Raw genomic sequence first — 56,571 nt, 5'->3', positions numbered from 1 at the left:
ATTCAACTCAAGGTCGAGTCCCAGGCCCTGAAGAAAGAAAGCGACGAGGCGGCGAAGAAACGTCTGGAAAGGTTGCAGGAAGAAATCGTGCGTCACGAGCGTGAGTATTCCGATCTCGAGGAAATCTGGAATTCGGAGAAGGCCGAAGTCCAGGGCTCGGCGCAGATCCAGCAAAAGATCGAACAGTCCCGCCAGGAGCTGGAAGCGGCTCGCCGCAAAGGCGACCTTAATCGCATGGCCGAGTTGCAGTACGGGGTGATCCCTGACCTGGAGCGCAGCCTGCAGATGGTCGACCAGCACGGCAAGAGCGAAAACCAGTTGCTGCGCAGCAAGGTCACCGAGGAAGAGATCGCTGAAGTGGTGTCCAAGTGGACCGGCATTCCCGTCTCGAAGATGCTTGAAGGCGAGCGCGATAAGCTGCTGAAGATGGAAAGCCTGCTGCACCAGCGCGTGATTGGCCAGGAAGAAGCGGTGGTGGCGGTGTCCAACGCCGTGCGCCGTTCTCGCGCCGGGTTGTCGGACCCTAACCGTCCGAGCGGCTCGTTCATGTTCCTCGGCCCGACCGGTGTCGGTAAAACCGAGCTGTGCAAGGCACTGGCCGAGTTCCTCTTCGACACGGAAGAGGCCATGGTGCGCATCGACATGTCCGAGTTCATGGAGAAGCATTCCGTGGCCCGGCTGATCGGTGCGCCACCGGGCTATGTCGGTTATGAAGAGGGGGGTTACCTGACCGAGGCTGTGCGGCGCAAGCCGTACTCGGTGATCCTGCTCGATGAGGTCGAGAAGGCGCACCCGGATGTGTTCAACATCCTGCTGCAAGTGCTGGAGGATGGTCGCCTGACCGACAGCCACGGGCGCACGGTGGACTTCCGCAACACGGTGATCGTGATGACCTCCAACCTGGGCTCTACGCAGATCCAGGAGCTGGTGGGCGACCGCGAGGCACAGCGCGCGGCGGTGATGGACGCGATCTCTACTCATTTCCGGCCGGAGTTCATCAACCGTGTCGACGAAGTGGTGATCTTCGAGCCGTTGGCCCGGGATCAGATCGCCGGCATTACCGAGATCCAGTTGGGTCGCCTGCGCAGCCGCCTGACCGAGCGCGAGCTGAAACTGCAATTGAGCGACGAGGCGTTGGACAAGCTGATCGCGGTGGGTTACGACCCGGTCTATGGCGCACGGCCGCTCAAACGAGCGATCCAGCGCTGGATCGAAAACCCGCTGGCGCAGCTGATCCTGTCGGGTCGCTTCATGCCGGGCGAAACCGTGACCGGTACGGTGGAGAACGACGAAATCGTCTTCAACTGAGCCGATTGACTGGGCTTTTGTAGCGAGAGCCTCTCGCGCTGGAGCGCGCCGCAAGAGCTGTGTACGAGCTGTGTAGGAGCTGTGTAGGAGCTGTCGAGTGCAACGAGGCTGCGATCTTTCCCCCCAGGCACTTGAGTCTCAAGCGACAGATCAGAAGATCGCAGCCTTCGGCAGCTCCTACGAGGTGTGTTCACTTTGCGAGGGCATTTTTTCATCAGGCCGTTGAACTCAAAGGAAAAGGCTTGTAAAGTGCGCCCCGCAGTACGTCACCCCAAGGGCGACTTCTCACTGAGAAGGAATCCAAAATAAGTTGCAAATCATTGTCTTGAAAGCAATTTAAGGGGTTGACAGAGGTTTTGAAAATTGTAGAATAGCGCGCCTCAGACACACGAACGCAGCGATGCAGACGGTGGAAGAGGTTGAAGCGAGATTCAACGATGTAGCTTCAAAATTGCAGTAACTTGAAATATCAGTTCCGTGATAGCTCAGTCGGTAGAGCAAATGACTGTTAATCATTGGGTCCCAGGTTCGAGTCCTGGTCACGGAGCCATTTCAATCGGGGTATAGCGCAGTCCGGTAGCGCGCCTGCTTTGGGAGCAGGATGTCAGGAGTTCGAATCCCCTTACCCCGACCATATTTGGGTCGTTAGCTCAGTTGGTAGAGCAGTTGGCTTTTAACCAATTGGTCGTAGGTTCGAATCCCACACGACCCACCATTTTTGAAACCAGCTCGCTGGAATCGAATCTTAAGATCAGAGGCCAAAAGCGCTGATCGAGGAAGGCGACTTGCAAAGGTCGCCTTTTTTTTACCGGGGTATAGCGCAGTCCGGTAGCGCGCCTGCTTTGGGAGCAGGATGTCAGGAGTTCGAATCCCCTTACCCCGACCATATTAAAAATCCTCGTATCGAAAGATACGGGGATTTTTTTTGCCTGTGATAAAGCGGACTGACTTAAGTCGTCGTACAACCTGCCGATAACCCTCCGACAGGGGCATGGCCCCATCTCAGGCCAACAATAAAAAAAGGCACCCCGTTATGTTTCTTCGTCAGTTGAATATCGCCCCCCGTGCCGCGTTGGGTTTTGCCTTGATCGCCGTGCTGGTGGCGTTGCTCGGGGTGTTTGCGCTGGGGCAGATGTCGAGCATTCGTGACAGTGAAGTGGCCGTGGAAACCCAATGGCTGCCCAGCATTCGCGGAGGGGATGAGATCCGCGAATGGATGCTGCGGATCCGCACCATTTCCTTGCGCATGGCCCTGGACCAGGACCCGAAGAACATCCCGGTGTACCGCGGACAAATGGACACGCGCGATAAAGAGTTGGGCGAAAAAATCGCCGCCTACGAAAAACTCGTCGTGACGCCTGAAGGCAAGGTCCTTTACGACCAGTTCAAGCAGACCTTCGCTGCGTACCGTACCGGTATCGCGCAATCCTTCACTCTGGCGGAACAGGGGCGTCGGGACGAACTGATCAAGTTGCTGCTGGTGGACATGAAGACCGTGGTGGACGGTTCCGGCAAGCAGCTCAACGATCTGGCCGAGTTGTTTTCCAAGCAGGTGTCCATCGAGAGCCAGAAGTCCCAGGAGCACTACGCCAATTCCCGCATGATCGTCAGCCTGTTCATTGTGCTTGCCGCCCTGGCCACGGTGGCCCTGGCCATGTTGCTCACGCGCAGCATCGTCAAGCCCTTGGGCGAGGCGCTGGATGCTGCGGAGAGTGTCGCCCGGGGTGACCTGACCCGGCCAATCGAGACCCATGGCAACGACGAAGTGAGCCGCTTGCTCAAGGCGTTGGCGGCCATGCAACAGAATCTGCGTGAGACATTGCAGGGCATCAGTGGCTCAGCCGCGCAACTGGCCACCGCGGCTGACGAACTGAACGCAGTCACCCTCGACAGCACTCAAAGCCTGCAGCAACAGAACAATGAAATCGAACAGGCCGCCACTGCCGTCACCGAGATGACCACTGCCGTGGAAGAAGTGGCGCGCAACGCGGTTTCCACCTCCGATGCCACGCGTCAGTCCAGTGAATCGGCGTCCTTGGGCCAGCAGCGGGTCAGCGACACGGTCGAGGCCATCGGCGCTCTTGCCAGCGATGTGCAAGTGACCGGCGGCCTGGTGCAATCGCTGGCCAACCAGTCGCAGGACATCGGCAAGGTGCTGGACGTGATCCGCGCCATCGCCGAGCAGACCAACCTGCTGGCCCTCAACGCGGCCATTGAGGCGGCCCGGGCGGGGGAGAGCGGACGTGGGTTTGCGGTGGTGGCCGATGAGGTCCGGGCGCTGGCTTATCGCACGCAGCAATCGACCCAGGAAATCGAGCAAATGGTCCAAGGCATGCGCAGCGGTGCCACCCAGGCACTCGACTCCATGCAGGCCAGCTCCAGTCGCGCCGCCAGCACCCTGGCCATGGCGGAGCGGGCAGGGGAAGCACTGCAGACCATCACGGCGTCGGTCAGCGAAATCCATGAACGCAATCTGGTGATCGCCAGCGCCGCCGAAGAGCAGGCGCAAGTCGCCCGCGAGGTGGATCGCAACCTGGTGAACATTCGTGATTTGTCCGTGCGCTCGGCTTCCGGCGCGGACCAGACCAGTGCCTCCAGCCATGAGCTGTCACAACTGGCGAATTCGCTGCGCACGATGGTGCAGCGGTTTCAGGTTTGATCGGTGGTTGCGCAGATTGAGTTTTATCTTTTAGATAATTTTTGACTGCACTGGCGTCTTCGCGAGCAGGCTCGCTCCCACAGGATGACCTCGATCAACTGTGGGAGCGAGCCTGCTCGCGAAGGCGGTGGACCATTCAAACTCAGTGCTGCTGCCTCAATGCAACTTCAGCCGAGGCTCGGTCCCGCGTCCGATCTTGCTGCCCAGCATCAGCATGGCCGTGCGGAACATGCCGTACAGTGCCATCTGGTGCATGCGGTACAGCGACACATAGAACATCCGCGCCAACCAGCCTTCGAGCATCACGCTGCCGGTCAGGTTGCCCATCAGGTTGCCCACCGCCGAGAAGCGTGACAGCGAGATCAGCGAGCCGTAGTCGGTGTATTTGTATTCAGGCAAAGCCTTGCCTTCGATCCGCAGCTTCAGGGACTTGGCCAGCAGCGAGGCCTGCTGGTGCGCGGCCTGGGCGCGGGGTGGAACGTTGCGATCGCTGCCGGGTTGCGGGCAGGCGGCGCAGTCGCCGAAGGCGAAGATGTTCTCGTCGCGGGTGGTCTGTAGCGTCGGCAGCACTTGCAGTTGATTGATCCGGTTGGTTTCCAGCCCATCGATGTCCTTGAGGAATTCAGGTGCGCGAATCCCGGCGGCCCAGACTTTCAGGCTTGCGTCGATCACTTTGCCATCGGCGGTAATCAGGCTGTCGGCGGTCACCTGGCTGACGGCGGCGTTGGTCATGACGTTGACCCCGAGTTTTTCCAGGGTCTTGTGCACCGGTCCGCCGATACGCTCTGGCAGCGCTGGCAAGACCCGTGGGCCGGCCTCGATCAGGGTGATGTGCATGTTCTCCGGTTTGATCCGGTCCAGGCCGTAGGCGTGCAGTTCGTGGGCGGCATTGTGCAGCTCGGCCGCCAGCTCGACCCCGGTCGCACCGGCGCCGACGATGGCGACGCTGATGCGCTCGACGATGTCGGTCTGCCCGGCGTGGGCCCGCAGGTAGTGGTGGAGCAGTTGCTGATGGAAGCGCTCGGCCTGCTTGCGGGTGTCGAGGAACAGGCAGTGCTGCGCCGCGCCTTCGGTGCCGAAATCGTTGGTGGTACTGCCAACCGCGATCACCAGCGTGTCGTAGCCCAGTTCCCGGGCCGGCAACAGCTCGACGCCCGCCTCGTCATAGGTGGCGGCCAATTGGATTCGCTTGTTCTCCCGATCCAGGCCGCTCATGCGCCCGAGCTGGAACTCGAAGTGGTTCCATTTTGCCTGGGCAACGTAGTTGAGTTCGTCTTCGGAAGAGTTCAGGGAGCCGGCAGCCACTTCATGCAGCAGGGGTTTCCAGATGTGGGTCAGGTTCGCGTCGACCAGCATCACGCTGGCCGTGCCGCGCTTGCCCAGAGTCTTACCCAGACGGGTAGCCAACTCCAGGCCGCCGGCGCCGCCGCCAACGATGACAATACGATGAGTCATGGGGATATCTCGCAAGGCTAAAGGAATTCGGTGCTGTTACCCGCGCGAGTGCCATGCAACTCATAGCGTCAGGTAACTGATCAGTCGGCTCAACAGGCCCAGGCCAATCGTGATGGCCAGTACCACCACCAGGAGCATCCACGGCCGGAAAGGCCGGCGCTCGACTCGGTGCTGGGACAGTTGCAGGTACTCTTCGACATGCTTCTGGTCATCTGGGTTCAGGCGACTGGTCATAAAGGCCTCGTCAGGTAGACGTTGCGGAGTGTGAAGACGTTACAGCGTCCGGCTAGCCGGCATTGAAAGCAGCGTAGCCGCTCGCCGGAACGGGTTCGACGATCAGGCTGTCGTCCAGGCGAATGATTCCACTTTTTAACACCCGGGCGGTGATTCCGCCATGGCCGCGTACGGCCTGGAACGTACCTTCACCGAGGTTTCGCTCCAATCGGGTGCAGGGCTGGCACCAGCCGGTGGTTTCAAAGACGGCTTGGCCGATGCGAAAGCGCCGGCCCTTGAGGCTGAACAGATTGATCCCGCTGACCACAATGTTGCGTCGAAGCTCTTGGGGGCGCAGCGGTTGGTTCTCGGGGCGGCCCATCAGCGAGCCGATCACGGCCAGGTGTTCCCATTGGATCAGTGTCACCTGCCGCGCATTGCGCACACCGGGGCGGGCATGGTCGCCGGTCAGTCCGGCTTCCAGGCGGGCCTCAACGGCGTCCAGTTCGATCATCGGCGCATGGCCCTGGGGGCGCACGCCAATCCAGCGTACACAGCCCTGCTGCGGCACGGCGGCGATCAGTTCCTGTAGAGGGCTCACAGGCTGATCCCGACATCGAAGACGATGCTGCGGCCCAGGTTGCCCCGCAGGAAATCCGGTGCATCGGGATGGGCGAACAGCACCCGGGCGAACGTCGGACCCACCAGCGACAGCGAGCGCCAGCCCTGGCGCAGGTATTCAGTCGGCGGGGGGAAGTGGCTGTTGAGGTCCAGCACTTCGCGCTTGAGGCTGGCAAAGGCGATGATGTCCAGGTCCCCCAGGTCCATGCCGCGCTCGGTGTAGTTGTGGGCTTTCTTGCGCAGGGTCGGGGCCAGGCGCATCAGGAATTCATTGGCCGGAATCCGCCGGGGCTTGGCTTCGCGACGCACCAGTTGGCTCAGGGAGAAGGCGCTGCGACGGCGTTGCAGTTCATCGCGCCATTCGTCATTGAGGCGGCGGCCCTCGTCGAGCACGAAAAACACCTCGAAATTGGCATCGCGAAACAGCACGTCCGGCGGCTCGCCGGCCGGGGCAAACTCGTCAGCGCGATAAGGCACGTTCAGCCCTTGCAGCAGACGCTGGCAGACCCAACGCTCACGCTCCCATTTGCGGGCATTGGAGAGAAAGGCGTTGGCTTGCTCGGCCGCGATGGTCAGCAGGCGTAAGTAATCGGAATCATCCATGTGCCCAAGCTTAGCGTTCAAATGTGATCAAAAAAAATAAAGCTGTTGTGATGGGGCGAAATTTTCGCTCAGGCAGGTGATGCTGTTGCCACAAAACTCATGTACACCGCAGGCCCCATTGTGGGAGCGGGCTTGCTCGCGAAGAGGACAGCACATTCAACATCATCGTTGACTGTAATGCCGCCTTCGCGAGCAAGCCCGCTCCCACAGGATGAGCCTCAGGCAGGGCCCAGCAGGCCATCCTGTTCAGCCTGGTGCGCCAACCAGGCGCAGAACAGATCCAGTTTCTTGCTGTGTTGCGCGCTGCGCTTCGCGATATAGGTGTAGTGGCTTGGCTGAAATCCGAACGGTGCAATCAGGCGACCCAGGCGAATGTCATCGGCCACCAGGTGCCATGGGGCGACGCAAATCCCCAGGCCGGCAATCGCCGCCTCCAACGTAAAGTAATAATGTTCGTATTCCAGCCCGGCCGGCGCGCTGGTCGGGTGTCCCATCGCATCGCCCCAACTCGTCCAGGCATCCGGACGGGTTTTAGTGTGCAGGAGGGGATGGCGGAAAATCGAGCTCAAGTCAGTCAATTGGATACGCGCGGATAAGGAAGGCGCCAAAACGATGCCCAATCGTTCGGGAAACAACAGAACGGTGTTTTCGCGTTCATCCACGACGTCCTGTTCTGCCGTGATCATCACGTCATAGCGGTCCCGGCCCGGATCGGTCCCATGGACCGGTGAACTCAAGCGGATCTTGATTTGCGGGTAAGTCGTGTTGAAGTCGAAAAGACGGGGAATCAGCCATTTGACCGTGAACGTGCTGAAGCAGGACACGTCCAGGGTGCCTGTCGCCGTGTCTCGGACCCTGCCCACCGCGGCCTCGATCCGATCCAGCGCGGCCGTCAACGCTGGCAGGAGTTCTTTTCCGGCAGGGGTGAGCTGGGGTTTGTTCTTTGGGCCTTCGAACAGGTCCACGCCAAGGCTCAGCTCCAACTGGCGTACCTGGCGGCTGACAGCACCAGGGGTGACGAACAGCTCCTCGGCGGCAGCGGTCATTTTGCCCAGGCGGGCAGCCGCCTCGAAGGTACGAAGTGCATTCAATGGCGGTAGGTGACGTTTCATCAAGTGACTTTAACTCAATTACATCGGGCGCATAAATCGATATCCGGCACTGTGCGGTTTTCGCAGAATTCCCCAGCTTTCCAGGGTTTGTCGAATATTCAACGTTGCGACGACTGGGGAGCTTTTTTTCCAATCAAATTGAGAGCACCTCACATGCCATTCGTTCGTACCTCCGTCATCAAGGGCACCAGCCAGCCGCAACGTCAGCGTATTGTCGATGGCATACACCAAGCGCTGGTCGAGAGCATTGGCATGCCCGAGGATGAATTGTTCAACCTGGTCACGGACTATGACCCTGAGCAGTTTTTCTACAGCCGTACGTTCAACGGTGTGGATCGTTCAGACCATTTGATCGTGATTGAGATTACGATGCGCAGGGGCCGCAGTGATGCGATGAAGCGCGAGCTCTACAAAAGAATTGTCGACAATCTCGGCATTCAAGCCCAGGTTCGTCCGCAAGACGTTTTCATCTTCATGCATGAGAATGACTATTCGGATTGGTCGGTAGGCTTTGGTAAGTTTGCAATGGCCTTGGTACAACAATCAGGAGGTGTCGCTCCTGAATAGCGAACGAACGGAGTAGCCCATGATCGGTGCCGAACTGCTTTCATCGCAGACTCTGGCGGCCGGCTGGCTGGTGTATGTGCCTGTGTTGGCCTGGGCGGTGGTGCGGGTGCCGTGGGTCGAGCTGTTCACCGACAGTCGTCGCCAGCACCTGTTGTTCGGCACGGTGCTGGCGTTGTTCATGCTGTGGCTGGTGCGGCGGGATTTCGATACCGGTGTCTCGTATCATTTCATCGGCATGACCGCCGTGACGCTGCTGCTGGACTGGCCGTTGGCGATCCTGGGTGGCCTGTGTGCGCAGCTTGCGTTGGTGCTGCTGGGGCGTCAGGACATGGCGGCGGTCGGGGTCAACGGCGCGCTGCTGATCCTGTTGCCGGTGCTCGTCACCGAGTGTTGCGCGATCCTGGTGGAGCGCGCACAGCCGCGCAATCTGTTCGTGTACATCTTCTGTTCGGGTTTTCTCGCCGCCGCGCTTTCGGCGTTGGCGTGCCTGCTGCTGGGGCTTGGCCTGCTGTGGTACGACGGTATATTCGCCATGCCTTACTGGCTGGAAGACTTCATTGGCTACCTCTGGCTGATCATCTTTCCCGAGGCGTTCATCAATGGCATGGTGATCAGTGCGTTGGTGGTGTTCAGTCCCGAATGGCTGGAAACCTTCAACCGCACGCGCTACCTGTCGGCACCGTGGAACGATGACGGCAAGCCTTGATTCACGTCAAGGCTGCCCCGTCGCACGCCCTTCATGCTCTGGAAAACTTCCAGGAGCACAACCATGAGTGTTTATGAGTGGGCGAGACAAGAGATCAGGCGTAGCCACGACGCCGCCATGGAGATCGGTTTCGACCCGGGCTTGAGTCTGCGTGCCTTGCTCAGTGCCATCGTGCAGCAGAGCAAGACAGTGCGCAGTGCTGAAGACCTGGCCGACGAGTTGAGTTTCCTCGCGGAAAACCTCGACGACGAACAGGACTACGGTTTCATGCGGCCTTAGGGGATAACCCCGTTACCTGAGATGACAATGAGCCCGTGGCGAGGGAGCTTGCTCCCGCTGGGGCGCGTAGCGGCCCCTAAAAAACGATGAGTGCTTCGCGCTCAAGCGGGAGCAAGCTCCCTCGCCACAATGATTCATACCGGGCCTTAGTGATGGGAGCGAGGGTTGAAGTCTTCGCTGAACAACTCATCCTCGGCGTCCGGGGCCACGGGAATCTTGTGTTCTTCCGACGCCCAGGCGCCGAGGTCGATCAGTTTGCAGCGATCGGAACAGAACGGCCGGAATTTGCTCTGCGGGCTCCATTCCACAGGGGCGCCGCAGGTTGGGCAATCAACGGTTGGGGTTTGGCTCATGATTGGCCTCCACGCAAAGTAAGGTAAAAGTGATGCAGGCGCTCGACCTCGCTGTGCAGCCAGGCGAGGTCGCGGTCGTTGACCACCACGTCGTCGGCATGGCTCAGGCGATCCTGGCGGCTGGACTGGGCCTTGAGGATCGCCTGGACCTGCTGCTCGCTGGTCTGGTCGCGCTGCAACGTACGTTCGATCTGCAGCTGTTCCGGCGCATCGATCACCAGGACCCGCTGGGTCATGGCGTACTGGCCTGACTCGATCAGCAGTGGCGACACCAGGATCGCGTAGGACGATTGTGCCTGGGCCAGGTGATGGGCGATTTCCTCGGCGATCAGCGGATGCAGCAGCGCCTCGAGCCAGCGGCGTTCATCGGTATTTTCGAAAATCAGCTTGCGCAGCGCCGCCCGATCCAGGGCGCCGTCGGCCTGCAATACGCCGGGGCCGAAGTGCTCGGCGATGTTCGCCAGCGCCGGGCGCCCGGGTTCGACCACCCAGCGAGCGGCGTGATCGGCGTCGATGACGTGCACGCCCAGATCGATAAAATGCTGGGCCGCCGCGCTCTTGCCGCTGCCGATGCCACCGGTCAGGCCGAGAATCCAGGGTTTTTCCAGAGGGTTATTCATAAAAGATCGACATTAGAAACCGACAGACTGCCAATAGAAGTCGGTTATTTGACCACCCCAGAGCAAGGCAATCCAGCCGGCAATGGCCAGATAAGGTCCAAAGGGGATTTGCGTTGACCCTGGAGCGTCTCGCAGGCGCAACACAATGACCCCGATAATGGCGCCCACCAGCGACGACAACAGCAGCGTCAGCGGCAGGACCTGCCAGCCACCCCAGGCGCCGAGCATCGCCAGCAGCTTGAAGTCCCCATAGCCCATGCCTTCCTTGCCAGTGATCAGCTTGAACACCCAGAACACCGACCACAGCGCCAGGTAACCGGCCACCGCGCCCCACATCGCCTGGTCCAGGGAGACGAACAGCCCGAAGCTGTTGATGATCAAGCCCAGCCACAACAACGGTAACACCAAGGTGTCGGGCAGCAATTGATGCTCGGCGTCGATCAGGCTCATGCCCAGCAGACCCCAGGTCAACACCATCACCATGCCGGCTTGCCAGCCGAAGCCGAAATGCCAGGCGACGAACCCCGACAACGCGCCGCAGGTCAATTCGGTCAGTGGGTAACGCCTGCCGATGGGCGCGGCGCAGCTCGAACAGCGGCCACGCAACATCACGTAGCTGAACACCGGGATGTTTTCCCAGGCGCGGATGCGATGGTCGCAGTGCGGGCACTGGGAGTGGGGCAGCATCAGGTTGTAGACCGGGCCCGGGGTTTCGGCTGGCAGGCCCAGCAGGTCGTGGGCTTGCAGGCGCCATTCGCGGTCGAGCATCTTCGGCAGGCGCCACACCAGCACGTTGAGGAAGCTGCCGATGATCAGGCCGAGCAATGCCGCAACGAGCACGAAAGCCAGGGGATACAGCACGAAAAATTCGCTCAGGGGCATGTCAGATCGCAGAGCCGAGTTGAAAGATGGGCAGGTACATGGCAACCACCAGGCCACCGACGACGATCCCCAGGATCACCATGATGAAGGGTTCCATCAGGCTGGTGAGGTTGTCCACCAGATTGTCCACTTCGGCCTCATAAAAGCTCGCGACCTTGTCGAGCATGTCGTCCAGCGCGCCGGATTCCTCGCCGATGGCGGTCATCTGGATGGCCAGGTTCGGAAAGATCCCTGACGCGCGCATGGAAAAATTCAACTGCATGCCGGTGGAGACGTCCTGGCGGATGCGCTGCACGGCGCGCTTGAACACCACGTTGCCGGTGGCGCCCGACACCGAGTCGAGGGCTTCGACCAGCGGCACGCCGGCGGCGAAGGTGGTCGAGAGCGTTCGGGCAAAGCGAGCCACGGCGGACTTGTACATCAAGGTGCCGATCAAGGGGAGCTTGAGCAGCCACTTGTCTCGCCAGTCACGAAACGCCTGGGACCGCTTGAGGGCATATTTCACCCCGAAAAACGCTCCCGCCAAACCGCCCAGCAGCAACCACCACGATTGCTGCATGAACTCCGACAGGCCGATGACCATCACCGTGAAGGCCGGCAGCTGTGCCCCGAACCCGGAGAAGACCGATTCGAACTGCGGCACCACCTTGACCAACAGGATGCCGGTGACCACCGCTGCGACGAGTATCACCGCCGTCGGGTAGGTCATGGCTTTCTTGATCTTGGCCTTGAGGGCTTCGCTCTTTTCCTTGTAGGTCGCGACCCGGTCCAACAGCGTATCCAGGGCACCGGCCTGTTCGCCGGCGTCCACCAGGTTGCAGTACAGCTCGTCGAAATATTGCGGGCATTTGCGCAGCGAGGCGGCGAAGCTGTTGCCGGCGGCGACTTCCTGCTTCACCTGATCCACCAGCTTGCGCATGTTGGGGTTGTCGAAGCCTTCGCCGATGATGTCGAACGCCTGCAACAGCGGCACGCCAGCCTTGAGCATCGTCGCCATCTGGCGAGTGAAGAGGGCGATATCCAGCGGCTTGATGCGCTTGCCCTTGCTGAATATCGAGGTGGATTTCTTGCGTACCTTCTCCGGGTTGATGCCTTGCTTGCGCAACTGTGCCTTGACCAGGGCCGGGCTCTGGCCTGTCAACTCGCCGGTCATTTTCGCGCCTTTGCGGTCTTTGCCTTCCCACGTATAGACGTCGGTTTTTACTGCCTTGACCGCCATGCTCAATCCTTGGTGACCCGGTTGATTTCTTCGAGGCTGGTAACGCCCTGCATCACTTTGAGCAGCCCCGATGCGCGCAGGTCATTGAAGCCGTCCTTGCGCATCTGCAGATCGATTTCCAGTGAGTTGCCCTCGGCCATGATCAACCGTTGCAGCTCTGGCGTGTTCTTGACCACTTCGTAAACCCCCACGCGCCCTTTGTAACCGTGGTTGCACTGTTCGCAACCGACCGGCTCATAGATCGTGAATGAGCCGATGCGTTCCCGGGGGAAACCTTCCTTGAGCAAGGTTTCCTCGGGAATCTCGATGGCCTTCTTGCAATGGTTGCACAGCTTGCGCGCCAGCCGCTGGGCGATGATCAGGTGCACGGCGGTGGCGATGTTGAACCCCGGGATACCCATGTTCTGCAAGCGGATCAGGGTTTCGGCGGCGCTGTTGGTGTGCAGGGTGGAAAGCACCAGGTGCCCGGTCTGGGCGGCCTTGATGGCGATCTCGGCGGTTTCCAGGTCGCGGATCTCGCCGACCATGATCACGTCCGGGTCCTGGCGCAGGAACGAGCGCAGGGCCTGGGCGAAGTCCAGCCCTTGGCGCGGATTCACGTTGACCTGGTTGATGCCTTCCATGTTGATCTCCACCGGATCTTCGGCGGTGGAAATGTTGATGTCCACGGTGTTGAGGATATTCAGCCCTGTGTACAGCGACACGGTCTTGCCCGAGCCGGTCGGGCCGGTGACCAGGATCAGCCCTTGCGGTTGCTTGAGGGCGGCCATGTACAGGTCTTTCTGGTCCGGCTCGTAGCCCAGGGCATCGATGCCCATTTGCGCGCTGGACGGGTCGAGGATCCGGATCACTACCTTTTCGCCCCAAAGCGTCGGCAGGGTGTTGACCCGGAAGTCGATGGACTTGGTTTTCGACAGGCGCATTTTCAGCCGGCCGTCCTGGGGCTTGCGCCGTTCGGAAATATCGAGGCTGGCCATGACCTTCAGGCGGGCGGCGATGCGGGTCGCCAGCTGGATCGGCGGCCTGGCCACTTCTCGCAGCATGCCGTCGGTGCGCACCCGCACCCGATAAGTCTTTTCGTAGGGCTCGAAGTGCAGGTCGGAAGAACCGCCCTTGATCGCGTCCAGCAGCATCTTGTTGACGAAACGCACCACGGGCGCATCGTCGGTGTCCTGGCCGCCGATGGAGTCCTGCCTGGTGTCGTCGATCGATTCGATATCCAGGCCGTCGAGGTCGACATCGCCCATGCCTTCCAGGCCTGTGCTACTGGATTCGAAGAACTTTTCGATGGCATCGCTGAGCTTGTCGTCCTCCACCAGGATGGCTTCGGTGGTCAGGCCGGTGCTGAACTGGATGTCATTGATGGCCTGGTGATTGGTCGGGTCGGAGATGCCCACGTACAGCTTGTTGCCGCGTCGCCACAGCGGCAGGGCGTGGTGCTGGCGCACCAGTTTTTCACTGACCAGGCCGGTGGGCTGGGCTTCCTTGTCCAGGCTGTTGAGGTCCAGCAGGGCCACGCCGAAATGCTCCGAGGCGATTTCCGCGATCTGACGGCTTTGCACCAGCCGGTTCTGTACCAGGTAGCTGACCAGCGGGATGCGACTGCGCTGGGCCTGTTGATACGCCTGTTGCGCACTTTGCTCGGTGAGCAGTTCGGCCAGCACCAATTGCTTGGTCAGGCCGCTGAGGGCGATGTCATTCATGGGGATACCGGACGCGGACAGTTCATGACTTATAGCCTAGTCAAGCATCGACGCCAAACCAGCGGGTTTGGGTGACAAAAAACGTCAGATAGTGCGGTTGTTGAGGTAGGACGTCGCCGTTGTGCGGGTCCAAGCCCCTTTGATGATGGGGCTTCAGGGTTGGCATGTGCCCTGCAATGGCCGTTTCAGGACATGAGATTTCGGCTCATGCATGGGAGATGTCTATGAATAAGCAGAAGGGCTTTACGCTGATCGAGCTGCTGATCGTCGTGGCGATCATCGGCATTCTGGCGACGTTCGCGTTGCCGCAGTATTCCAGGTATCAGGCGCGGGCCAAGGTGACGGCCGGCCTGGCGGAAATCACTGCATTCAAGGTGCCATACGAGGACAACATGAATCGAGGGGTGGACCCGACGATCGCCAACATGGGCATCACCTCACCTACCAGTAACTGCACTATCACCATTACAGGCACAGCGGCGGCCGGTGCGGGCACGATTGCTTGTTCTCTCCTCAATTCGCCTGCGCTCGTCCAGGGTAGGACGATTACGCTCTCTCGTTCGGCTGCGGGTGTCTGGACCTGTGCTTCTACTGCTGCCCAGGAATTCTTGCCGACTGGCTGTACCGGTGCTGCGAACCCATAACCAATTCCGGTTGACTCGGCCCCGCTTAAACACCGGGGCTTTTTTATTGGAAATTGGAAATGTTCAGGAATTCAGAGGCTTAGCGAGCAAGCGAAACCCGCAACTTGCATGTCGAAAATCGGCAGGTCATGCATTTTGCATGATTGTGGAAATTGCCGCTTCGCTTAACCTACTGATTTATAAGTCATTTATAAATTTTTCAAAACTGGCACAGCCTTCGCACTACTCCTGATAACCCTGCCGGGATGCATCTCCGGCAGTTTCTGAGAAAAACAGGAGTTACTCGTATGAAGAAGTTCGCTATCACTGCCGCCGCTGCTACCGCACTGACCCTGACCATGGCTAGCGCATTCGCCGAGACCACTCAAGCAACTCAGGCGCCAATGATGCTGGCTGCAGGCGAAGTGACAGAAGCCAAGGAAGCCACCTCCGATACCTGGATCACCACCAAGGTCAAAGCTGACCTGGTCACCGAAAAAGGCATTCCAGGCACCGACATCAAAGTCGAAACCAACAAAGGCGTCGTGTCGCTGTCGTCCACCGTTGCCGTGACTGATGCTCAGAAAGATACCGCCGTGGCAATCGCCAAGAAAATCAAAGGCGTCAAGGCCGTATCGGCTGACGGCCTGAAAGCCGAGTAAGGCCAAGACTTCTCGCCTGGACTGGGAGAAGGCACGGTAAGCGAGCTGAGTCATACGCTTGCCGTTGCTTTGGAGTTCATGCGAAAGGCCACAGGATGTGGCCATTACAGGCCCCCGACATTCGTGCCGGGGGCCTGTTCTATTCCGAGAGGAGAAAGTGCGGGTGAAGTTTGTGGGGCCGCCTGGGAAACCGAGTTGTTCTTAATCGCGAGCAGGCTCGCTCCCACATTTAAATGCATTCAGCCTGACGAAACCCAATCCACTGTGGGAGCGAGCCTGCTCGCGATGGCGCCGGTACTGTCAACGCCATTCCAGCTGAATGGAGCAGGGCCGTTCACCGCCCCCGCTTGCTGGTGATCTCCACCAGCCGATTCCTCTCGAAACGCAGGTACTGATACATGCCGCTGTTGGGCCCGTAGGTCCATTCTTCCACCGGGTATTCCTCCCGGCGATTGACACTGCGCTTGTAGCCCAGGTCATCCCGCGCCGCAGGCTCTCCGCACTTTTGCAGCACTTCGCTCGAACGGTCGCCGACGCTGATCAACTGGCTGCCGCAGCGCAGCGTATTGGCAGCCGATGCCTGGCCAGCGGCGAGCAACAGACCCAGGCTGAGCCCATACCAGGGTTTCATCTTATTCGGCATCCAGATGCATAGGGGTAATCACCCGGCCATCGCTTTCGGCCTGGCCGAGGCTGGCGTCGATGAAATACACGCGGTCGTCGGCCAACTGGCCTTTGTCTACCAGGAAATCCTTGATGCTGCTGGCCCGTTCCTGGCCCAGCTGGCGCAATAGCACGTCGCTGCCGCTCCAGAATTTGATCACACCTTCGCGCAGTTTCTCGATGCGTGCCTTTTTATCCAATTGCGTCCATTCGGCTGGCGGCTGGGTCTTGAGGCGCGTGCGGTAGATGCCTTCGAGCAGCGGCGCCTTTTCATCCTCGGGCACCTGTATCAGCGAAGCCTGGGCCGGAACCTTGTCACCCCGACGCTGGAGCATTTTGTAGTAGTTGTACTGGTATTCGCGTTCCAGGCGCTGGGCGGCGAGCAATGGGCCGTCGCTGCTTTCGGCGGCGGTGCCTTCGATCTCCAGGCGCAGCTCCGGCCGTTTGGCCAGGGCCTCGGAGAGTTTGAGCAGCGTGCCTTCGTTGTCCTTGTTCAGGTCGCTGGAGCCCGGCGCGAATGCGACGCTGCCCAGGTCTTCCGAACCGCCGCCAGCCACCAGCCCACCGATGAGCTTGAACGGCGCCTGGGCTGCGCGGACCACCAGGTTGCGCAGGGTCTGCCAGACGATCGGCATGACGCTGAATTGTGGGTCGTTGAGGTTGCCGCTGACCGGCAGTTCGATGGAAATCTTGCCCTCGGAGTCCTTGAGCAACGCGATGGCCAGCTTCAGCGGCAGGCTCACGGCGTCCGGGCTGTCGACTTTTTCCCCCAGTTGCAATTGCTCGACCACCACCTTGTTCTCCGCCTGGAGCTGGCCCTTGGCGATGCGGTAGTGCAGGTCGAGATTGAGCCGGCCCTTGCGGATGCGATAGCCGGCGAACTTGCCGGAGTAGGGGGTCAAGGTCGTCAGCTCGACCCGTTTGAAACTGGTGGCGATGTCGAGGCTGGCCATCGGATCGAAGGGGTTGACCGCGCCCTTGATGGTGACCGGCGCGTAACGGTCGACCTTGCCCTTGACGTCCACGCTGGCCGGTTGGGCCTGGCGGCTGTCGATGGTGCCGATCTGGCCATTGAGCTGCTGGATGGCCGTGGCGAAGTTCGGTGTGAGGCTGAAGTCGGCGAAGTTGGCCGAACCGTCGTTGATGGCGATGCCGCCGATGTGGATACCCAGTGGTTTTTCCTGGGAGGCCGGTTTTGCCGCGGTGTTCTTCGCGCCGCTGTCGGCCGGTTGCGGGATCAACAGGTCATCAACGTTGGTGGTGCGGTCGTCATTGATCATGAACCGCGCGTAAGGCTGGAACAGGTTGACCTTGTCGATGGACAGGCTGTCGCCGTGTTGGTAGTTGAGGCCTTCGACGACCAGTTTCTGCCATTTGACGAAGTCACGGGTCTTGAGGGTGTCGAGGGTGTGCAACTGATCGACCTGGGCGCGGCCGGTAACGGCAAAGGCCAGCGGCTCGGTGCTCTTGAGGTCGACCGCGAGGTCGCTGCCGAGCATCCCGGACCGCAGCTCCAGGCGAATGAACGGGTTGATGTACGACTGGGCGACGCGCAGGTCGATGTCTTGCGTCTTGACCTTTAGTTTGGCGCTGATCGGGTTCAGGTTGACCTCGCCGTCGGCCAGGATCTTGCCCTGTTTGCCTACTCCGGTGTCCAGCTTGAGGGTAAAGGGCGAGCCGTTGAGGGTGTCGTAGTTCTGCAGGTCGAGGTTCAGCGGGCCGACCTCCAGTGCCACGGCGGGCTGCGCCTGGCGGTCGGCCAGATGCACCTGGTAGTCGCGCAGTTGCACGTCCTTCAAGATCACCTGCCACGGTTTGCTCGGTGGTGCCGGTTCAGGTTTTGGCGAGTCGGCCGCCGCTGGAGCGGAGGCCGGCTCCGCCTTGACCTGCGGTTTGGCTGGCTGGCTGGCGAAGAGTTTCTGCCAATCCAGCTGCCCGTCCGCCTCGCGGGCGGCCCAGGTTTCCAGTTTCTGGCTGCGGATCTTGCCCACCACCACTTGTTGCTTGGCCAGGTCGAGCGTGGTCTCGCTCACGTCCAGGCGTTCGAGTTTCACCAATGGACGGCCGTCGGGCGCCTTGATGGCGAAGGGCGCGACACTGACCGCGACGTTATTGAGCAGCAGCTCGGTGCCCTTGGCCAGGTTGAGCTTATAGTCGGTGCTGAGGTCCAGGACGCCGTTTTCCAACACCAGCGGCACCGCGTCGCGCACGTAGGGCCACCACGCTTTCATCTGGCCGCCAGTGACCTTGAGCGTGCCCTGGGAGGCAATCGGTGTGAGGCTGAAATTACCGGTCCAGTCGATCTGTCCGCCTGCGGGGCCGGCGGCCACCAGGGTCATGTCGGCGTTGTCGTCGGGCAGGGTGCTGAGGTTCTTCAGCTCGAAATCGAGGGTGTCGTAGAGAAATTCGATGGGCTCGCTGGGGCGCAGGTCCTGGAAATGCACGTAACCGCCGGCCAGTTTGATTCGATCGACCCGCAAGGGGAACGGTTTGGCCTCGGGATCGGTGGGCGTCGGTTCGCTGGCTGGCAGCTTGAACAGGCCCAGCAGGTTCAGCTGACCGTCCTTGGCGAACACGACCTCGGTCTTGGGCTTGTCCAGCTCGATGTCGACCAGGTGCAGGGCGCCGGACCACAGGCTGTCGAGTTGCAAATTGGCGTACAGCCGTTCGAAGCCGACCTGCTCCTTGCCCGGTTCGCCGATGTCCAGGCCCCAGAGGGTGACTTCAAGGCTGAAGGGATTGAGTTCGATGCGCTGGATTTGGGCCGGCACCGTCGCATGGGCGGCCAACTGCTGGTTGGCGATGCGCAAGGCGATGCCTGGCAGAATCAGGAAACCCAACAGACTGTAGAGGGCCAGTGCGGTCAACAGGGCGCCGAAAGCGCGAATCAATCCTTTGGGCATGTGCGGTTTCATCTGGTGTGAATCGGAGTGCCTTGGAGTATGGCATGCGTTTACGGTTCCGAAGCCACTGTGATTTATGAGATTTGTCTGGTTTCCATGTGAGATTTCAGGCCCGGGCCTAGAGCTGGAGGATCAGCGTCTTGAGCGGTGGTTGCTGGTCCAGGGAAGGAAAATCGCCGCCGGGTGTCAGCACGCTCCACTCGCGCACCGGGCGACCGGCCTTTTCCGCACAACGCAAGACCTGCTCGCGCCAGTCGTCCATGGGCACTTTTGCCAGGTTGTTGCAGCAGATCAGCACGCCATTGTCGGCGGTGGTAAGCAGCGCCGGCTTCAGCAGGCTTTGGTAGTCGCGCAACAGATCGACGGTGCCGAACGCACTTTTGGCCCAGGCCGGTGGGTCGAGTAGGACCAGGTCGTACTGGCGTTGCTCCAGGCGCACGTAGCTGGGCAGTTTCTGCCCGCGCCGCTGGCTGATGGGCAGGCCAGCCAGTTGGCGGATCGCCGGGAAGTAATCCGACTGCACGAATTCCATCGGCGGCAAATCGGGGTTGAGCAGGCCGTTTTCGCGGCCCACGGCCAGGTTGCCTTCTGCGAAGTCCAGGTTGCACACCTCCCGCGCGCCACCGGCCGCAGCGCTCAGGCCGACGCCGCAGGTGTAGGCGAACAGGTTCAACACGCTTTTGTCGCGGCTGTGTGCCTTGACCCAGCCCCGGGCGTTGCGCAGGTCGAGAAACAGCAGGGGATCCTGCCCGGCATGCCGGCCGCGAACGCGATAATTCAAGCCCCATTCATGCCCGACCAGGTCTTGCAGGGCGGCCTCGTCAGCCTGATAGACCGTGTCCTGGCGGTCGACGCGGGAATTGCCCCGGGCGCGGTCGTTGTAGACCAACAGGGTCTCCAGGCCCAGCCGTTCGTTGACGATGCCGTGCAATTGCAGCAGGTCGTCGCGCTCCAGCGATTGATGAAAGCTCTGCACCAGCAGTTGCGGGCCATAGCGGTCGACGGTCAGGCCGGGCGCGCCTTCCTGGCTGCCGTGGAACAGGCGGTAGCAGTCGGTACCTTGCTGGTGCAGTTGGCCGAGCAGTGCCTGGCGTTGGTCGAGGGCGGCGCGCAGCGCCTGATTCAGGGAAGACATGCCGGGCGCGCCTTAGAGAAATGAGGCGCGGGAGTTTAGCAGTTATGGATACTCGGGTATCGCATACAGATGTGAGGCAGGTACCCCTGTGGCGAGGGAGCTTGCTCCCGCTCGGCTGCGCAGCAGACGCTAAATCGCGATCGCACCCTGTAAAAAACAGGGGCGCTTCGCACCCCAGCGGGAGCAAGCTCCCTCGCCACAGGTTCTTGTGTCTGGCCTAGCGATTCAGGCGTTTGTCGATCAGCCCCTCCACCACGCTTGGATCGGCCAGGGTCGAGGTGTCGCCAAGGCTGTCGAGTTCATTGCAGGCGATCTTGCGCAGGATGCGCCGCATGATCTTGCCCGAACGGGTCTTGGGCAGCGCCGGCGCCCACTGGATCAGTTCCGGCTTGGCGAAGCTGCCGATTTCCTTGCTGACGTGAGCCAGCAATTCCTTCTTCAACTCGTCATTGGCCTCGACCCCATTCATCGGCGTGACAAAGGCATAGATGCCCTGGCCCTTGAGGTCGTGGGGGTAGCCGACAACGGCCGCTTCGGCAATGTTGTCGTGCAGCACCAGGGCGCTTTCCACCTCGGCGGTGCCAATGCGGTGCCCGGAGACGTTGATCACATCGTCGATGCGTCCGGTGATCCAGTAATCGCCGTCTTCGTCGCGCCGCGCGCCGTCGCCGGTGAAGTAATAACCGGGATAGGGCTTGAAGTAGGTATCGACCATGCGTTGATGGTCGCCGTAGACGCTGCGGATCTGCCCCGGCCAACTGGATTTGATCGCCAGCACACCGCTGCCGGCACCGCTGATTTCCTTGCCCACCTCATCCAGCAAGACCGGTTGCACGCCGAACATCGGCCGCGTGGCGCAGCCCGGCTTGAGCCGTGGGGCACTGACCAACGGGCTGAGCATGATGCCGCCGGTTTCGGTCTGCCACCAGGTATCGACAATCGGGCAGCGCTGTTCGCCTACTACATTGAAATACCATTCCCACGCCTCCGGGTTGATCGGCTCACCGACGCTGCCGAGCAATCGCAGGCTTTTGCGGGACGTTTCCTGCAACGGTCCGGCCCCTTCGCGCATCAACGCGCGCAAGGCGGTCGGCGCGGTGTAGAAGATGTTGACCTGATGCTTGTCGATCACCTGCCAGAAGCGCGAACTGCTGGGGTGGCTCGGCACGCCTTCGAAAATCAGCGTGGTCGCGCCATTGGCCAGCGGGCCATAGACGATGTAGCTATGGCCGGTGACCCAGCCGACGTCGGCGGTGCACCAGAACACCTCGTTGTCGCGGTAGTCGAGCACGTACTTGAAGGTCATGGCCGCTTGCAGCAGATAGCCGCCCGTGGTGTGCAGCACGCCCTTGGGTTTGCCGGTACTGCCGGAGGTGTAGAGGATGAACAGCGGGTCTTCGGCGTCCATCGGTTCGGGCGGGCAATCGTCGCTCATGTCGTGCATGGCCTGGTGATACCAGAGATCACGACCTTCAGCCCAGTCCACCTCGCCCTGGGTGCGCTCGACCACCAGCACGGTGCTGACGTTCGGGCAGCTTTCCAGCGCTTTATCGACGTTGCGTTTGAGCGGTATGAAGCGCCCACCGCGCACCCCTTCGTCAGCCGTGATCACGGTGCGGCAATCGGCGTCGAGAATCCGGTCGCGCAGGGAGTCCGGTGAGAAACCGCCGAACACCACTGAATGCACCGCGCCGATGCGGGTGCAGGCGAGCATGGCGTAGGCGGCCTCGGGGATCATCGGCATGTAGATGCAGACCCGGTCGCCTTTCTTCACGCCACGGCTTTTCAGCACGTTGGCCAGGCGGCAGACATGATTGTGCAATTTCTTGTAGGTGATTTGCGCCGACTCGGCAGGGGCGTCGCCTTCCCAGATGATCGCGATCTGCTCGCCACGGGTGTCCAGGTGACGGTCGATGCAATTGGCGCTGACGTTCAGCTTGCCGCCGGCGAACCAGGTCGCGTCGCCGTTCTTGAGGTCATAGCGCTGGACGGTTTGCCAGGGCGTCATCCAGTCGAGAAAGCGCGTGGCTTGCTCGGCCCAGAAGGCGCTCGGGTGTTCGATGGATTCTTTATAGAGCCGCTTGTACTCGTCCTGACTCAGTTGCGCAGCCCGGCGGACGGCATCGGCGTGGGGGTACTGGCTGATATCGAACATGACGGTTCCTTATTCTTGTTTTGCGACAAGAGGGGAGCGGCACGACCCTCGTAGGAGCTGCCGAAGGCTGCGATCTTTTCTCTCAATGCCACTTGAGTGCCAGGTGAAAGATCAAGATCAAAAGATCGCAGCCTTCGGCAGCTCCTACAGTACCGTGTACTCCACGGTTTGCGGATAACCAGCCGAAGGAACTGTCCTTAACAAAAGGTGACAGGGCGGGTGAGCCGCCCTGCCAGACTATCACCCGCGGTGACGACCGCGGAAGTAGTTGATCAAGCCCTGGGTCGAGGCATCTTCGGCCGGGTTTTCTTCGCTGCCCACCAGGCGGTTGTAGACACCCTTGCCCAGTTCCTTGCCCAGCTCCACGCCCCATTGGTCGAAGGCGTTGATGCCCCAGACCACGCTCTGCACGAATACCTTGTGTTCATACAGCGCCACCAATGCGCCAAGGCGCCGTGGGCTGATGCGTTCGACCACCAGGGTGTTGCTTGGACGGTTGCCCGGGATCACTTTGTGGGAGGCCAGTGTCTGCACCTCTTCTTCGCTGGCGCCTTTGTCTCGCAGCTCGGCTTCGGCTTCGGCGCGGGTCTTGCCCAGCATCAGCGCCTGGCTCTGGGACAGGCAGTTGGCGTACAGCCACTGGTGATGGTCGGCAACCGGGTTGAAGCTGACGATCGGCACGATGAAGTCGGCCGGGATCAACTGGGTGCCCTGGTGCAGCAACTGGTGGTAGGCATGCTGACCGTTGCAGCCAACGCCGCCCCAGATCACCGGGCCCGTGTCGGTCGACACCGGCGTACCGTCCTGGCGCACGCTCTTGCCGTTGGACTCCATGTCCAATTGCTGCAAATGCTTGGTGATGTTGCGCAGGTAGTGGTCGTACGGCAGGATCGCATGGCTCTGAGCGCCCCAGAAGTTGCCGTACCAGACGCCCAGCAGCGCCAGCAGCACCGGCATGTTCTGTTCAAACGGTGCGCTCTGGAAATGCTGGTCCATGGAATAGGCGCCGGAGAGCAATTCCTTGAAGTTCGACATGCCGATGGCCAGGGCGATCGGCAGGCCGATGGCCGACCACAGGGAGTAACGACCCCCGACCCAGTCCCACATCGGGAAGATGTTTTCTTCACGGATGCCGAAGGCCACGGCGGCGGCGTTGTTGCTGGACACGGCGATAAAGTGGCGATACAGCTCCGCTTCGGAGCCACCCTGGGCCAGGTACCAGGCGCGGGCGGCCTGAGCATTCTTCAGGGTTTCGAGGGTGTTGAAGGATTTCGACGAGACGATGAACAGCGTGGTCTCGGCGCGCAGCTTCATGGTCAGCTCGTGGAACTCGCTGCCGTCGATGTTCGCCAGGTAGTGGCAGCGAACGCCTTTGTGCGTGTAGGACAATAGCGCTTCGGACACCAGCTGCGGGCCAAGGAAGGAACCACCGATGCCGATGTTCACCACGTCAGTGATGGGCTTTTCGGTGTAGCCGCGCCACAGGCCGTCGTGAATGCGGCCCACCAGGTCAGTGATCTGGTTCAGTACTTTATGTACGTCCGGCATCACGTTGACGCCGTTGACCAGCAACTTTTCGCCCACCGGCCGACGCAAGGCCGTGTGCAGGGCAGGGCGCTTTTCCGAGGCGTTGACGATTTCGCCGTCGAACAGGGCCTTGATCGCGCCCTTGAGGTCGACTTCGTTGGCCAGGCCCACCAGCAGGTCGCGGGTCTGGGCGTTGATCAGGTTTTTCGAGTAGTCGAGAAACAGGCCACAACTCGACAGAGTGAATTGAGTGAAACGCTGCGGATCGGCATTGAACGCTTCGCGCATGCTGAAATCCTGCATGGCTTTGCGGTGGTCATTCAGCGCTTGCCAGGCTGGCAGAGCGGTCACGTCATGAGGGGTTCGGTAGTACGCCATCGCTGCGGGTTTCCTTTTACTTGAACGACCTTTTGTACACTAAAAATTCCGGCTCGGCTCGGGGTGGGCGTCCGGACACTGCATCGACACGATCGCCGGACACAGGGCGACTACAGTAAACCTCGCGTTGCGATCTGTCTTGACTTTGTCTGACCGGTCTCCGGTACTTTTTTATACAACTGGGCGGGAAAGGTCCGACAGACGGAAACGCAGATTACTCACTGTGGGAGCGAGCTTGCTCGCGATGGCGGTGTGTCTCACCCTGATGCTGGATGTGCCGACGCTATCGCGAGCAAGCTCGCTCCCACAGGGGCAGTGGTGAAGCAGGTGTATCGATCAGGCCAGTTGCACCGGAATCGCATTGCTGGTGTGGCTCAGTTCATTGCCCGGCGCCATGTACAGCATGCGAGGCTTGAAGTTGACCAGTTCGGCTTCGCTGTAGTGGGCGTAGGCGCAGATGATGACGCGGTCACCGACCTTGGCCTTGTGCGCCGCGGCGCCGTTCACCGAAATCATCCGCGAACCTTCCTCGCCCCGGATGGCGTAGGTGGTGAAGCGCTCGCCGTTGTCGACGTTGTAGATCTGGATCTGTTCGTATTCACGGATCCCGGACAAGTCCAGCCACTCACCATCAATGGCGCAGGAGCCTTCGTAGTCGAGCACGGCGTGAGTGACTTCGGCGCGGTGCAGCTTGGCCTTGAGCATGATGGCGTGCATGTATGTTTCCTCTGGTCGGGTCCAAGACGGCGGGCAGTCTGCCTGAAGGCTGACGAGGCGGCAATAACACCGCAAGCCCCTTGTGGGAGTGAGCTTGTTCGCGATTGCAGCGTGTCAGTCACCGGGGGGCAACTGATCCACCGCAATCGCGAGCAAGCTCGCTCCCACAGGGTTTTGTAGTGTTCAGGCGGGGGTGTCGAGGTCCAGGTGCAGGTTGTCGATCAGGCGCGTGGTCCCGAGGAAGGCGGCCACCAGGATCACCAGGTCGCGGTCCTCGCTCAACGCCGGACGCAAGGTCTTGGCGTGACGGATTTCCAGGTAATCGGGACGCAGGCCGGCGGCTTCGAGTTGCTTGAGCTGTTCCCCGATCAGCGCCGGGAAATCCCGCTGGCCCTGCTTGATTGCCTCGGCGATCTGGCTCAGGACGCGATAGACCACGGGCGCGACGGCGCGTTGATCCGGGCTGAGGAAGCCATTGCGCGATGACAGCGCCAGGCCGTCTTCGGCGCGAACGGTCGGCTCGCCGATGATCTGGATCGGCATGTTCAGGTCATGGACCAGGGCGCGGATCACCGCCAGTTGCTGGAAGTCTTTCTGGCCAAACACCGCCAGGTCAGGCTGGACCATGTTGAACAGCTTGCTGACCACTGTCGCCACGCCCTCGAAGTGCCCGGGACGGCTGGCGCCGCACAAGCCTTCGGACAGTTGCGGGACGCTGACCCGGGTCTGTCCGGCCATGCCGTCGGGGTACATCTCGTCGACGCTGGGGGCGAACAACAGATGGCAGCCGGCCTGGAGCAGTTTCTCCTGGTCGGCCGCCAGGGTGCGGGGGTATTTGTCCAGGTCTTCGCCAGCGCCGAACTGCAGCGGATTGACGAAAATGCTCGCCACCACGAAGTCGGCCCGTTGCGCGGCCTTGGTGACCAACGCCACATGGCCGCTGTGCAGGTTGCCCATGGTCGGCACGAAGGCAATGCGCTTGCCTTCGCCGCGGGCACGGGCCACGGCGGCCCGCAGTTCGCGTACGGTTTTGACGGTGTTCATGCAGAAAACCCGTGTTCGGCGCCCGGGAAGGTCGCGGCCTTGACGTCAGCGACGTAGGCACTCAAGGCGCCCTGGATAGAAGTTTGCCCAGCCATGAAGTTCTTCACGAACTTGGGCGCGCGACCGGTGATCGACAGCCCGAGCATGTCGTGCAGCACCAATACCTGGCCGTCAGTGGCGTTGCCGGCACCGATTCCAATCACCGGGATCTTCACCGCCTGGGTGATCTCTCCAGCCAGTTCGCTGGGCACGCATTCGAGCAGCAACATGGCCGCGCCCGCCTGCTCCAGCGCAATCGCATCGGCGCGCATCTGCCGCGCCTGGTTCTCATTGCGGCCCTGGACCTTGTAGCCACCGAGGATATTCACCGCCTGAGGGGTCAGGCCCAGGTGCGCGCACACCGGGATGCCCCGCTCGGCCAGCAACCGAATCGAATCGGCCAGCCACAGCGCGCCTTCGACCTTGACCATGTGGGCACCGGCCTGCATCAGCATGGCGCTGTTGGTCATGGTTTGTTCGAGGGTGGCGTAGGCCATGAACGGCAGGTCGGCGAGGATCAGCGCATCGGTGTTACCGCGTTTGACGGCGGCCACATGGTAGGCCATCTCGGCGGTGGTCACCGGCAGCGTGCTGTCGTGGCCTTGCAGCACCATGCCGAGGGAATCGCCCACCAGCAGCACTTCGACACCGGCCTCATTACAGGCGTGGGCGAAGGTTGCGTCATAGCAGGTCAGCATGGTGATTTTTTCACCTTTTTGCTTGAGACCTTGCAGCGTGGTCAGGGTAATAGCTGGCATGAAAAAGTCCTCATTAGGCGCTCGAATACAGGCGCACCTTCTATGCGTGGTGCTTGTAAGGCCTGGATTACGCCCATTAGCGCCGCGTTGGCGGCGACGGGACGCCTATAGTCGTGAGGAGTACGGGGGAAGTCAATTGGATGTGTTACCGCCGGGTGTTACCGGGGTTACTGATGCGTTTCAGCTTGGAGGTGCGTCCCAGAATGACTATCTGGTGCTGGAACCTGTGGGAGCGAGCCTGCTCGCGATGGCGGTGGGCCAATCACTATAGACGTCGACCGATATACCGCTATCGCGAGCAGGCTCGCTCCCACAAGGAAACTATTTCAAGCGGGCGGCAAGCGTTCCAGGCCGACGAATGGGCACGCCGCAAGGAGATTCTTGAGCAATCGACCATCGGCCAGGCGCAGGTCGGCGGGGGCCAGTTCGGCCAGTGGGTAAAGCACAAAAGCCCGGGCCTGCATGTGGTAGTGAGGAACCTTGAGGCGGGGCTCGTCGATCAGGCGATCGCCGAACAGCAGGATATCCAGGTCCAGGGTGCGCGGGCCCCAGCGTTCGAGGCGTTCGCGACCCTGTCCGGTTTCGATGGCTTGCAGTGCATCGAGCAGGTCCAGCGGTGCCAGGAGGCTGTCCAGCGCCGCCACCGCGTTGGTGTAGCGTGGCTGGCCGGGTAGCAGGGAATCGCTTTGATAAAACGCCGAGACCCCCACCAGTTGGGTATCGGGCAATTGCGCCAGCGCCTGGACGGCACTGCGCAGTTGTTCGGCGGGTTCGGCGAGGTTGCTGCCCATGCCGATGTAGATGCGTTCCATCGATTATTCGCCCGAAGCGCTCGGTTCACTGGCACGTTTACGTTTGGCCCCGCTGCTACGACGACGCTTGCGTGGGCCGCTGGCGCCGTCTTCCTTGCCGCTGAGCTCACGAATCATGTCGCGGCGCTCGCTGTCGTTGGCGTCCTGGTAATCGGTCCACCATTCGCCCAGGCCATCGGTCTGCTCGCCCGCGCTTTCACGCAACAGCAGGAAGTCGTAGCCGGCGCGGAAACGCGGGTTGTCCAGCAGCAGGTCGGCACGTTTGCCGCTGCGCCGAGGCAGGCGCTCCTGCATGTCCCAGATCTCGCGGATCGGCATCGTGAAGCGTTTGGGGATGGCGATGCGCTGGCACTGTTCGGCGATCAGCTCGTGGGCGGCTTCCTGCATCGCCGGGATCGGCGGCATGCCACGGTCTTGCAGGCGCAACACGCGGGCCGGCAGGGCAGGCCAGAGCAGGGCGGCGAACAGGAACGCCGGCGTCACCGGCTTGTTCTGCTTGATGCGCAGGTCAGTGTTGATCAGTGCTTCGCTGATCAAGGTGTGGGTGTAGGTCGGGTTGTGCTCCAGGGCCTCGGCGCTGGCGGGAAACAGCGGATCGAACAGTTGCAGGTCCACCAGCATCTCGAAGGTGTCTGCCGCGTTGCCCGACAGGAACAGCTTGAGCACTTCTTCGAACAGCCGGGCCGAAGGGATTTCCCGCAGCATCGGCGCCAGTTCACGAATCGGCATGGCGCTGTGTTTTTCGATGCCGAAATCCAGCTTGGCGGCGAAACGCACGGCCCGCAGCATTCGCACCGGGTCTTCCTGGTAGCGCTGCTTGGGGTCGCCGATCAGGCGGATCAGGCGATTGCGAATGTCGTGTACGCCGTTGGCGTAATCGAGGATGCGTTCGCTGACCGGATCGTAATACAGGGCGTTGATGGTGAAGTCGCGGCGTTGCGCGTCTTCTTCCAGCGTGCCGTAGACGTTATCGCGCAGGATGCGCCCGCTCTCGTTGCGGGAAGACTGGTTGCTGTCTTCCTCTTCCTCGTTTTGCGGGTGATTGGCGCGGAAGGTCGCCACTTCGATGATTTCGCGGCCGAAGTGGATATGGACCAGCTTGAAGCGCCGGCCAATGATCCGTGCGTTGCGGAACTCGGCCCGTATCTGCTCCGGCGTGGCGCTGGTGGCGACGTCGAAATCCTTGGGGGTGATGTTGAGCAGCATGTCGCGCACGCAGCCACCGACCAGGTAAGCCTGGTAGCCGGCGTTCTGCAAACGTTCGACGATGTTCACCGCATAACGGCTGAACTGGGCCTTCTGCAGGGAATGCTGGCCGCTGTTGAGCACTTCAGGCGTGCTGCGAATGTGTTGCGTACGACGCAAGGGAGAACGGAATGACTGGAACAGCTTCTTCAGCATGGGATGCACTGTTTGAAGGAATGTTCGGCCAAAAACGAAGAATGACCGCATGATGGGCGGGGATTCTAGCATTTAGTCGAGTGATGGTGTAGGACGGAGCAGTTTAGAGCTGCAAGCTTTGGCGACAAGCCTTGTAGGCTGCGGGGAGATGGAACGACAGAAACCACAAGGGGAGCCGAAGCTCCCCCAGAATTAGTTGCGTGCTCTGTTTTTATTATTGGTTTCGGGCTTCTTGTTTTTGTTGAGTGCCCGCGCCACGAGGTTTTCCCTTCGTGACCCTCCCAATCGGGAGCCAAGAGCAAACGGATTGCTTTGGTCGCTGTGTTGCAATGATCAATCGATCCAACCAGTTCAGGCATCTGTCTTGAGACAGTTTTATTGTTCTCGGTCTGGTTGTGGGGCAAGCCCCAAATACAACGCCTCTCCAAAAGAATCAGTTAGCTGCGCCTCTCGCCATCTTGTTTTTGTTGTGCGTGAGTCGATTCGTCTTGTTTTTATTGTCTTTTGCATTGCTTGTTATTGTTCTTGTACCAAAGCTATAGCAGGGTGCGTGCCAACTTTTGCGGGGCCCAGCGAAACCGGGGGTTCTATGGTTATGCCCATTTTTTCGGGGCAAAAAAAAGCCGGGGTTTCGTTACCGTAAACCCCGGCTTCTGTTACGTGAGAAAGACTGGGGTAACAGTTTTTTCACATTTCAGTGGTGTTACCCCCACACCTCAGCTTTCGCTGGTCGCTCCGGTCTTGCGCCGTGGAATCCCCAGGCGCTGGCGACGTTCCCACAGGCACTTGCGGCTGACGCCCAGCTTGCGCGCCAGTTCGGTCTCGGTCATGTGGTCCTGGTGTTCAAGGACGAAATGCTGGAAATAGTCTTCCAGGGACAGGTCTTCGGTGGGTTCGTGGCTGGTGTTGTTGGCAGCGCCACCCTGTTGTGGGGCCAGGCCGATGAATTCTTCGTCGTCCAGGTCACTCAGTTCGATGTCGATGCCCAGCAGGTCGGCAGAGATTTCCGGGCTCTCGCACAGGATCACCGCCCGCTCCACCGCGTTTTCCAGCTCTCGAACGTTACCCGGCCAGGCGTAGTGACGAATGGCCTGTTCGGCGTCCGGGGCGAACTTGAGGTCGGTGCGGTTGACTCGCGCGCTCTGGCGAGCCAAAAACGCCTGGGCGATTTCGTTGACGTCTGCGCCACGCTCGCGCAGGGCAGGAAGCTTCAGGGCGATCACGTGCAAGCGGTAATACAAGTCTTCGCGGAACTGGCCGATTTTCGCCAGGCTCTTGAGGTCACGGTGGGTGGCCGCGATCAGGCGGACATCGACCTTCTGCGACTGCACCGAGCCGACCCGGCGGATTTCGCCTTCCTGGAGTACCCGCAGCAACCGCGCCTGGGCTTCGAGTGGGAGCTCGCCGATTTCATCGAGGAACAGCGTGCCGCCGTCCGCCGCTTCCACCAGCCCGGCACGCCCGGCGCTGGCGCCGGTGAATGCGCCTTTCTCGTGACCGAACAGTTCGGACTCGATCAGGCTCTCCGGAATCGCCGCGCAGTTCACCGAGATCATCGGTGCCTTGGCCCGGCGCGACAGGTTGTGCAGGGCACGGGCCACCAGCTCCTTGCCGGTGCCGGACTCGCCCTGGATCAGGACATTGGAGTCGGTCGGCGCGACTTTGCGGATCTTGCTGTACAGGTCCTGCATGGGCGGGCAGGAGCCAATGATGCCGATTTCGCCATTATTGTTGCTGGCGCCGGCTTTCGCCGAGGCGCTGGCCTTGCCGACGGGTTCCGCAGGGTTGCTGGTCGCCGCCTGTCGGTCGCGCAGGATGCGGGCCACGGCCTGGAGCATCTCGTCGTGGTCGAACGGTTTGGCGATGTAGTCCACCGCGCCCATTTTCATGGAATCGACTGCCGAGCGCAGGCTGGCGTAGCTGGTCATGATCAGCACCGGCGTGCCCTGGCCGAGCTTGATCAGCTCGGTGCCCGGGGCGCCAGGCAGGCGCAGGTCGCTGACGATCAGGTCGAACGTGGGGATGCTGAAACGTTCTTGTGCTTCCTGCACTGAGCCGGCTTCGCTGACCTGGTACTGGTTGCGTTCCAGCAGGCGGCGCAAGGCGGAGCGGATAATTGTTTCGTCTTCGACGATCAAAATGTGCGGCATTGATTCGATTCTCTCGACGGTCTCAGTTCACAGCGGACGTCGCTTCGACATGACGCGGCAAGGTCACCCGGATACGGGTGCCGCGTTGGCTCTGAACATCGGCCGGGCTGTCGATGGTGATTTGTCCATAATGCTCTTCAACGATGGAATAGACCAGTGCGAGGCCCAGACCGGTGCCTTCGCCAGGATCCTTGGTGGTGAAGAAGGGTTCGAACAATCGGTCCATGATGTTCTGTGGAATACCGCTGCCTTCGTCTTCGACGATCAGGTCGATCGTGTGCTCGAAAGCTTCGCTCTTGACCCGCACCGCGCTGCCGGCCGGTGAGGCGTCCCGCGCGTTGGACAACAGGTTGATCAACACCTGGGCGAGCCGCTGGGGGTCGCCATCGACCCAGTGGTCCGGATCGCACAGGTTGAAGAATTGCACTTCGAAATTGCGCCGGTTGAGGGCCAGCAGACCAATTGCATCCTGGGCCACTTCGGCCAGACAGACCGGCTCGTCATTGTGCTGGTGACCGCCGGCGTGGGCGAAACTCATCAGCGACTGGACGATGCGCGACACGCGCTTGGTCTGTTCGAGGATCTGGCCGCTGATTTCCGTCAGCTCGCCGTCGTCCTCGCGTTCTTCGCGCAGGTTCTGCGCCAGGCAGGCGATGCCGGTGATCGGATTGCCGATTTCATGGGCCACCCCGGCGGCCAACCGGCCAATGCTGGCCAGTCGTTCGGAGTGGACCAGCTTGTCTTCGAGCATCTGGGTGTCGGTCAGGTCTTCGACCAGCAGCACCAGGCCACTGTTACCCGGGGCCAACGGCTCGTCGATCGCCGCCTTGTGCAGGTTCAGCCAACGGGTCTGGCCGTCGAGGGCCAGGTGCTGTTTGTGCAAGTGCTCGTCCGGCAGGTCGATGAAGCCTTGCAGCAAGCCTTTCCACGGCTCGCCGAGGGTGCTCAGGCGGGAACCGACCACGCGCTGGGCGGCGATCCCGGTCAGCTCTTCCATGGCCTTGTTCCACATCAGGATTTCCTGGTCCTTGGCCAGCGAGCACACGCCCATCGGCAGTTCCTGCAGGGTCTGGCGGTGGTAACGGCGCAAGGCGTCCAGTTCGGCGGCCAGGCCCGTGAGGCGCGAGTGATAATCCTCGAGGCGGCTTTCGATGAAGTGGATGTCTTCGGTGACATAGTTCTCGCCGCCGGCCTTGTAGGGCAGGAACGTTTCGACCATGTCCTGGGCCACGCTGGGGCCCATCAGGCCGGACAGGTTGGCCTCGATCCGGTCCCGCAGGCGACGCAAGGCGTACGGGCGGCGTTCATCGAAGGGCAGGTAGAGGTCGCGCAGGGCCTGTTCGACTTCCTTTTGTGCGGCTTTGGCGCCCAAGGGCTTGGCCAGTTGCGTGGCGAATTCCTGGGGCGAGGCGGCATGCAGCTCACGGCGCTGCGGGCGGCGCACGTTGTCCACCGCGCAGGCTTCGGCGGCGCTGGCTTCTTCGCTGCTGGCGTTGGTGAACAGCGAAATCAGGGTGAACATCAGTACGTTCGCCGCCAGGGACGCGATGGCCGCCATGTGCCAACTGGTGTCGTCGAGCACATAGATCATATTCAGCAGCGGGATATAGAAGCCCTGCAGGTTACCCATCAGCGGCAGCAGCATCGCGAACAGCCACACCAGGATCCCTGCCAGCAGGCCGGCGATGAAACCGCGGCGGTTGGCGGTCGGCCAATACAGCACCGACAGCACGCCGGGCAGGAACTGCAAGGTGGCGACGAAGGCGACGATGCCCAGGTTGGCCAAGTCCTGCCCGTCGCCCAGCATCAGGTAGAAACCGTAGCCGGCCATGATGATTGCGACGATCAGCGCCCGGCGGGTCCATTTCAGCCAGCGATAGATATTGCCTTCGGCTGGTGGCTGGTAGAGCGGCAGTACCAAGTGGTTCAGGGCCATGCCCGACAGCGCCAGCGTGGTGACAATGATCAAGCCGCTGGCCGCCGACAGGCCGCCCACGTACGCCAGCAACGCCAGGGCCTTGCTGTTGGCGGCGATGCCGATGCCGAGGGTGAAGTATTCCGGGTTGGTGCTGGCGCCCAGCTTCAAACCGGCCCAGAGGATCAGCGGCACTGCAAGGCTCATCAACAGCAGGAACAACGGCAAACCCCAACTGGCGCTCACCAGCGAGCGCGGGTTGAGGTTTTCGGTAAAGGTCATGTGGTACATGTGCGGCATCACGATCGCCGAGGCGAAGAACACCAGCAACAGCGTGCGCCACGGGCCTTCCTGCAACGGCGTGTGCAGGGCGGCGAGGGCAGTCTGGTTCTGCAGCAGCCAAAGCTCAAGCTGCTGCGGGCCATCGAACACGCCGTACAGGGCATAGAGACCGACGCCGCCGATGGCGATCAGCTTGATCACCGATTCGAAGGCGATCGCGAACACCAGGCCTTCGTGTTTCTCCCGCGTGGCGATGTGCCGGGAGCCGAAAAAAATCGTGAACAGAATGATCAGTGCACAGAAGCTCAACGCCACTCGGTGCTGCACCGGCTCGCGGGTCAGGATGCTGATGGAGTCGGCCACGGCCTGGATCTGCAGGGCCAGCAGCGGCAACACCCCGACCAGCATGAAGATCGTGGTCAGCGCACCGGCCCAGGTGCTGCGAAAGCGAAAGGCGAACAGGTCGGCCAGCGACGACAGTTGGTAGGTACGGGTGATTTTCAGGATCGGGTAGAGCAACACCGGCGCCAGCAGGAACGCTCCTGACACCCCCAGGTAACTGGACAGGAAACCATAGCCGTACTGGTAGGCCAGCCCGACCGTGCCATAGAACGCCCACGCGCTGGCATAGACACCCAGCGACAGGGTGTAGGTCAGCGGGTGGCGGATGATCGCCCGGGGAATCATGCCCCGTTCACTGATCCAGGCTACGCCGAACAGCACCGCCAGGTAGGCGGCGCTGATCAGGATCATCTGGGTCAGGCTAAAGCTCATCGGCATCTTTTTGGCTCTGCAGGATGAAGGTCACGACAATCAGAATCAGCCAGAGCAGATACGGCCGATACCAGGCACCCGTGGCATCGATCCACCAATCCATGATGGCCGGGGAGAACAGGTAAATCCCCACTACCAGGAGCAGGACCAAGCGATAGATATACATCCCGGCCTCTCTAATTTATGCGCGTGCCCGAAAACGTGCGGCGATGGTAACGGATGGGCGCCAAGCTGCAAGGGCCGTCAACGGATTTGCGCTTCGGGCAGGCTCAGTGTGCGCGGGATCTTGCCCGCGTCCCAGTGGCGAATGCCCCAGGCCAGCACTTCCCGTGGGCTGGCACCGACCAGTTCGAGACCTGGTTGCTGGCCCAGTGCGCGTAACGCCCGTAGCAGCATTGGCGTGGCATGGTCGGCCGCCAGGGGCGGGGAACGGTAGGATTTGCCGAGCTTGTGCCCGTCGGGCTGGGTGATCAACGGCACGTGCAGGTAACGCGGTTGTGGCAACCCGAGCAGTTCCTGCAGGTAGAGTTGGCGCGGCGTGGAGTCCAGCAGGTCGGCGCCGCGCACGATATCGGTCACCCCTTGCCAGGCGTCGTCCAGGACCACGGCCAATTGATAGGCGTAGAGCCCGTCGCGGCGGCGGATCACGAAGTCACCGACCTCGCGGCCCAGGTGCTGGCGGAACTCGCCCTGGACCCGGTCGGTGAAGTGGTGTTCAAGCTCGGGGACGCGCAGGCGGATGGCCGCGTCCTCGGTGCCGTGCCCGGCATTGCGGCACAGGCCCGGATAAATGCCCTGGTACGCCTCCAGTTGCTTGCGCGAACAGGTGCAGGCATAGGCCAGGCCCTGGTTGAACAGCCGGTTAATGATCTGGTCGTAGGCGTCATGGCGCTCGCTCTGGCGAACCATCTCGCCGTCCCATTCGAACCCGTAGCTTTCCAGTGCCTTGAGAATCGCCGCTTGCGCGCCCGGTTCTTCCCGGGGCGGGTCGAGGTCTTCCATGCGCAGCAACCAGCGCCCGTCCACGGCCCGGGCATCGAGGTACGATGCGAGTGCGGCGACCAGCGAACCGAAATGCAGGTGGCCGCTGGGGGTGGGGGCGAAGCGTCCGATGTAGGCAGTCATAGGGCGAATGTTACTGGGTCCGGGCGGTAGGGATACAATCTCGACAACAAAGCATATCCCCTGTGGGAGCGAGCTTGCTCGCGATAGCAGTGGGGCAGCCGACATTGATGTGTCTGACAGGTCGCTATCGCGAGCAAGCTCGCTCCCACAGGGGGCACCAAAGCTTGGGGAGAATATCGGAAACAAAAAACGGAGCGTATGAACGCTCCGTTTCGGTGACAGCCCCGGCGATTACTTGCCGACCTGTTTTTCCTTGATTTCCGCCAGGGTCTTGCAGTCGACACACATGTCGGCGGTCGGACGGGCTTCCAGGCGCTTGACGCCGATCTCGACGCCGCAGGACTCGCACCAACCGTATTCTTCGTCTTCGATCAGTTGCAGGGTCTTGTCGATTTTCTTGATGAGCTTGCGCTCACGGTCACGGGCGCGCAGCTCGAGGCTGAACTCTTCTTCCTGACTGGCACGGTCGGCCGGGTCGGGGAAGTTGGCCGCTTCGTCTTTCATGTGATCCACGGTGCGGTCGACTTCCTGCATCAAGTCCTGTTTCCACTTGTTCAGGATCTTGGTGAAGTGCGCGCGCATGGGGGCGCCCATGTACTCTTCGCCAGCTTGCGGGACGTAAGGCTCAAACCCGCTGAGCGTGTTATTTGGATTTTGCTTTGTTTGGGTGGGCATGAATGGACCGCCTCTACTCTTGTAATCCACTACGCAGGATTGCTCCATCACCGACACCTGCCGGCCCTGCGGCTGCAAGCGGGCGAACTTACCAGATCAAATCGGGCCGCGCTACTCCCGGTTGTCGAGCCTGCGGCAGCCGGGGCCTGTAAAACGTGGCCGGGTTCGTTTCGGTGGGGATGTAAACCTGCTCAATGCTTGATTCTAGTCAAGCCTGGGCCAATCGCGGGAGTCATTTCCTGCAATCCGAGGGCTCAGACCGCTTTGGGTTCGTGCTCGTTCCCGCAGGGGGGGCCGAGTTGGGTAGAATCGGTTCTTTTTCCCCTGAAAGGAAGGCCAATGGCTCAGCCCTACAGTGCGCGCAGCCGCGCCATCGAACCTTTCCATGTGATGGCGTTGCTGGCCCGCGCCAACGAACTGCAAGCCGCCGGGCATGACGTCATTCACCTGGAGATCGGCGAGCCGGACTTCACCACCGCCGAGCCGATTATCCAGGCCGGCCAGGCCGCGCTGGCGGCGGGCAAGACCCGTTACACCGCGGCCCGGGGCATCCCTGAGTTGCGCGAGGCCATCTCGGGTTTCTATGGGCAACGTTATGGGGTAGACATCGATCCGCGCCGGATCATGATCACGCCGGGCGGCTCCGGCGCGTTGCTGCTGGCCAGCGCCTTGCTGGTGGACCCGGGCAAGCATTGGCTGTTGGCCGACCCGGGTTATCCGTGCAACCGTCATTTCCTGCGCCTGGTGGAAGGCGCGGCGCAATTGGTGCCGGTGGGGCCGGATGTGCGCTACCAATTGACGCCAGACCTGGTGAACCGTCATTGGGACCAGGACAGCGTCGGTGCGTTGGTGGCCTCGCCGGCCAACCCGACCGGGACGATTCTCACCCGGGACGAGCTGGCGGGCTTGTCCAAGGCCATCAAGGGCCACAACGGCCATCTGGTGGTGGACGAGATCTATCACGGCCTGACCTACGGCACCGACGCCGCCAGCGTGCTGGAAGTCGACGACGACGCCTTTGTCCTTAACAGTTTTTCCAAGTATTTCGGCATGACCGGTTGGCGGCTGGGCTGGCTGGTGGCCCCTTCGGCGGCCATCGGCGAGCTGGAAAAGCTCGCGCAGAACCTCTACATCAGTGCGCCGAGCATGGCCCAGTACGCCGCCCTGGCCTGTTTCGAGCCCGCCACCATCGAGATCTTCGAGCAGCGACGGGCCGAGTTCGCGTTGCGCCGTGACTTTCTGCTGCCAGCCTTGCGTGAGTTGGGCTTCGGTATCGCGGTAGAGCCAGAAGGGGCGTTTTACCTCTATGCCGATATCAGTGCGTTCGGTGGCGATGCCTTTGCGTTCTGCCAGCACTTCCTGGAAAGCGAACACGTGGCCTTCACGCCGGGTCTGGATTTCGGCCGTCACCAGGCCGGCCACCATGTGCGTTTCGCCTATACCCAGAGCCTGCCGCGGCTACAGGAAGCGGTGGAGCGAATCGAACGTGGGCTACGGAGCTGGCAAGGCTGATGCGTTTTTTCCCTGCGTTGGAAGAAGGTCGCTTGATTCGACGTTACAAGCGTTTTCTCGCTGATATCGAGACCGTTCACGGCGAACTCCTCACGATTCATTGCCCCAACACCGGCTCGATGCTCAATTGCATGGCCGAAGGCGCGCGCGTCTGGTTCAGTCGCTCCAACGACCCCAAGCGCAAGTTGCCCGGCACCTGGGAAATCGGTGAAACCCCTCAGGGACGGCTCGCCTGCATCAATACCGCGCGGGCCAACGCTTTGGTCGAGGAAGCCTTGCGCGCCGGGGTCATCAGCGAACTGAACGGGTTTACCGGGCTCAAGCGTGAAGTCGCCTATGGCGTGGAAAACAGCCGTATCGATTTTCGCCTGGACTATGAACAAGGCTCGGCCTGGGTCGAAGTCAAAAGTGTCACGCTGGGTTTCGATGGCACCCACGTGGCGGCGTTTCCCGATGCGGTGACGCTGCGCGGGGCCAAACATTTGAGGGAGCTTGCCTGCCTGGCCCGGGAAGGCGTGCGGGCGGTGCAGCTGTATTGCGTGAACCTGAGTGGCATCGAGGCGGTGCGCCCGGCATACGAAATCGACCCGGTGTACGCCGCAGCCCTGCGTGAGGCGGTGGCGGCGGGGGTGGAGGTACTGGCCTACGGGGTGACGTTGACGCCCGAGCAGATGTGGGTGGACCGTGCGTTGCCGGTGTTGCTTGAACCGCTACACGATCCAGATGCCTTGCTCGTCCTCCCGGCTGTCTAGCGCAGCCAGGAACTGACCGGCGCAGGGGCCGGCCACGCATTCGCCGCTTTCAATCAGGAACAGCGCGCCGTGAGTGGCGCACTGGATCAGGCTGGCGCTGGGGTCGAGGAACTGGTCGGGTTGCCATTCCAGCGGTACGCCACGGTGCGGGCAGCGATTGAGATAGACATACACCTGGCCGGCGCGTCGCACGGCCAGGACCTTGCGCCCATCGAGGTCGAAACCGCGACTGCCGTTGTCCGGCACTTCGGCGGCGGTACAAAGAAACTTCATGTGTGTCTCAATATTTGTGTTGAAAGGTCCCCTGTGGGAGCGAGCCTGCTCGCGATAGCGGTGGATCAGCCAGCCTTAATGTGACTGACACACCGCTATCGCGAGCAGGCTCGCTCCCACAGAGGTTCATGCCACAGATGACTATGCTTGACGGTCAAATGAAAACAATTATCAAATGGCGCCTCCTTCGCAGGTGGCTGAGGATACTTGGCCCTACCCGATCCTGCGAAAAACTTCTTTGAGGAAGCTGCCCGATGCGCCTGAACATCCGCGTTGTTGCGCTCTGTGTCGCCCTGTTGGTCAACCAGGGGGCCAGCGCGGCCGACTTGCCGCAGCGTTGGGTCAGCGCCGGCGGGGCCCTGTCGGAGTGGGTCAGTGCGCTGGGCGGCGAGCCGAAGCTGGTGGGCGTGGACACCACCAGCCAGCATCCTGAAGCCTTGCGGGCCTTGCCTAGCATTGGCTATCAGCGACAATTGTCCGCGGAAGGCGTATTGAGCCTGCGTCCGCAGATTCTGGTCGGCACTGAAGAAATGGGGCCACCACCGGTGCTGGCGCAGATTCGCAGCGCCGGCGTGCAGGTCGAACTTTTCTCGGCCACGCCAGACCTGCCGACCCTGCAAGGCAATTTGCAGCACCTGGGGCAATTGCTGGGGACCGAGGCCGAGGCGGCACGGTTGTTCGACCGCTATCAGAAACAGCTCACCCAGCAACATGCCCGGGTGGCCGAGGCCCAGCGCAAACAAAAGGCGCCCGGCGTATTGCTGCTGGTGGGCAGCTCCGGCGGCAAGCCACTCGTCGCTGGCCAGGGCACGGCCGCCGACTGGCTGTTGCAGCAGGCCGGTGGTCACAACCTGGCGACCCACAGCGGCTACAAGTCTTTTTCCGTGGAAACCCTCGCCAGCTTGAATCCAGAAGTGCTGGTCTTCGCCGACCGTGCCCTGAGCGGTGAAGAGGCGCGTGCGGCATTGTTCAGGGAAAACCCGATTCTGTCCTCCACCCGGGCCGCCAGGGACGGGCGCGTCATGGAACTCGACCCGACGCTGCTGGTGGGCGGGTTGGGGCCGCGTTTGCCACAAAGCATGGTGAAGCTGATGGCGGGCTTCTATCCAGATGAGTCGGCCACGGCGCCATGACCTCATTGGTCAAGCCACGCACCTTGTTCATTGGCCTGGGCCTGCTGTGTCTGTTGGCGACCTGGTTGTCCCTGGCACTGGGGCCGGTGAGCTTGCCGCTGCTGGACACCTTGCGCGCGGCTTTGCGCCTGCTGGGCTTGCCAGTGGCCGCCGATGGCCTGGAACAGGCCGAACTGATCCTCGGCCAGATCCGCTTGCCACGCACCCTGCTCGGCTTGGCGGTGGGCGGGGTGTTGGCATTGTCCGGTGTGGCGATGCAGGGACTGTTCCGTAACCCGCTGGCGGACCCGGGGCTGGTGGGCGTGTCCAGCGGCGCGGCACTCGGGGCTGCGTTCGCGATTGTCGCTGGCTCGGCACTGGGCGGGTTGCCCGATGCCTTCGGCCCTTACGTGTTGTCGTTGTGTGCGTTCCTTGGCGGGCTCGGCGTGACGGCGCTGGTCTATCGTCTCGGTCGCCGCAACGGCCGGACCCATGTCGCGACCATGCTCCTGGCCGGTATTGCCCTGACCGCCCTGTCCGGTTCCGCCGTCGGCCTGTTCACCTACTTGGCGGACGACGCGACCCTGCGCACCCTGACGTTCTGGAACCTGGGCAGTCTCAATGGCGCCAGTTACGCGAGGTTGTGGCCGCTGTTGCTGGTCAGCGCCGGTGTGGCGCTCTGGTTGCCACGCCGGGCCCGCGAACTCAATGCACTGTTGCTGGGCGAATCCGAGGCTGCTCATTTGGGCGTCAACGTCGAAGCCCTCAAGCGTGAGCTGGTGTTTTGTACGGCCCTGGGGGTTGGCGCGGCGGTGGCGGCGGCGGGCATGATCGGCTTCGTCGGGCTGGTGGTGCCGCATCTGGTACGCCTGGTGGCCGGCCCCGACCACCGGGTGTTGCTGCCGGCTTCAGTGCTGGCGGGGGCGAGCCTGTTGCTGCTCGCCGACCTGGTGGCACGCTTGGCGCTGGCCCCCGCGGAATTGCCGATCGGCATCGTCACGGCCTTCATCGGTGCGCCGTTCTTTCTCTATCTATTGGTGCGAGGCCGCGCCTGATGTTGCGAGCACAGAACCTGCACATTCAGCGTGGCCGGAAAACCGTGCTGGCGGACGTCGATCTATTGCTCAGCCCCGGCGAAGTACTGGGTGTGCTCGGGCCCAATGGTGCGGGCAAAAGTACCTTGCTGGCCGGCCTGTGTGGCGAAATGCGCCCGAGCCAGGGGCAGGTCTGGCTCGATGAGCGACCGCTGGCCCACTGGCAGGGTGCCGAGCGCGCCCGGCGCCTGGCAGTCTTGCCGCAGTCCTCGACCCTGGATTTTGCCTTCCGGGTCGAGGAAGTCGTCGGCATGGGGCGCCTGCCGCACCAGAGTGGCCGGCTGCGCGACGAGCAAATCGTCGCCGCGGCACTGCAAGCGGCAGACGCCGCGCATCTGCACGGTCGCAGTTACCTGGCGTTGTCCGGCGGTGAGCGCCAGCGGGTGCATCTGGCGCGGGTGTTGGCGCAATTGTGGCCCGGTGAAGCGGGGCAGACCCTGTTGCTGGACGAACCGACCTCGATGCTCGATCCGCTGCATCAGCACACCATTCTCCAGGCGGTGCGTGAGTTCGCCAGTCGCGGCGCCGCTGTGCTGGTGATCCTGCATGACCTGAACCTGGCGGCGCGTTACTGTGATCGCCTGTTGCTGCTCGCGTCCGGTCGACCGGTGGCCCTGGACACGCCCCGGCACGTGCTGCGCCCGGAACCACTCAAGGCGGTGTTTGGCCTGGACGTACTGGTGCAAGACCATCCGGAGCGCGGACATCCCTTGATCATTGCCCGCTGAGGGCGCCCTGGAGGATACGGACGTGCGCCTGTTCCTGATTCTGGCATTGAGCGTACTGACGGCGTGTCAGAGCCTCGCACCGCCCCCGCTCGGCGGGCGGATTCGTGATTTGCACAACGGCCAGGCCCTGACGCCCCGGGCGTTGGTCGAGCGTCTGGCAGAAGCGCCGCGGGTGGTGGTGGGGGAGCGGCACGACAATCCTGATCACCACGCGCTGCAACTGTGGCTGCTCCAGGCCTTGGCCGGGCAGCGGGCCCAAGGCAGCCTGTTACTGGAAATGCTCACCCCCTCGCAGCAACCACGGGTTGATTCGGTCCGCCGGTTGCCCGCCTTGCCCAAGGATCTGCCAGGCGCGCTGGCCTGGTCCCCCGGCTGGGACTGGAATCTCTATGGGCCCGTCGTCGAGTTTGCCCTGGCGCAACGCTATCCGTTGCTGGCCGCCAATCTCGACACCGCCGAGATCCAGCGTTTCTATCGACAAGCACCCAGCTTGCAGGGGGCTCGCTCCAATGCCGTCGCGGTGAAGGACGTATTGTTGGGACAGATCCGTGAATCCCACTGTGGTTTGCTGCCAGAGTCGCAAATGCCGCCGATGCTGGCCGTGCAGCAACAACGTGACCGGCGCATGGCCGAACGCCTGCTGCAAGCGCCGACCCCGGCATTGCTGCTCGTCGGCGCCTGGCATGGGCGAAAGGACGTTGGCGTGCCGCTGCATGCGTTGGACCTTGGCGCCAGCGAGGCACCGATCGTCCTGATGCTGGCCGAAGAGGGCAGTGATGTGACCTCGGCCATGGCGGACTACGTGTGGTACACCCCGGCCATGCCACCTCAGGATTATTGTGCGCAGATGCGTGAGTCCAACCCCGCCCGGTAGGAGCTGCCGAAGGCTGCGATCTTTTGATCTTTCGCTTGGGACTCAAGTGTCCGGGGAAAGATCGCAGCCTCGTTGCACTCGACAGCTCCTACATAGCTCCTACATAGCTCCTACATAGCTCCTACATAGCTCCTACATAGCTCCTACATAGCTCCCACGGGGCAATGTGTGAGAGGGAGCGTTTCTTCCAGGCAAAAAAAGACCCGGCAAGAGCCGGGTCAAATAACCGTGATTAGCCTGATGAGGAGATATCTGAGAGTCCGAACCAAGGGCTGTTCAAATATCGACCAGTCTCGCGACCGGATGTGGTAATCATAGCGATTCTCATTACCATGTCAAACATTGTTTTGTGATTCGTTGAAATAACCTTGCGGCCAGGGTTCGCGCTGGGGACGGAAGGGGCGTCAGGCCTTGTGGCGCGTCGAAAGGGCGTCCAACTGTTTATTCAGGGCTTCCTTGCGTTCAGCGGGGATGTCATTCCAATGCACATCCATCAACGCGCCCTCGATGGCGTACAGCAACACCTTGGACGCCCGGAAGCCGCGAGTACGCACGGCGCGATAGGCATCCACTGCCCCGAGCCGGCGTAGATCAGAAGCGCTGTGGATACCCACGGCGTGTAGCCACTGGGCCGATGTCTTGCCCAGATTCTTCAGGTGTTGCAGTTCATCATTCATCGAGCCTCCTTGCGACGGCCGAATGGTGCGGTGGGCAAGCTTCTGAGCAGTGTAGCGGTCAGTAGGAAAAGCGTGATTCTTTGGTGGGATTCAATGCAAAAGCTTCTAATGCATTACGCACGATAAGGGGGAAAAGGGCTGCATTCTCCAGCGCAAGCGGGGGCGCTGGAGGTTTACGGGCATGGTGGGTCTGCGTATTGGCCGACCCGGTATAGCAATGTCAGCGGGTGCGGTAGCGCAGCCGGGTGCCGAAGTTCATCGACATCAGGATTTCGTCCGCAGACAGTTCAGGCGGGAAGTAGGCCCCGGATATCTGTGCATGGGCCAGGCTCGCGCCTTCCAATGACGATTTGCGGAAATCGATGCCGCGTAAATCGGTGGCGCGAAAATACGCATCGGTGAAATCAACGTCGTCCGCGTTCAGTTCCCGCAGATCGAGGCCACGAAAATCGCCGCCGCGCATGTCGACCGGACCTTGTGGGCGTTCACTGTTGAACCCGGCGATATCGTCTTTGCGCAGCAAGGCATAAAGCGGGCTGTTGAGAATCTTGGGATGGCTCATTTCATATCACCTGTTGGTTTTATGATGCCATTATAGTGCCACTATTTGGCGACCGTGAAGCCGGACATCGCTTCACGGTCGAAATAGTGATTTACAGGCGTGGCAGGCGCTGGCGGATCTGCGCGACCACGACGTCGAGCGTGCCGCTTTCGTTGGTTTGGACCCGTTTGCTGCAGAGAATTTCCGCTGGCGTCAGGGCTTCACGGCTGGACTGTTGTGCGGCGATGACTGCCAGATTCGCATCGGAGGGGTCTTGCTGGTCGGCCTGGCGTTGTGCAAGTCGGCTTTCGATGATCGCTTGCGGTGCATTGCAGTCGAGAATCAGGAATGGCGCGCCGGTGGCCTCGGCGACTTTTGCCGCGGCATCGCGCTGATCGTGCTTGAGGTAGGTGGCATCGATCACCACCGGGAAGCCGGCGCGCAGGATCGTCGCGGCGACTTCATGCAGGTGGGCGTAGGTGGCACTGCTGGCATCGCTGCTATAGATGCCGGCCTGTGGGTCGTTAGGCACCTGCTGCTGGCCAAACAAGCGCTTGCGCTCCACGTCCGAACGCAGGCGAATGGCGCCCAGTGCTTCTACCAGGCGCATCGCGACATGACTTTTGCCAACGGCCGAAACACCGTGGGTGATGGCCAGGAAGGGCGAAGGAATGGTGCTATAGCTTTCAGCCAGGTTGGCGTAGTTGCGGTATTGGCGCAGGGTGGTGGCGCGCTGCACCGGATCGGCTTCGGCTGGCATGCTGAACAGTGCGACTTTTGCCCGGACGAGGGCGCGGTAGGCTTTATAGAAGTTCAGCAATTCCAGGCCCTGGTAGTCGCCGGTCAGTTCCAGGTACTGGCTGACGAAACGCCGCGCCAACGATTTGAGGCCGCGATCTTCCAGGTCCATTGCCAGGAAGCCGGTGTCGGCGTAGACGTCGGTGAAACGGAACGGTTCGTTGAATTCGATGCAGTCGAAAATCACCACCTTGCCGTCGATCACGGTGGCGTTGCCCAAGTGGATGTCACCGTGGCATTCGCGGATGAAACCTTCGGCCTTGCGCTGGGTGAGCAGCGGCTTGAGGCGTTCGAAACTGCTTTCGGCCCAGGCTTGCAGCGCTTCGAGTTGCAGCAGGTCGGCCTTGTCGTTGAGGAACGGGCGGATCTGCTCGAAGTTTTGCAGCACCGGCGCCATTACGCTTTGCGGCGTGCCGGCGGCGTTGTCGGCGGGCACCTTGGGCGTGGAGAGGTGGAACTGGGCGATCTGCGCGGCCATCTCGTCGATGTGCGCGGTGGTCAGTTCGCCGTTGGCCTGCAGCGTGCTGAGCAATTGGCTCTGGGGGAATTGACGCATTTTCAGGGCGTACTCGATGGCCGGGCCGTCGCCGCCCAATTGTGGCGCTTCGGTGCTGCCGGTAATCGGCAGGACTTCCAGGTACAGGTCCTGGGTCAGGCGCTGGTTCAGGCGCAACTCTTCGCCACAGAAATGCTTGCGCGCGTCGAGGCTGGTGAAGTCGAGGAAGCCGAAATTGACCGGCTTCTTGAATTTGTAGGCGTAGGGACCGGTGAGCACCACCCAGGAAATGTGGGTTTCGATGACCTGGAACTCTTCGACGGGGTGCGGGTAGAGGGTCGGGTTTTGCAGGGCGGCGATCAGGGATTGGCTCACGGGCGGTCCTTCATAGACTGGAAAATTCAAGGCCGTCATTATGGCCGCAAGCCGCGCTAACGCAAACCGCGTGGGGGGCTCATGTTGAACCGCAGCAAAGTGCGTATAATCCGCCGCCATGACTCGTACCCGATCCCCCCGTACCCCCAAGAAACCACCCGCCAGCCGCCTGCGGCCCTGGCTGGGCTGGGCCCTTAAACTCAGCCTGGTGGGCCTCGTCGTGCTCGCCGGTTTTGCGGTCTATCTCGATGCCGTGGTCCAGGAGAAATTCTCCGGCAAGCGCTGGACGATCCCGGCCAAGGTCTATGCCCGGCCGTTGGAGCTGTTCGTCGGACAAAAGCTGAGCAAGGCTGACTTCCTGACCGAACTCGATGCCTTGGGTTATCGCCGTGAAAGCGTGGCCAATGGTCCGGGTGCGGCCTCGGTCAATGGCAATACCATCGACCTCAACACCCGTGGTTTCCAGTTTTATGAAGGCATGGAACAGGCGCAACCGGTGCGGGTGCGTTTTTCCGGCGATTATGTTGCCGCGCTGACCGGCGCCAACAACGCGAGCCTGTCAGTGGTGCGCCTTGAGCCGCTGTTGATTGGTGGCCTGTACCCCAAGAATCTCGAAGACCGGATCCTGATCAAGATCGACCAGGTGCCACCGTTCCTGCTCGATACGCTGATCGCTGTCGAAGACCGCGACTTCTATCATCACTTCGGCGTCTCGCCCAAGTCGATTGCCCGGGCCGTCTGGGTCAACACCTCCTCGGGCCATATGCGCCAGGGCGGCAGTACGCTGACTCAACAGCTGGTCAAGAACTTCTACCTGACCAACGAGCGCAGCCTGACCCGCAAGCTCACCGAAGCCATGATGGCGCTGTTGCTGGAGCTGCATTACGACAAACAGGAGATTCTGGAGGCGTACCTCAACGAGGTGTTCGTCGGCCAGGACGGCCAGCGCGCGGTGCACGGTTTCGGTCTGGCCAGCCAGTTCTTCTTCAGCCAGCCACTGTCCGAGCTCAAGCTGCATCAGGTGGCCTTGCTGGTGGGCATGGTCAAGGGGCCCTCTTCCTACAATCCACGTCGTAATCCGGAGCGCGCCCTCGAACGGCGCAACCTGGTGCTCGACCTGCTGCAGCAACAAGGTGTGGCAACCGCCGAGCAAGTCGAAGCAGCGAAAAAGATGCCATTGGGCGTGACCAAGCGTGGCAGCCTGGCGGACAGTTCGTTCCCCGGCTTCATGGACCTGGTCAAGCGTCAACTGCGGGAAGACTACCGCGACGAAGACTTGACCGAAGAAGGCCTGCGCATCTTCACCAGTTTCGACCCGATCCTGCAGATGAAAGCCGAAGCCTCAGTCGAGGACACCTTCAAGCGACTGGCAGGGCGCAAGGGCTCCGACGAAGTCGAAGCGGCCATGGTCGTGACCAACCCGGAAACCGGTGAAGTCCAAGCGATGATTGGCAGTCGCCAGGCCAGCTTTGCGGGATTCAACCGGGCATTGGACGCAGTGCGCCCGATCGGCTCGCTGATCAAGCCCGCGGTGTATCTCACCGCGCTGGAAAAACCCAGCCAGTACACGCTGACGAGCTGGCTGTCCGACGAGTCGTTCTCGATCAAGGGCGCGGACGGGCAGGTCTGGACGCCACAAAACTATGATCGTCGCCCCCACGGCACGGTGTTCCTTTACCAGGGGCTGGCGCATTCCTACAACCTGTCGACGGCTCGCCTCGGGCTGGAAGTCGGCGTGCCGAACGTGCTCAAGACCCTGGCGCGCCTGGGCGTAAGCCGCGAATTCCCGGCCTTCCCGTCGATGCTGCTGGGGGCCGGAGGCCTTACGCCGATCGAAGTGGCGGCCATGTACCAGACGCTGGCCAACGGCGGTTTCAATACGCCGATGCGCGGGATCCGCAGCGTGCTGACTGCCGACGGCGAGCCGCTCAAGCGTTATCCGTTCCAGATCCAGCAGCGTTTCGATCCGGCCTCCATTTACCTGGTCCAGAGCGCGATGCAGCGAGTCATGCGTGAAGGCACCGGCAGTTCGGTCTATAACGTGCTGCCCCGGACCCTGACCCTGGCGGGCAAGACCGGTACCAGTAACGACTCGCGTGACAGTTGGTTCGCAGGTTTCAGCCAGGACCTGCTGGCCGTGGTCTGGCTCGGACGTGATGACAACGGCAAGACCCCGTTCACCGGTGCCACCGGCGCGCTGCAGGTCTGGACCAGTTTCATGCGCAAGGCCGACCCGCTGCCGCTGGACATGCCGCAACCGGACAATATCGTCCAGGCCTGGGTCGATTCGCACACGGGCCAAGGCTCCGACGCCAATTGCCCGGGTGCCGTGCAGATGCCGTATATTCGCGGCAGCGAACCGCCACCCGGTGCCGCCTGTGGCAGCACGAATCCCGCCGAATCGGTGATGGATTGGGTCAAGGACTGGATGAATTAAGCAAAGAGGGTTTCAAGTGAACAAGTGGTTGATTCCAGCGGTAACGGCCGTGGCTTTGCTCAGTGGTTGCTCTACCGTACAACGCGGTTCGATTCCGGTCGTTGACTCCGGCACCGCTGTGTCCAACAGCGAGCGGGTCTCGGCCAGCGGCGGCTTCCGGCAAACGACTGTGAAGCGGCCGGTGCAGGGCCAGGCCCAGGCCATTCCGCAAGGCGACACCGGTGTCGTCGTGATGGTGCCCGGTGGTGGCGCGACGACCTCGGCGCCGATCAGCAGCGCGCCGATCACGACGGGTCCGATCACGCCAGGCCCTATCGAAACCTCGCCGATCGATCAGGGCAGCTACAGCATGCCTTCGACGCCGAGCAGCATCCCGTCGGCAGGTGCCGGCGGTTTGTCCGCCGATGAGCAGTTGGACGGCCCGGTGCTGGCCCTGCTGACCACCGCGCAACAGCAACAAGCCGGCGGTGACCTCAACGGTGCGTCTTCCAGCCTGGAGCGCGCCCAGCGTGTGGCGCCGCGCGAACCGCAGGTGCTTTATCGCCTGGCCCAGGTGCGCATGGCTCAAGGCGATGCGCCGCAAGCCGAGCAATTGGCCCGCCGTGGCCTGACATTCGCCAGTGGTCGCCCGGCACTTCAGGCCAGCCTGTGGGAATTGATCGCCCAGGCCCGTGAGAAACAGGGCGATTCGGCTGGCGCGGCGTTGGCCCGCCAGAAGGCTAAGGTTTCGCTCTGATGGATACGCGTTTTCCCCAAATCGCCGATCAGCTGCTGTTGATCGAGCGTGAGCTGCGGGTCCAGGGCTGGTGGAGCGAGGTTTCACCTTCGGCGCAGGCGCTGGCCAGTGTCGAACCGTTCGCGGTCGACACCCTGGATTTCGAACAGTGGCTGCAATGGATTTTCCTGCCGAGGATGAAAGCTATCCTGGAAAACGACCTGCCGCTGCCCAACGCCTCGGGCATCCTTGCCATGGCCGAGATGGTCTATGCCCAGCGGCCAGGGCAGGGCGCCGAGTTGCAGCGGCTGCTGGCGCAGTTCGATCAGTTGATCAGCGACGTCGGCTGACCGGCGTTACTGACAGTTCTCCTCGATCTGTTGGCGGGTCTCATCGATCCGCTGGCGTCGTTCTTCGTCCGTGAGGCGGCGCATTTCCCCCTCCACGTCTTCGCGTACCCTGGGGTTGTTCTGCAATTGCGCGAGGTTGGTCCGGGCCTGTTCGCAGAACGCCTTGAGCTGGGCTTCCTGCTCGGCAACCTGTTTCTTGACCTGTTGGTCGATGGCCTTTTGGTCGCCAATGACCCCGCCTGAAGCGGCGGCCGGTGGTTTGGGCGCTGGCGCCGCGGACTTGCCCACGGTCGTCGCTTCTACGCCCTGGGGCGGCTGGGCGCCGAAGTGGGTCACGCCCTGGGGGTCCACCCATTTATAGATCGGGCCGGCCATGCTCATCGGGCTCAGGCCCACCAGCAGGCTGGCCGTCAATAACATCATTCGCATGCTGTTTCCTTGTCTTGGATTGCGCAATTGAAGCTAACACAGTTGCCGTTTAAGGGTTTTTTCTTGCGTTCTCATGCGCTTACTTCGAATAAAGCACATAGACGACTTGACTTGAAGGAGGCGAAACAGAAGAATCCAAAGTCCGCTGTAGAGGGACTGCCAGAAGCAGACCCACTCGGCAGATCATGAGGCGCACATCCGCGCCGACCTGTTACACCCGCAACGCGTTACCTCGCGCTGGGTGGGAAAGGCCCGCAACACTTGGGACGATCCCAATACTTGCTCAGTCAGTGCTGACGTAGTCGGCGACCACCGTCGCTCATGCTCTGCCGAGAAGTAAACCTATTAAGACCCGTCCCCTTTTGTGGGTCGGTATTCTGGCGTTTTAGAGGTGAACAACGTGGAGCTTTTATCTGGCGGTGAGATGCTCGTCCGCTTTTTGCGTGACGAAGGCGTCAAATATATCTACGGGTACCCCGGTGGTGCTCTTCTTCATGTCTACGATGCCCTGTTCAAAGAACCGGAAGTGACCCACATCCTGGTTCGTCACGAGCAGGCGGCCACTCATATGGCTGATGGTTATGCCCGTGCTACCGGCAAGGCCGGCGTGGTCCTGGTGACGTCCGGACCAGGCGCCACGAACGCCATCACCGGTATCGCCACCGCGTACATGGACTCCATCCCGATGGTGATCATTTCCGGCCAGGTGCCCAGCACCATGGTGGGCACCGACGCGTTCCAGGAAACCGACATGATCGGTATCTCCCGGCCGATCGTGAAGCACAGCTTCATGATCAAGCACGCGTCGGAAATCCCGGAAGTCATGAAGAAAGCCTTCTACCTGGCCGAATCCGGTCGTCCGGGCCCGGTTGTGGTCGATGTCCCGAAAGACATGACCAACCCGGCCGAGAAGTTCGAATACATCTTCCCGAAAAAAGCCAAGCTGCGTTCCTACAGCCCGGCGGTCCGTGGCCACTCCGGGCAAATCCGCAAGGCGGCCGAGATGCTGCTGGCGGCCAAGCGCCCGGTGCTGTACTCCGGTGGTGGCGTGATCCTCGGCGGTGGCTCCGCGCCGCTGACCGAGTTGGCGAAAATGCTCAACCTGCCGGTTACCAATACGCTGATGGGCCTGGGTGCGTTCCCGGGTTCAGACCGTCAGTTCATTGGTATGCTCGGCATGCACGGTAGCTACACCGCCAACCTGGCGATGCACCACGCCGATGTGATCCTGGCGGTCGGCGCGCGATTCGATGACCGTGTGATCAACGGCGCGGCGAAGTTCTGTCCGAACGCCAAGATCATCCACATCGACATCGACCCGGCGTCCATCTCCAAGACCATCAAGGCAGACGTGCCGATTGTCGGTCCGGTAGAGAGCGTGCTGACCGAAATGGTCGCCATTCTCAAGGAAATCGGCGAGGTTCCGAACAAGGAGTCCGTGGCCAGCTGGTGGAAGCAGGTCGATGAATGGCGCGGCGATCGCGGCCTGTTCCCTTATGACAAGGGCGACGGCAGCGTGATCAAGCCGCAGACCGTGATCGAAACCCTGTGCGAAGTGACCAAGGGCGATGCCTTTGTGACCTCCGACGTGGGCCAGCACCAGATGTTCGCTGCGCAGTACTACAAGTTCGACAAACCCAACCGCTGGATCAACTCCGGCGGCCTGGGCACCATGGGCTTCGGTTTCCCGGCGGCCATGGGCATCAAGTTGAGCTTCCCGGAAGTGGACGTCGCCTGCGTCACGGGCGAGGGCAGCATCCAGATGAACATCCAGGAACTGTCCACCTGCCTGCAATACGGTTTGCCGGTGAAGATCGTGATCCTGAACAACGGCGTGTTGGGGATGGTTCGCCAGTGGCAGGACATGAGCTACGGCAGCCGTCACTCGCACTCGTACATGGAATCGCTGCCTGACTTCGTCAAGCTGGCGGAGGCCTACGGTCACGTTGGCGTGCGCATCACCGAATCGAAGGATTTGAAGTCGAAGATGGAGGAAGCGTTCGCCATGAAGGATCGCCTGGTGGTGATCGATATTGCGGTCGACACCAGCGAGCACGTCTACCCGATGCAGATCAAAGACGGCTCCATGCGCGATATGTGGCTGAGCAAGACGGAGCGTACCTAATCATGCGACACATTATTTCCTTGCTTCTGGAAAACGAACCGGGTGCGCTGTCTCGTGTTGTAGGCCTGTTCTCGCAGCGCAACTACAACATTGAAAGCCTGACCGTGGCGCCAACCGAAGACCCGACCCTGTCGCGCCTGACGCTGACCACCGTGGGGCACGATGAAGTCATCGAGCAGATCACCAAGAACCTGAACAAGCTGATCGAGGTGGTCAAGCTGGTGGACCTGTCGGAAAGCGCTCACATCGAGCGTGAACTGATGCTGGTCAAGGTCAAGGCCACCGGCGCCCAACGTGCCGAGATCAAACGTACTACCGATATTTATCGTGGGCAGATCGTCGATGTCAGCGCCAGCGTCTATACCGTTCAGTTGACCGGTACCAGCGACAAGCTCGACAGCTTCATTCAATCGATCGGCACTGCCTCGATTCTGGAAACCGTACGCAGTGGCGTCACCGGGATTGCCCGTGGCGACAAAGTACTGAGCATCTAAACCAAATTAGCGAATGGCCTGAACGGCCGGATATAGGGGAAATTCATGAAAGTTTTCTACGATAAAGACTGCGACCTGTCGATCATCCAGGGCAAGAAAGTCGCCATCATCGGCTACGGTTCCCAGGGTCACGCCCAGGCGTGCAACCTGAAAGATTCCGGCGTTGACGTGACTGTCGGCCTGCGTAAAGGCTCGGCCACCGTTGCCAAGGCCGAGGCCCACGGCCTGAAAGTGACCGACGTGGCTTCGGCTGTTGCAGCAGCCGACCTGGTCATGATCCTGACTCCGGACGAGTTCCAGTCGGCGTTGTACAAGAACGAAATCGAGCCGAACATCAAGAAAGGCGCCACCCTGGCCTTCTCCCACGGCTTCGCGATCCACTACAACCAGGTCGTGCCACGTGCCGACCTCGATGTAATCATGATCGCGCCGAAGGCACCGGGTCACACCGTGCGTTCCGAGTTCGTGAAAGGCGGCGGTATCCCTGACCTGATCGCGATCTACCAGGATGCGTCCGGCAACGCCAAGAACGTGGCCCTGTCCTACGCTGCCGGTGTTGGCGGCGGTCGTACCGGCATCATCGAAACCACCTTCAAGGATGAGACCGAAACCGACCTGTTCGGCGAGCAAGCCGTTCTGTGTGGCGGTACTGTCGAGCTGGTCAAGGCCGGTTTCGAAACCCTGGTTGAAGCCGGCTATGCGCCAGAAATGGCCTACTTCGAGTGCCTGCACGAACTGAAGCTGATCGTTGACCTCATGTACGAAGGCGGTATCGCCAACATGAACTACTCGATCTCCAACAATGCCGAATACGGCGAGTACGTGACCGGTCCGGAAGTCATCAACGCCGAATCCCGCCAGGCCATGCGCAACGCCCTGAAACGTATTCAGGACGGTGAGTACGCCAAGATGTTCATCAGCGAAGGCGCTACCGGCTATCCTTCGATGACCGCCAAGCGTCGCAACAACGCCGCCCACGGTATCGAAATCATCGGCGAGCAACTGCGTTCGATGATGCCGTGGATCGGTGCCAACAAGATCGTCGACAAAGCCAAGAACTGAGTCGCGAGCTTGATCGAAAAACGCGGCCTTGGCCGCGTTTTTTCGTTTGGGCGATGGCTTCTGGTATAAAGCTGCATCGTTTGCGGCCGAACCGTCGTCCCAGACATCTGTCGAATTTTTTCACACCGTTGCAAGGTATTGTCCATGAGCGAACGTCCCGACGAGCCAAACCAGGCTCCTGACGCCGAAAGCCTGTTGCCCATCGATGAGCACATCGAAGAAGGCCATGACGCTGAAGGCCGTAAGGTCCGGCATCGTGGCATCTATCTGCTGCCGAATCTGTTCACCACCGCGAACCTGTTCGCCGGTTTCTATTCCATCATCAGTTCCATGAGTGCCCAGGCCGCCTTGAGCGCTGGCGATAGCGCAGGGGCGAGTCGTTACTTCGCGTTCGCCGCCATTGCAATCTTCGTCGCCATGGTGCTCGATGGCCTGGACGGCCGCGTCGCGCGCATGACCAATACCCAGAGCGCGTTCGGCGCCGAATACGATTCGCTGTCCGATATGGTCGCTTTTGGCGTGGCTCCCGCCTTGCTGGCGTTCGGTTGGGCGCTGGGGGACATGGGCAAGGTCGGCTGGATGGTCGCCTTCATCTATGTGGCGGGCGCGGCGTTGCGCCTGGCGCGTTTCAACACCCAGGTCGGCAAGGCTGACAAGCGTTACTTCATCGGCCTGGCCAGCCCGGCCGCGGCGGGTGTCGTGGCCGGTGTGGTCTGGGCATTCAGCGACTACGGCATCCAGGGTTCAAAAATGTCGTTCCTCGTGGCGCTGCTGGTTGCCGCAGCCGGGATGCTGATGGTCAGCAACATCAAGTACAACAGCTTCAAGGAGCTGGATCTGAAGGGGCGCGTGCCGTTCGTTGCGATTCTGGCGGTCGTGCTGGTATTTGCCGTGGTGTTCAGTGATCCGCCACGTATCCTGCTGCTGGTATTCCTCGCCTACGCGGCTTCCGGCCCGGTGCAATACTTGTTGCGTCTTCGCCGACGCTAAACGTTGCCTTAATGTAATTTCCCCCATACTCCGCAGTCTATTGGTGCACCTGCCCTCCAATACTGCGGAGTTGTCATGCTGATCAAGATCCCCAAGTCGTCCGGCTGCCGTGAATCGGACGTCACGCCAGAGTCCCTCTATCTCTCCCGTCGTCAAATGCTCGGTGCAACCGTGGCGGGTCTCGCCGTGAGCAGCTTGCCGCAATGGGCCAGCGCGGCCGACGCAGCGCGTTATGCCGATGTCGAACCGGGCAAAGCGCCGTCCTGGTTTGCCGAGAAACTGCCTTCCGTCCAATGGGAGGCGGTCACGGTGAAGAATGAACCGATCACACCGTTCAAGGACGCGACCCATTACAACAACTTCTACGAGTTCGGTACGGATAAGGGCGATCCGGCAGCCAATGCCGGTTCCTTGAAGACCGAACCCTGGAGCGTGGTGGTGGACGGGGAGGTGGGCAAGCCGGGGCGCTACGGGTTGGAAGACTTCATGAAGCCTTATCAACTGGAGGAGCGGATTTATCGACTGCGCTGTGTCGAGGCCTGGTCAATGGTCATCCCATGGATCGGCTTCCCCATTTCCGCATTGCTCAAGCAAGTCGAGCCGACCTCCAAGGCCAAGTACATCCGCTTCGAAACCCTGCAGGATCCCAAGGTCATGCCGGGGCAGCGTTCCGGTTTCGCCCTGATCGACTGGCCGTATGTCGAAGGCTTGAGATTGGACGAGGCGATGAACCCGTTGGCCATCCTGGCGGTTGGAATGTACGGGCGGGAGTTGCCGAACCAGAACGGCGCACCGTTACGGTTGGTGGTTCCGTGGAAGTACGGGTTTAAAAGTGTGAAGTCCATCGTGCGCATCAGCCTGGTGAGCGAACAGCCGAAGACAACCTGGCAGAGCATTGCATCTGACGAGTACGGCTTTTATGCCAACGTCAATCCAATGGTCGATCACCCGCGCTGGACTCAGGCGCGTGAACGTCGTTTGCCAAGTGGACTGTTCAGTCCCAATGTTCGCGATACGCTGATGTTCAACGGCTATCAGGATGAAGTCGCTTCTTTATATGCAGGGATGGACCTGAGGAAGGACTACTGATGCGTTTTTCAGCCTGGCGAATTAGTGTCTTCATCGCGGCGGCGGTCTGGCCGTTATTGTGGCTTTACGAGGCCTTGATGAATTCGCTGGGTCCTGACCCGGGCAAAGTGCTGGTGGATCGGCTCGGGTTGGGGACGCTGATCCTGTTGTTGATCACCCTGAGCATGACGCCTTTGCAGAAATTGACGGGGTGGGCGGGGTGGATTGCGGTCAGGCGCCAGTTGGGATTGTGGTGCTTTGCTTATGTGGTGCTGCATATGAGCGGTTATGCGGCGTTCATTCTTGGGTTCGACTGGTCGCAGTTGGGCGTGGAGCTGAGCAAGCGGCCTTACATTATTGTCGGGGCGCTTGGGTTTCTTGGTTTACTGGTGTTGGCAGTTACTTCCAATCGCTACAGCCAGCGGCGGCTTGGCGTGCGCTGGAAGAAACTGCATCGTCTGGTGTATCTGATCCTGGGGCTTGGATTGCTGCATATGCTATGGATCGTGCGAGCGGATCTGAAGGAGTGGTCGATATACGCCTTTATAGGTGCCGTACTGCTGGTGTTGAGGGTGCCGTCGATTACGCGCCGGATCCCGCGTTTGCTGGGCAGGAAAGTCACTTCTGCAACAAAAGCGTAATTAGGGGTTGACGGCAGATTCTGGAAGTCTATAATTCGCCCCACTTCCGGCGCAGTCGAAACGGAAAACTCCTTGAGATTCAATGAGTTAAGTAGGTTTCGAAGGGGTTGGGCTTCGGTTCATCGAAGCTTGGAAGGAGCAGGTAGAGCGGTGTTGTTTGGCTCTATCGGCGGTTCGATCATCTCGGTCGAAAGCGGTGAAAAAGAGGTGTTGACAGCAGCGAGTAACGCTGTAGAATTCGCCTCCCGCTAACGAGAGATCGGAAGCGCAAGTGGTTGAAGTTGCAAAGGAAACTTTGAAAACTTCTTAAAATAACCGCTTGACAGATACACGGGGCGCTGTAGAATGCGCGCCTCGGTTGAGACGAAAGACTCAGCCAACCGCTCTTTAACAACTGAATCAAGCAATTCGTGTGGGTGCTTGTGGAGTCAGACTGCTAGTCAACAGATTATCAGCATCACAAGTTACTCCGCGAGAAATCAAAGATGTAACCAACGATTGCTGAGCCAAGTTTAGGGTTTTCTCAAAACCCAAAGATGTTTGAACTGAAGAGTTTGATCATGGCTCAGATTGAACGCTGGCGGCAGGCCTAACACATGCAAGTCGAGCGGTAGAGAGGTGCTTGCACCTCTTGAGAGCGGCGGACGGGTGAGTAATGCCTAGGAATCTGCCTGGTAGTGGGGGATAACGCTCGGAAACGGACGCTAATACCGCATACGTCCTACGGGAGAAAGCAGGGGACCTTCGGGCCTTGCGCTATCAGATGAGCCTAGGTCGGATTAGCTAGTTGGTGGGGTAATGGCTCACCAAGGCGACGATCCGTAACTGGTCTGAGAGGATGATCAGTCACACTGGAACTGAGACACGGTCCAGACTCCTACGGGAGGCAGCAGTGGGGAATATTGGACAATGGGCGAAAGCCTGATCCAGCCATGCCGCGTGTGTGAAGAAGGTCTTCGGATTGTAAAGCACTTTAAGTTGGGAGGAAGG

Annotated in this window: 52 protein-coding genes, 4 tRNA genes and 1 rRNA gene (1 of these 57 only partly in view); 27 read left to right on the top strand and 30 right to left on the bottom strand. The window is 61.0% G+C overall.

The features are described from left to right. From clpB to AD659_RS22840, 6 genes are all read left to right on the top strand, one after another. Positions 1-1,308: the 3' portion of an ATP-dependent chaperone ClpB gene (clpB, locus tag AD659_RS22865; protein WP_053125348.1), read on the top strand. Its footprint begins 1,257 nt before the window's first position; only the last 1,308 of its 2,565 coding nucleotides appear in the window; its start codon lies beyond the left edge, outside the window; the stop codon is at positions 1,306-1,308. Between the two features lie 474 nt (positions 1,309-1,782). Beyond that, positions 1,783-1,858 (top strand) — tRNA-Asn (locus AD659_RS22860). Between the two features lie 7 nt (positions 1,859-1,865). Further along, a tRNA-Pro gene (locus AD659_RS22855) sits at positions 1,866-1,942 on the top strand. A 5-nt stretch (positions 1,943-1,947) separates the two neighbouring features. Beyond that, positions 1,948-2,023: transfer RNA gene (locus tag AD659_RS22850), tRNA-Lys, on the top strand. A gap of 94 nt (positions 2,024-2,117) precedes the next feature. Further along, a tRNA-Pro gene (locus tag AD659_RS22845) sits at positions 2,118-2,194 on the top strand. A 147-nt stretch (positions 2,195-2,341) separates the two neighbouring features. Continuing rightward, on the top strand, positions 2,342-3,967 hold the full coding sequence (locus tag AD659_RS22840) for a methyl-accepting chemotaxis protein (protein WP_053125346.1): 1,626 nt from the start codon (positions 2,342-2,344) through the stop codon (positions 3,965-3,967). Between the two features lie 156 nt (positions 3,968-4,123). Here the strand turns inward: AD659_RS22840 and AD659_RS22835 are convergent, their stop codons facing one another. The 5 genes from AD659_RS22835 to AD659_RS22815 form a co-directional block, all read right to left on the bottom strand. Continuing rightward, a complete protein-coding gene (locus AD659_RS22835) occupies positions 4,124-5,422 on the bottom strand; it encodes an NAD(P)/FAD-dependent oxidoreductase (protein ID WP_053125344.1) in 1,299 nt (432 codons plus the stop codon). Positions 5,423-5,482: 60 nt separating this feature from the next. Further along, the gene (locus tag AD659_RS22830) at positions 5,483-5,656 is read right to left on the bottom strand and encodes a DUF3094 family protein (RefSeq protein WP_039593877.1); all 174 of its coding nucleotides are present in this window, start codon (positions 5,654-5,656) and stop codon (positions 5,483-5,485) included. A gap of 52 nt (positions 5,657-5,708) precedes the next feature. Beyond that, positions 5,709-6,236 carry an MOSC domain-containing protein gene (locus tag AD659_RS22825; protein ID WP_053125343.1) on the bottom strand — a complete coding sequence of 176 codons (528 nt, stop codon included), beginning with the start codon at positions 6,234-6,236 and terminating at the stop codon, positions 5,709-5,711. Beyond that, positions 6,233-6,859, bottom strand: a complete 627-nt coding sequence (locus AD659_RS22820) for a DUF1780 domain-containing protein (RefSeq protein WP_025215531.1) — start codon at positions 6,857-6,859, stop codon at positions 6,233-6,235. The genes AD659_RS22825 and AD659_RS22820 overlap by 4 nt, the downstream gene beginning before the upstream one ends. A 218-nt stretch (positions 6,860-7,077) precedes the next feature. Further along, the gene (locus AD659_RS22815) at positions 7,078-7,971 is read right to left on the bottom strand and encodes a LysR substrate-binding domain-containing protein (RefSeq protein WP_053125341.1); all 894 of its coding nucleotides are present in this window, start codon (positions 7,969-7,971) and stop codon (positions 7,078-7,080) included. A 153-nt stretch (positions 7,972-8,124) separates the two neighbouring features. Here AD659_RS22815 and AD659_RS22810 point away from each other — a divergent pair, with 153 nt between their 5' ends. From AD659_RS22810 to AD659_RS22800, 3 genes are all read left to right on the top strand, one after another. After that, positions 8,125-8,538, top strand: a complete 414-nt coding sequence (locus AD659_RS22810) for a tautomerase family protein (RefSeq protein ID WP_053125339.1) — start codon at positions 8,125-8,127, stop codon at positions 8,536-8,538. Between the two features lie 19 nt (positions 8,539-8,557). Continuing rightward, the gene (locus AD659_RS22805) at positions 8,558-9,244 is read left to right on the top strand and encodes an energy-coupling factor ABC transporter permease (protein WP_053125337.1); all 687 of its coding nucleotides are present in this window, start codon (positions 8,558-8,560) and stop codon (positions 9,242-9,244) included. A 63-nt stretch (positions 9,245-9,307) separates the two neighbouring features. Then, a complete protein-coding gene (locus AD659_RS22800; protein ID WP_053125334.1) occupies positions 9,308-9,523 on the top strand; it encodes a hypothetical protein in 216 nt (71 codons plus the stop codon). 146 nt (positions 9,524-9,669) lie between these two features. On the opposite strand, the gene yacG is transcribed toward AD659_RS22800, so the two are convergent. The 5 genes from yacG to pilB are packed head-to-tail and all read right to left on the bottom strand — an operon-like array spanning position 9,670 to position 14,300. After that, entirely contained in the window at positions 9,670-9,876 is a 207-nt protein-coding gene (gene yacG / locus AD659_RS22795; protein ID WP_053125332.1) for a DNA gyrase inhibitor YacG, read from the bottom strand. Further along, the gene (gene coaE / locus AD659_RS22790; protein WP_053125330.1) at positions 9,873-10,496 is read right to left on the bottom strand and encodes a dephospho-CoA kinase; all 624 of its coding nucleotides are present in this window, start codon (positions 10,494-10,496) and stop codon (positions 9,873-9,875) included. Before coaE ends, yacG begins: the two co-directional genes overlap by 4 nt. Positions 10,497-10,508: 12 nt before the next feature. Further along, positions 10,509-11,378: a prepilin peptidase gene (locus AD659_RS22785; RefSeq protein WP_053125328.1), complete on the bottom strand. Its 870-nt coding sequence runs from the start codon at positions 11,376-11,378 to the stop codon at positions 10,509-10,511. A gap of 1 nt (position 11,379) precedes the next feature. Further along, positions 11,380-12,597, bottom strand: coding sequence for a type II secretion system F family protein (locus tag AD659_RS22780; protein ID WP_053125326.1), 1,218 nt, complete (start codon positions 12,595-12,597; stop codon positions 11,380-11,382). Between the two features lie 2 nt (positions 12,598-12,599). Beyond that, entirely contained in the window at positions 12,600-14,300 is a 1,701-nt protein-coding gene (gene pilB / locus AD659_RS22775) for a type IV-A pilus assembly ATPase PilB (protein ID WP_053125325.1), read from the bottom strand. A gap of 224 nt (positions 14,301-14,524) precedes the next feature. Between pilB and AD659_RS22770 the strand changes: the two genes are divergently transcribed. Both AD659_RS22770 and AD659_RS22765 read left to right on the top strand, forming a co-directional pair. Then, on the top strand, positions 14,525-14,944 hold the full coding sequence (locus AD659_RS22770; protein WP_053125419.1) for a pilin: 420 nt from the start codon (positions 14,525-14,527) through the stop codon (positions 14,942-14,944). 287 nt (positions 14,945-15,231) lie between these two features. After that, complete coding sequence (locus tag AD659_RS22765) at positions 15,232-15,585, top strand: BON domain-containing protein (RefSeq protein WP_053125323.1); 354 nt, start codon at positions 15,232-15,234, stop codon at positions 15,583-15,585. A 334-nt stretch (positions 15,586-15,919) separates the two neighbouring features. Here the strand turns inward: AD659_RS22765 and AD659_RS22760 are convergent, their stop codons facing one another. From AD659_RS22760 to dksA, 15 genes are all read right to left on the bottom strand, one after another. Beyond that, positions 15,920-16,216, bottom strand: a complete 297-nt coding sequence (locus tag AD659_RS22760) for a DUF2845 domain-containing protein (protein ID WP_053125321.1) — start codon at positions 16,214-16,216, stop codon at positions 15,920-15,922. Between the two features lies 1 nt (position 16,217). Further along, a complete protein-coding gene (locus tag AD659_RS22755; RefSeq protein WP_173667201.1) occupies positions 16,218-19,151 on the bottom strand; it encodes a DUF748 domain-containing protein in 2,934 nt (977 codons plus the stop codon). A 118-nt stretch (positions 19,152-19,269) separates the two neighbouring features. Beyond that, positions 19,270-20,286: a class I SAM-dependent rRNA methyltransferase gene (locus tag AD659_RS22750; protein ID WP_053125316.1), complete on the bottom strand. Its 1,017-nt coding sequence runs from the start codon at positions 20,284-20,286 to the stop codon at positions 19,270-19,272. Between the two features lie 217 nt (positions 20,287-20,503). Beyond that, a complete protein-coding gene (acs, locus tag AD659_RS22745) occupies positions 20,504-22,441 on the bottom strand; it encodes an acetate--CoA ligase (RefSeq protein ID WP_053125314.1) in 1,938 nt (645 codons plus the stop codon). A 240-nt stretch (positions 22,442-22,681) separates the two neighbouring features. Next, the gene (pgi, locus tag AD659_RS22740) at positions 22,682-24,346 is read right to left on the bottom strand and encodes a glucose-6-phosphate isomerase (RefSeq protein WP_053125311.1); all 1,665 of its coding nucleotides are present in this window, start codon (positions 24,344-24,346) and stop codon (positions 22,682-22,684) included. 336 nt (positions 24,347-24,682) lie between these two features. Continuing rightward, positions 24,683-25,063 carry an aspartate 1-decarboxylase gene (panD, locus tag AD659_RS22735; protein ID WP_003205654.1) on the bottom strand — a complete coding sequence of 127 codons (381 nt, stop codon included), beginning with the start codon at positions 25,061-25,063 and terminating at the stop codon, positions 24,683-24,685. Positions 25,064-25,246: 183 nt separating this feature from the next. Then, complete coding sequence (gene panC, locus AD659_RS22730; RefSeq protein ID WP_053125309.1) at positions 25,247-26,107, bottom strand: pantoate--beta-alanine ligase; 861 nt, start codon at positions 26,105-26,107, stop codon at positions 25,247-25,249. After that, the gene (gene panB / locus AD659_RS22725; RefSeq protein WP_053125307.1) at positions 26,104-26,904 is read right to left on the bottom strand and encodes a 3-methyl-2-oxobutanoate hydroxymethyltransferase; all 801 of its coding nucleotides are present in this window, start codon (positions 26,902-26,904) and stop codon (positions 26,104-26,106) included. The genes panC and panB overlap by 4 nt, the downstream gene beginning before the upstream one ends. 326 nt (positions 26,905-27,230) lie before the next feature. Then, the gene (gene folK, locus AD659_RS22720) at positions 27,231-27,716 is read right to left on the bottom strand and encodes a 2-amino-4-hydroxy-6-hydroxymethyldihydropteridine diphosphokinase (RefSeq protein WP_053125305.1); all 486 of its coding nucleotides are present in this window, start codon (positions 27,714-27,716) and stop codon (positions 27,231-27,233) included. Between the two features lie 3 nt (positions 27,717-27,719). Beyond that, a complete protein-coding gene (locus AD659_RS22715; protein WP_053125304.1) occupies positions 27,720-29,117 on the bottom strand; it encodes a polynucleotide adenylyltransferase PcnB in 1,398 nt (465 codons plus the stop codon). Positions 29,118-29,833: 716 nt separating this feature from the next. Then, positions 29,834-31,267: a sigma-54-dependent transcriptional regulator gene (locus AD659_RS22710; RefSeq protein WP_053125302.1), complete on the bottom strand. Its 1,434-nt coding sequence runs from the start codon at positions 31,265-31,267 to the stop codon at positions 29,834-29,836. Between the two features lie 22 nt (positions 31,268-31,289). After that, entirely contained in the window at positions 31,290-34,244 is a 2,955-nt protein-coding gene (locus AD659_RS22705; protein ID WP_162277311.1) for a sensor histidine kinase, read from the bottom strand. Continuing rightward, a complete protein-coding gene (locus tag AD659_RS29870) occupies positions 34,228-34,404 on the bottom strand; it encodes a hypothetical protein (protein ID WP_003176118.1) in 177 nt (58 codons plus the stop codon). The genes AD659_RS22705 and AD659_RS29870 overlap by 17 nt, the downstream gene beginning before the upstream one ends. A gap of 77 nt (positions 34,405-34,481) precedes the next feature. Continuing rightward, the gene (gene gluQRS, locus AD659_RS22695) at positions 34,482-35,363 is read right to left on the bottom strand and encodes a tRNA glutamyl-Q(34) synthetase GluQRS (RefSeq protein ID WP_053125298.1); all 882 of its coding nucleotides are present in this window, start codon (positions 35,361-35,363) and stop codon (positions 34,482-34,484) included. A gap of 231 nt (positions 35,364-35,594) precedes the next feature. After that, positions 35,595-36,038 carry an RNA polymerase-binding protein DksA gene (gene dksA / locus AD659_RS22690; RefSeq protein WP_053125293.1) on the bottom strand — a complete coding sequence of 148 codons (444 nt, stop codon included), beginning with the start codon at positions 36,036-36,038 and terminating at the stop codon, positions 35,595-35,597. A 339-nt stretch (positions 36,039-36,377) separates the two neighbouring features. Between dksA and AD659_RS22685 the strand changes: the two genes are divergently transcribed. Next, positions 36,378-37,550 carry a pyridoxal phosphate-dependent aminotransferase gene (locus tag AD659_RS22685; protein WP_053125291.1) on the top strand — a complete coding sequence of 391 codons (1,173 nt, stop codon included), beginning with the start codon at positions 36,378-36,380 and terminating at the stop codon, positions 37,548-37,550. Then, entirely contained in the window at positions 37,550-38,302 is a 753-nt protein-coding gene (gene sfsA / locus AD659_RS22680; protein ID WP_053125289.1) for a DNA/RNA nuclease SfsA, read from the top strand. Before AD659_RS22685 ends, sfsA begins: the two co-directional genes overlap by 1 nt. On the opposite strand, the gene AD659_RS22675 is transcribed toward sfsA, so the two are convergent. Continuing rightward, entirely contained in the window at positions 38,261-38,575 is a 315-nt protein-coding gene (locus tag AD659_RS22675) for a Rieske (2Fe-2S) protein (RefSeq protein WP_053125287.1), read from the bottom strand. The two genes, sfsA and AD659_RS22675, sit on opposite strands and share 42 nt — an antisense overlap. Positions 38,576-38,829: 254 nt before the next feature. Between AD659_RS22675 and AD659_RS22670 the strand changes: the two genes are divergently transcribed. The 4 genes from AD659_RS22670 to AD659_RS22655 are packed head-to-tail and all read left to right on the top strand — an operon-like array spanning position 38,830 to position 42,383. Next, complete coding sequence (locus AD659_RS22670; RefSeq protein ID WP_053125285.1) at positions 38,830-39,708, top strand: heme/hemin ABC transporter substrate-binding protein; 879 nt, start codon at positions 38,830-38,832, stop codon at positions 39,706-39,708. 50 nt (positions 39,709-39,758) lie between these two features. Then, complete coding sequence (locus AD659_RS22665; RefSeq protein WP_167352847.1) at positions 39,759-40,742, top strand: FecCD family ABC transporter permease; 984 nt, start codon at positions 39,759-39,761, stop codon at positions 40,740-40,742. Next, positions 40,742-41,509: a heme ABC transporter ATP-binding protein gene (locus tag AD659_RS22660; RefSeq protein ID WP_053125281.1), complete on the top strand. Its 768-nt coding sequence runs from the start codon at positions 40,742-40,744 to the stop codon at positions 41,507-41,509. The genes AD659_RS22665 and AD659_RS22660 overlap by 1 nt, the downstream gene beginning before the upstream one ends. A 22-nt stretch (positions 41,510-41,531) precedes the next feature. Further along, entirely contained in the window at positions 41,532-42,383 is an 852-nt protein-coding gene (locus tag AD659_RS22655; protein ID WP_053125276.1) for a ChaN family lipoprotein, read from the top strand. Positions 42,384-42,787: 404 nt separating this feature from the next. On the opposite strand, the gene AD659_RS22650 is transcribed toward AD659_RS22655, so the two are convergent. From AD659_RS22650 to AD659_RS22640, 3 genes are all read right to left on the bottom strand, one after another. Beyond that, entirely contained in the window at positions 42,788-43,060 is a 273-nt protein-coding gene (locus tag AD659_RS22650; RefSeq protein ID WP_053125275.1) for a TfoX/Sxy family protein, read from the bottom strand. 220 nt (positions 43,061-43,280) lie between these two features. Continuing rightward, positions 43,281-43,622 (bottom strand): pentapeptide repeat-containing protein, encoded by a 342-nt coding sequence (locus tag AD659_RS22645; RefSeq protein WP_053125274.1) that lies wholly within the window; start codon positions 43,620-43,622, stop codon positions 43,281-43,283. Positions 43,623-43,713: 91 nt separating this feature from the next. Beyond that, entirely contained in the window at positions 43,714-45,270 is a 1,557-nt protein-coding gene (locus AD659_RS22640) for a bifunctional aminoglycoside phosphotransferase/ATP-binding protein (protein ID WP_053125273.1), read from the bottom strand. Between the two features lie 118 nt (positions 45,271-45,388). On the opposite strand from AD659_RS22640, the gene mrcB reads away from it, so the two are divergent. Genes mrcB through AD659_RS22625 form a run of 3 tightly spaced genes read left to right on the top strand, consistent with a single transcriptional unit; the run spans position 45,389 to position 48,772 of the window. Next, positions 45,389-47,707 (top strand): penicillin-binding protein 1B, encoded by a 2,319-nt coding sequence (gene mrcB / locus AD659_RS22635; protein ID WP_053125272.1) that lies wholly within the window; start codon positions 45,389-45,391, stop codon positions 47,705-47,707. Between the two features lie 16 nt (positions 47,708-47,723). Next, positions 47,724-48,443: a tetratricopeptide repeat protein gene (locus tag AD659_RS22630; protein ID WP_053125270.1), complete on the top strand. Its 720-nt coding sequence runs from the start codon at positions 47,724-47,726 to the stop codon at positions 48,441-48,443. Continuing rightward, on the top strand, positions 48,443-48,772 hold the full coding sequence (locus tag AD659_RS22625) for a YqcC family protein (protein WP_053125268.1): 330 nt from the start codon (positions 48,443-48,445) through the stop codon (positions 48,770-48,772). The genes AD659_RS22630 and AD659_RS22625 overlap by 1 nt, the downstream gene beginning before the upstream one ends. A 6-nt stretch (positions 48,773-48,778) precedes the next feature. Here the strand turns inward: AD659_RS22625 and AD659_RS22620 are convergent, their stop codons facing one another. Then, positions 48,779-49,201, bottom strand: a complete 423-nt coding sequence (locus tag AD659_RS22620) for a DUF4124 domain-containing protein (protein ID WP_053125266.1) — start codon at positions 49,199-49,201, stop codon at positions 48,779-48,781. Positions 49,202-49,601: 400 nt separating this feature from the next. Between AD659_RS22620 and AD659_RS22615 the strand changes: the two genes are divergently transcribed. The 7 genes from AD659_RS22615 to AD659_RS22585 all read left to right on the top strand — a co-directional run. Then, complete coding sequence (locus tag AD659_RS22615) at positions 49,602-51,326, top strand: acetolactate synthase 3 large subunit (RefSeq protein ID WP_053125418.1); 1,725 nt, start codon at positions 49,602-49,604, stop codon at positions 51,324-51,326. Between the two features lie 2 nt (positions 51,327-51,328). Next, complete coding sequence (gene ilvN / locus AD659_RS22610; RefSeq protein WP_003176102.1) at positions 51,329-51,820, top strand: acetolactate synthase small subunit; 492 nt, start codon at positions 51,329-51,331, stop codon at positions 51,818-51,820. A gap of 45 nt (positions 51,821-51,865) precedes the next feature. Further along, a complete protein-coding gene (gene ilvC / locus AD659_RS22605; protein WP_003185459.1) occupies positions 51,866-52,882 on the top strand; it encodes a ketol-acid reductoisomerase in 1,017 nt (338 codons plus the stop codon). Between the two features lie 144 nt (positions 52,883-53,026). Beyond that, complete coding sequence (gene pssA, locus AD659_RS22600; protein WP_053125264.1) at positions 53,027-53,872, top strand: CDP-diacylglycerol--serine O-phosphatidyltransferase; 846 nt, start codon at positions 53,027-53,029, stop codon at positions 53,870-53,872. Positions 53,873-53,947: 75 nt separating this feature from the next. Then, positions 53,948-54,961: a protein-methionine-sulfoxide reductase catalytic subunit MsrP gene (msrP, locus tag AD659_RS22595; protein ID WP_053125262.1), complete on the top strand. Its 1,014-nt coding sequence runs from the start codon at positions 53,948-53,950 to the stop codon at positions 54,959-54,961. Beyond that, positions 54,961-55,581: a protein-methionine-sulfoxide reductase heme-binding subunit MsrQ gene (gene msrQ, locus AD659_RS22590; protein ID WP_053125260.1), complete on the top strand. Its 621-nt coding sequence runs from the start codon at positions 54,961-54,963 to the stop codon at positions 55,579-55,581. Before msrP ends, msrQ begins: the two co-directional genes overlap by 1 nt. 542 nt (positions 55,582-56,123) lie before the next feature. Beyond that, a 16S ribosomal RNA gene (locus tag AD659_RS22585) occupies positions 56,124-56,571 on the top strand; the annotation flags it as partial.

It is taken from the genome of Pseudomonas thivervalensis (assembly GCF_001269655.1).
GTDB classification, from domain to species: Bacteria; Pseudomonadota; Gammaproteobacteria; order Pseudomonadales; family Pseudomonadaceae; genus Aquipseudomonas; species Aquipseudomonas thivervalensis.
Note: the sequence above shows the minus strand (reverse complement) of the source record. Positions and strands in the feature narration are given on the sequence as shown.

Bases quoted from the DNA above. Each gene is read 5' to 3' on its own strand.
- AD659_RS22840 (WP_053125346.1), top strand. From the start codon at position 2,342: ATGTTTCTTCGTCAGTTGAATATCGCCCCCCGTGCCGCGTTGGGTTTT.
- AD659_RS22835 (WP_053125344.1), bottom strand. From the start codon at position 5,422: ATGACTCATCGTATTGTCATCGTTGGCGGCGGCGCCGGCGGCCTGGAG.
- AD659_RS22830 (WP_039593877.1), bottom strand. From the start codon at position 5,656: ATGACCAGTCGCCTGAACCCAGATGACCAGAAGCATGTCGAAGAGTAC.
- AD659_RS22820 (WP_025215531.1), bottom strand. From the start codon at position 6,859: ATGGATGATTCCGATTACTTACGCCTGCTGACCATCGCGGCCGAGCAA.
- AD659_RS22815 (WP_053125341.1), bottom strand. From the start codon at position 7,971: ATGAAACGTCACCTACCGCCATTGAATGCACTTCGTACCTTCGAGGCG.
- AD659_RS22810 (WP_053125339.1), top strand. From the start codon at position 8,125: ATGCCATTCGTTCGTACCTCCGTCATCAAGGGCACCAGCCAGCCGCAA.
- AD659_RS22805 (WP_053125337.1), top strand. From the start codon at position 8,558: ATGATCGGTGCCGAACTGCTTTCATCGCAGACTCTGGCGGCCGGCTGG.
- AD659_RS22800 (WP_053125334.1), top strand. From the start codon at position 9,308: ATGAGTGTTTATGAGTGGGCGAGACAAGAGATCAGGCGTAGCCACGAC.
- yacG (WP_053125332.1), bottom strand. From the start codon at position 9,876: ATGAGCCAAACCCCAACCGTTGATTGCCCAACCTGCGGCGCCCCTGTG.
- coaE (WP_053125330.1), bottom strand. From the start codon at position 10,496: ATGAATAACCCTCTGGAAAAACCCTGGATTCTCGGCCTGACCGGTGGC.
- AD659_RS22785 (WP_053125328.1), bottom strand. From the start codon at position 11,378: ATGCCCCTGAGCGAATTTTTCGTGCTGTATCCCCTGGCTTTCGTGCTC.
- AD659_RS22780 (WP_053125326.1), bottom strand. From the start codon at position 12,597: ATGGCGGTCAAGGCAGTAAAAACCGACGTCTATACGTGGGAAGGCAAA.
- pilB (WP_053125325.1), bottom strand. From the start codon at position 14,300: ATGAATGACATCGCCCTCAGCGGCCTGACCAAGCAATTGGTGCTGGCC.
- AD659_RS22770 (WP_053125419.1), top strand. From the start codon at position 14,525: ATGAATAAGCAGAAGGGCTTTACGCTGATCGAGCTGCTGATCGTCGTG.
- AD659_RS22765 (WP_053125323.1), top strand. From the start codon at position 15,232: ATGAAGAAGTTCGCTATCACTGCCGCCGCTGCTACCGCACTGACCCTG.
- AD659_RS22760 (WP_053125321.1), bottom strand. From the start codon at position 16,216: ATGAAACCCTGGTATGGGCTCAGCCTGGGTCTGTTGCTCGCCGCTGGC.
- AD659_RS22755 (WP_173667201.1), bottom strand. From the start codon at position 19,151: ATGCCCAAAGGATTGATTCGCGCTTTCGGCGCCCTGTTGACCGCACTG.
- AD659_RS22750 (WP_053125316.1), bottom strand. From the start codon at position 20,286: ATGTCTTCCCTGAATCAGGCGCTGCGCGCCGCCCTCGACCAACGCCAG.
- acs (WP_053125314.1), bottom strand. From the start codon at position 22,441: ATGTTCGATATCAGCCAGTACCCCCACGCCGATGCCGTCCGCCGGGCT.
- pgi (WP_053125311.1), bottom strand. From the start codon at position 24,346: ATGGCGTACTACCGAACCCCTCATGACGTGACCGCTCTGCCAGCCTGG.
- panD (WP_003205654.1), bottom strand. From the start codon at position 25,063: ATGCACGCCATCATGCTCAAGGCCAAGCTGCACCGCGCCGAAGTCACT.
- panC (WP_053125309.1), bottom strand. From the start codon at position 26,107: ATGAACACCGTCAAAACCGTACGCGAACTGCGGGCCGCCGTGGCCCGT.
- panB (WP_053125307.1), bottom strand. From the start codon at position 26,904: ATGCCAGCTATTACCCTGACCACGCTGCAAGGTCTCAAGCAAAAAGGT.
- folK (WP_053125305.1), bottom strand. From the start codon at position 27,716: ATGGAACGCATCTACATCGGCATGGGCAGCAACCTCGCCGAACCCGCC.
- AD659_RS22715 (WP_053125304.1), bottom strand. From the start codon at position 29,117: ATGCTGAAGAAGCTGTTCCAGTCATTCCGTTCTCCCTTGCGTCGTACG.
- AD659_RS22710 (WP_053125302.1), bottom strand. From the start codon at position 31,267: ATGCCGCACATTTTGATCGTCGAAGACGAAACAATTATCCGCTCCGCC.
- AD659_RS22705 (WP_162277311.1), bottom strand. From the start codon at position 34,244: ATGCCGATGAGCTTTAGCCTGACCCAGATGATCCTGATCAGCGCCGCC.
- AD659_RS29870 (WP_003176118.1), bottom strand. From the start codon at position 34,404: ATGTATATCTATCGCTTGGTCCTGCTCCTGGTAGTGGGGATTTACCTG.
- gluQRS (WP_053125298.1), bottom strand. From the start codon at position 35,363: ATGACTGCCTACATCGGACGCTTCGCCCCCACCCCCAGCGGCCACCTG.
- dksA (WP_053125293.1), bottom strand. From the start codon at position 36,038: ATGCCCACCCAAACAAAGCAAAATCCAAATAACACGCTCAGCGGGTTT.
- AD659_RS22685 (WP_053125291.1), top strand. From the start codon at position 36,378: ATGGCTCAGCCCTACAGTGCGCGCAGCCGCGCCATCGAACCTTTCCAT.
- sfsA (WP_053125289.1), top strand. From the start codon at position 37,550: ATGCGTTTTTTCCCTGCGTTGGAAGAAGGTCGCTTGATTCGACGTTAC.
- AD659_RS22675 (WP_053125287.1), bottom strand. From the start codon at position 38,575: ATGAAGTTTCTTTGTACCGCCGCCGAAGTGCCGGACAACGGCAGTCGC.
- AD659_RS22670 (WP_053125285.1), top strand. From the start codon at position 38,830: ATGCGCCTGAACATCCGCGTTGTTGCGCTCTGTGTCGCCCTGTTGGTC.
- AD659_RS22660 (WP_053125281.1), top strand. From the start codon at position 40,742: ATGTTGCGAGCACAGAACCTGCACATTCAGCGTGGCCGGAAAACCGTG.
- AD659_RS22650 (WP_053125275.1), bottom strand. From the start codon at position 43,060: ATGAATGATGAACTGCAACACCTGAAGAATCTGGGCAAGACATCGGCC.
- AD659_RS22645 (WP_053125274.1), bottom strand. From the start codon at position 43,622: ATGAGCCATCCCAAGATTCTCAACAGCCCGCTTTATGCCTTGCTGCGC.
- mrcB (WP_053125272.1), top strand. From the start codon at position 45,389: ATGACTCGTACCCGATCCCCCCGTACCCCCAAGAAACCACCCGCCAGC.
- AD659_RS22625 (WP_053125268.1), top strand. From the start codon at position 48,443: ATGGATACGCGTTTTCCCCAAATCGCCGATCAGCTGCTGTTGATCGAG.
- AD659_RS22620 (WP_053125266.1), bottom strand. From the start codon at position 49,201: ATGCGAATGATGTTATTGACGGCCAGCCTGCTGGTGGGCCTGAGCCCG.
- ilvN (WP_003176102.1), top strand. From the start codon at position 51,329: ATGCGACACATTATTTCCTTGCTTCTGGAAAACGAACCGGGTGCGCTG.
- ilvC (WP_003185459.1), top strand. From the start codon at position 51,866: ATGAAAGTTTTCTACGATAAAGACTGCGACCTGTCGATCATCCAGGGC.
- pssA (WP_053125264.1), top strand. From the start codon at position 53,027: ATGAGCGAACGTCCCGACGAGCCAAACCAGGCTCCTGACGCCGAAAGC.
- msrP (WP_053125262.1), top strand. From the start codon at position 53,948: ATGCTGATCAAGATCCCCAAGTCGTCCGGCTGCCGTGAATCGGACGTC.
- msrQ (WP_053125260.1), top strand. From the start codon at position 54,961: ATGCGTTTTTCAGCCTGGCGAATTAGTGTCTTCATCGCGGCGGCGGTC.